Annotated in this window: 45 protein-coding genes and 1 riboswitch (2 of these 46 cut by a window edge); of the genes, 38 read left to right on the forward strand and 7 right to left on the reverse strand. The window is 50.2% G+C overall.

The genetic code is table 11. From position 1 onward, the window contains the following. The 5 genes from GGC63_RS21375 to rpiA all read left to right on the forward strand — a co-directional run. A protein-coding gene (locus tag GGC63_RS21375) for a carbohydrate ABC transporter permease (RefSeq protein ID WP_192704041.1) crosses the window boundary here: on the forward strand, nucleotides 1-33 show its final stretch. Its footprint begins 813 nt before the window's first position; the window shows 33 of its 846 coding nt (coding positions 814-846); the start codon falls outside the window, past its left edge; its stop codon occupies nucleotides 31-33. Between the two features lie 125 nt (nucleotides 34-158). Beyond that, nucleotides 159-1,940, forward strand: a complete 1,782-nt coding sequence (locus tag GGC63_RS21380; RefSeq protein WP_192704042.1) for a sensor histidine kinase — start codon at nucleotides 159-161, stop codon at nucleotides 1,938-1,940. Then, on the forward strand, nucleotides 1,915-3,522 hold the full coding sequence (locus GGC63_RS21385; protein ID WP_192704043.1) for a response regulator transcription factor: 1,608 nt from the start codon (nucleotides 1,915-1,917) through the stop codon (nucleotides 3,520-3,522). Before GGC63_RS21380 ends, GGC63_RS21385 begins: the two co-directional genes overlap by 26 nt. 110 nt (nucleotides 3,523-3,632) lie before the next feature. Continuing rightward, complete coding sequence (locus GGC63_RS21390) at nucleotides 3,633-4,940, forward strand: ABC transporter substrate-binding protein (RefSeq protein WP_144027812.1); 1,308 nt, start codon at nucleotides 3,633-3,635, stop codon at nucleotides 4,938-4,940. Nucleotides 4,941-5,146: 206 nt separating this feature from the next. Continuing rightward, nucleotides 5,147-5,815, forward strand: a complete 669-nt coding sequence (gene rpiA, locus GGC63_RS21395) for a ribose-5-phosphate isomerase RpiA (RefSeq protein ID WP_192704044.1) — start codon at nucleotides 5,147-5,149, stop codon at nucleotides 5,813-5,815. Between the two features lie 163 nt (nucleotides 5,816-5,978). Here rpiA and GGC63_RS21400 read toward each other — a convergent pair whose 3' ends face one another. Next, nucleotides 5,979-6,278, reverse strand: coding sequence for a hypothetical protein (locus GGC63_RS21400; RefSeq protein ID WP_079909795.1), 300 nt, complete (start codon nucleotides 6,276-6,278; stop codon nucleotides 5,979-5,981). A gap of 48 nt (nucleotides 6,279-6,326) precedes the next feature. Beyond that, a complete protein-coding gene (locus tag GGC63_RS21405) occupies nucleotides 6,327-6,986 on the reverse strand; it encodes a phosphatase PAP2 family protein (RefSeq protein ID WP_225948394.1) in 660 nt (219 codons plus the stop codon). A 210-nt stretch (nucleotides 6,987-7,196) separates the two neighbouring features. On the opposite strand from GGC63_RS21405, the gene GGC63_RS21410 reads away from it, so the two are divergent. The 3 genes from GGC63_RS21410 to GGC63_RS21420 are packed head-to-tail and all read left to right on the forward strand — an operon-like array spanning nucleotide 7,197 to nucleotide 10,108. Beyond that, nucleotides 7,197-8,252: an SIS domain-containing protein gene (locus GGC63_RS21410; RefSeq protein ID WP_192704045.1), complete on the forward strand. Its 1,056-nt coding sequence runs from the start codon at nucleotides 7,197-7,199 to the stop codon at nucleotides 8,250-8,252. 17 nt (nucleotides 8,253-8,269) lie between these two features. Then, nucleotides 8,270-9,139 (forward strand): class II fructose-1,6-bisphosphate aldolase, encoded by an 870-nt coding sequence (gene fba / locus GGC63_RS21415; RefSeq protein ID WP_079909798.1) that lies wholly within the window; start codon nucleotides 8,270-8,272, stop codon nucleotides 9,137-9,139. Nucleotides 9,140-9,151: 12 nt separating this feature from the next. Continuing rightward, nucleotides 9,152-10,108 (forward strand): 1-phosphofructokinase family hexose kinase, encoded by a 957-nt coding sequence (locus GGC63_RS21420; RefSeq protein WP_192704046.1) that lies wholly within the window; start codon nucleotides 9,152-9,154, stop codon nucleotides 10,106-10,108. Between the two features lie 100 nt (nucleotides 10,109-10,208). Here the strand turns inward: GGC63_RS21420 and GGC63_RS21425 are convergent, their stop codons facing one another. Continuing rightward, nucleotides 10,209-11,219, reverse strand: a complete 1,011-nt coding sequence (locus tag GGC63_RS21425; protein WP_192704047.1) for a LacI family DNA-binding transcriptional regulator — start codon at nucleotides 11,217-11,219, stop codon at nucleotides 10,209-10,211. A 295-nt stretch (nucleotides 11,220-11,514) separates the two neighbouring features. Between GGC63_RS21425 and GGC63_RS21430 the strand changes: the two genes are divergently transcribed. Further along, nucleotides 11,515-12,528 carry a zinc-binding alcohol dehydrogenase family protein gene (locus tag GGC63_RS21430; protein WP_192704048.1) on the forward strand — a complete coding sequence of 338 codons (1,014 nt, stop codon included), beginning with the start codon at nucleotides 11,515-11,517 and terminating at the stop codon, nucleotides 12,526-12,528. 310 nt (nucleotides 12,529-12,838) lie between these two features. On the opposite strand, the gene GGC63_RS21435 is transcribed toward GGC63_RS21430, so the two are convergent. The 3 genes from GGC63_RS21435 to GGC63_RS21445 form a co-directional block, all read right to left on the reverse strand. Then, nucleotides 12,839-14,299 carry a family 43 glycosylhydrolase gene (locus GGC63_RS21435; protein WP_192704049.1) on the reverse strand — a complete coding sequence of 487 codons (1,461 nt, stop codon included), beginning with the start codon at nucleotides 14,297-14,299 and terminating at the stop codon, nucleotides 12,839-12,841. Between the two features lie 45 nt (nucleotides 14,300-14,344). After that, entirely contained in the window at nucleotides 14,345-15,655 is a 1,311-nt protein-coding gene (locus GGC63_RS21440; protein ID WP_192704050.1) for an ABC transporter substrate-binding protein, read from the reverse strand. Between the two features lie 89 nt (nucleotides 15,656-15,744). Further along, nucleotides 15,745-16,602: a helix-turn-helix transcriptional regulator gene (locus GGC63_RS21445; protein WP_079909804.1), complete on the reverse strand. Its 858-nt coding sequence runs from the start codon at nucleotides 16,600-16,602 to the stop codon at nucleotides 15,745-15,747. A gap of 348 nt (nucleotides 16,603-16,950) precedes the next feature. Between GGC63_RS21445 and GGC63_RS21450 the strand changes: the two genes are divergently transcribed. The 19 genes from GGC63_RS21450 (at nucleotide 16,951) to GGC63_RS21540 (ending at nucleotide 40,890) form a co-directional block, all read left to right on the forward strand. Continuing rightward, a complete protein-coding gene (locus GGC63_RS21450) occupies nucleotides 16,951-19,176 on the forward strand; it encodes a rhamnogalacturonan lyase (RefSeq protein ID WP_192704051.1) in 2,226 nt (741 codons plus the stop codon). Nucleotides 19,177-19,369: 193 nt separating this feature from the next. Further along, complete coding sequence (locus GGC63_RS21455; RefSeq protein WP_225948395.1) at nucleotides 19,370-20,260, forward strand: alpha/beta hydrolase family protein; 891 nt, start codon at nucleotides 19,370-19,372, stop codon at nucleotides 20,258-20,260. Between the two features lie 156 nt (nucleotides 20,261-20,416). Further along, nucleotides 20,417-20,809, forward strand: a complete 393-nt coding sequence (locus tag GGC63_RS21460; RefSeq protein WP_192704052.1) for a GntR family transcriptional regulator — start codon at nucleotides 20,417-20,419, stop codon at nucleotides 20,807-20,809. Continuing rightward, a complete protein-coding gene (locus tag GGC63_RS21465) occupies nucleotides 20,806-21,522 on the forward strand; it encodes an ABC transporter ATP-binding protein (RefSeq protein WP_192704053.1) in 717 nt (238 codons plus the stop codon). The genes GGC63_RS21460 and GGC63_RS21465 overlap by 4 nt, the downstream gene beginning before the upstream one ends. Next, nucleotides 21,519-23,111: a hypothetical protein gene (locus GGC63_RS21470; protein ID WP_192704054.1), complete on the forward strand. Its 1,593-nt coding sequence runs from the start codon at nucleotides 21,519-21,521 to the stop codon at nucleotides 23,109-23,111. Before GGC63_RS21465 ends, GGC63_RS21470 begins: the two co-directional genes overlap by 4 nt. A gap of 192 nt (nucleotides 23,112-23,303) precedes the next feature. Continuing rightward, nucleotides 23,304-23,897 carry a class I SAM-dependent methyltransferase gene (locus GGC63_RS21475; RefSeq protein ID WP_192704055.1) on the forward strand — a complete coding sequence of 198 codons (594 nt, stop codon included), beginning with the start codon at nucleotides 23,304-23,306 and terminating at the stop codon, nucleotides 23,895-23,897. Then, nucleotides 23,887-24,501, forward strand: a complete 615-nt coding sequence (locus tag GGC63_RS21480; protein WP_192704056.1) for a DedA family protein — start codon at nucleotides 23,887-23,889, stop codon at nucleotides 24,499-24,501. The genes GGC63_RS21475 and GGC63_RS21480 overlap by 11 nt, the downstream gene beginning before the upstream one ends. Nucleotides 24,502-24,741: 240 nt before the next feature. Next, nucleotides 24,742-25,665, forward strand: a complete 924-nt coding sequence (locus GGC63_RS21485; RefSeq protein ID WP_192704057.1) for an amidohydrolase family protein — start codon at nucleotides 24,742-24,744, stop codon at nucleotides 25,663-25,665. 18 nt (nucleotides 25,666-25,683) lie between these two features. Then, complete coding sequence (locus GGC63_RS21490) at nucleotides 25,684-27,069, forward strand: extracellular solute-binding protein (protein ID WP_225948396.1); 1,386 nt, start codon at nucleotides 25,684-25,686, stop codon at nucleotides 27,067-27,069. Between the two features lie 23 nt (nucleotides 27,070-27,092). Then, nucleotides 27,093-28,022, forward strand: a complete 930-nt coding sequence (locus GGC63_RS21495; RefSeq protein ID WP_192704058.1) for a carbohydrate ABC transporter permease — start codon at nucleotides 27,093-27,095, stop codon at nucleotides 28,020-28,022. A 19-nt stretch (nucleotides 28,023-28,041) separates the two neighbouring features. Next, nucleotides 28,042-28,899, forward strand: coding sequence for a carbohydrate ABC transporter permease (locus tag GGC63_RS21500; RefSeq protein ID WP_318781102.1), 858 nt, complete (start codon nucleotides 28,042-28,044; stop codon nucleotides 28,897-28,899). A 166-nt stretch (nucleotides 28,900-29,065) separates the two neighbouring features. Continuing rightward, a riboswitch (cyclic di-GMP riboswitch) is annotated at nucleotides 29,066-29,150 on the forward strand. 99 nt (nucleotides 29,151-29,249) lie between these two features. After that, nucleotides 29,250-29,699 carry a chemotaxis protein CheX gene (locus GGC63_RS21505; RefSeq protein ID WP_079909814.1) on the forward strand — a complete coding sequence of 150 codons (450 nt, stop codon included), beginning with the start codon at nucleotides 29,250-29,252 and terminating at the stop codon, nucleotides 29,697-29,699. Nucleotides 29,700-29,824: 125 nt separating this feature from the next. After that, on the forward strand, nucleotides 29,825-30,934 hold the full coding sequence (locus GGC63_RS21510) for a sensor histidine kinase (RefSeq protein WP_179135948.1): 1,110 nt from the start codon (nucleotides 29,825-29,827) through the stop codon (nucleotides 30,932-30,934). A 353-nt stretch (nucleotides 30,935-31,287) separates the two neighbouring features. After that, entirely contained in the window at nucleotides 31,288-34,383 is a 3,096-nt protein-coding gene (locus GGC63_RS21515) for an efflux RND transporter permease subunit (protein WP_192704059.1), read from the forward strand. 14 nt (nucleotides 34,384-34,397) lie between these two features. Continuing rightward, the gene (locus GGC63_RS21520) at nucleotides 34,398-35,714 is read left to right on the forward strand and encodes an efflux RND transporter periplasmic adaptor subunit (protein ID WP_192704060.1); all 1,317 of its coding nucleotides are present in this window, start codon (nucleotides 34,398-34,400) and stop codon (nucleotides 35,712-35,714) included. A 30-nt stretch (nucleotides 35,715-35,744) separates the two neighbouring features. Next, complete coding sequence (locus GGC63_RS21525) at nucleotides 35,745-37,556, forward strand: hypothetical protein (RefSeq protein WP_192704061.1); 1,812 nt, start codon at nucleotides 35,745-35,747, stop codon at nucleotides 37,554-37,556. Between the two features lie 341 nt (nucleotides 37,557-37,897). Further along, nucleotides 37,898-39,403 carry a spore germination protein gene (locus tag GGC63_RS21530; protein WP_225948407.1) on the forward strand — a complete coding sequence of 502 codons (1,506 nt, stop codon included), beginning with the start codon at nucleotides 37,898-37,900 and terminating at the stop codon, nucleotides 39,401-39,403. A gap of 42 nt (nucleotides 39,404-39,445) precedes the next feature. Continuing rightward, nucleotides 39,446-40,663: a Ger(x)C family spore germination protein gene (locus GGC63_RS21535; protein WP_192704062.1), complete on the forward strand. Its 1,218-nt coding sequence runs from the start codon at nucleotides 39,446-39,448 to the stop codon at nucleotides 40,661-40,663. Next, complete coding sequence (locus tag GGC63_RS21540) at nucleotides 40,663-40,890, forward strand: hypothetical protein (RefSeq protein WP_079909820.1); 228 nt, start codon at nucleotides 40,663-40,665, stop codon at nucleotides 40,888-40,890. The genes GGC63_RS21535 and GGC63_RS21540 overlap by 1 nt, the downstream gene beginning before the upstream one ends. A gap of 321 nt (nucleotides 40,891-41,211) precedes the next feature. Here GGC63_RS21540 and GGC63_RS21545 read toward each other — a convergent pair whose 3' ends face one another. Further along, complete coding sequence (locus tag GGC63_RS21545) at nucleotides 41,212-43,149, reverse strand: ABC transporter ATP-binding protein (protein ID WP_192704063.1); 1,938 nt, start codon at nucleotides 43,147-43,149, stop codon at nucleotides 41,212-41,214. 253 nt (nucleotides 43,150-43,402) lie between these two features. On the opposite strand from GGC63_RS21545, the gene GGC63_RS21550 reads away from it, so the two are divergent. From GGC63_RS21550 to GGC63_RS21595, 10 genes are all read left to right on the forward strand, one after another. After that, nucleotides 43,403-44,524 carry an ABC transporter ATP-binding protein gene (locus GGC63_RS21550; RefSeq protein ID WP_192704064.1) on the forward strand — a complete coding sequence of 374 codons (1,122 nt, stop codon included), beginning with the start codon at nucleotides 43,403-43,405 and terminating at the stop codon, nucleotides 44,522-44,524. A 21-nt stretch (nucleotides 44,525-44,545) separates the two neighbouring features. Beyond that, the gene (locus GGC63_RS21555; RefSeq protein ID WP_192704065.1) at nucleotides 44,546-47,548 is read left to right on the forward strand and encodes an extracellular solute-binding protein; all 3,003 of its coding nucleotides are present in this window, start codon (nucleotides 44,546-44,548) and stop codon (nucleotides 47,546-47,548) included. Between the two features lie 58 nt (nucleotides 47,549-47,606). After that, nucleotides 47,607-48,515 (forward strand): carbohydrate ABC transporter permease, encoded by a 909-nt coding sequence (locus GGC63_RS21560; protein WP_377741362.1) that lies wholly within the window; start codon nucleotides 47,607-47,609, stop codon nucleotides 48,513-48,515. After that, complete coding sequence (locus tag GGC63_RS21565) at nucleotides 48,515-49,417, forward strand: carbohydrate ABC transporter permease (protein ID WP_079909825.1); 903 nt, start codon at nucleotides 48,515-48,517, stop codon at nucleotides 49,415-49,417. The genes GGC63_RS21560 and GGC63_RS21565 overlap by 1 nt, the downstream gene beginning before the upstream one ends. 20 nt (nucleotides 49,418-49,437) lie before the next feature. Then, a complete protein-coding gene (locus GGC63_RS21570) occupies nucleotides 49,438-51,585 on the forward strand; it encodes an SMP-30/gluconolactonase/LRE family protein (protein ID WP_192704066.1) in 2,148 nt (715 codons plus the stop codon). Next, complete coding sequence (locus GGC63_RS21575; protein WP_192704067.1) at nucleotides 51,582-53,918, forward strand: DUF5696 domain-containing protein; 2,337 nt, start codon at nucleotides 51,582-51,584, stop codon at nucleotides 53,916-53,918. The genes GGC63_RS21570 and GGC63_RS21575 overlap by 4 nt, the downstream gene beginning before the upstream one ends. After that, nucleotides 53,915-54,781, forward strand: coding sequence for a carbohydrate ABC transporter permease (locus GGC63_RS21580; RefSeq protein ID WP_079909828.1), 867 nt, complete (start codon nucleotides 53,915-53,917; stop codon nucleotides 54,779-54,781). Before GGC63_RS21575 ends, GGC63_RS21580 begins: the two co-directional genes overlap by 4 nt. A 17-nt stretch (nucleotides 54,782-54,798) precedes the next feature. Continuing rightward, nucleotides 54,799-55,767, forward strand: coding sequence for a carbohydrate ABC transporter permease (locus tag GGC63_RS21585; protein ID WP_079909829.1), 969 nt, complete (start codon nucleotides 54,799-54,801; stop codon nucleotides 55,765-55,767). Nucleotides 55,768-56,010: 243 nt separating this feature from the next. Next, entirely contained in the window at nucleotides 56,011-56,724 is a 714-nt protein-coding gene (locus GGC63_RS21590; RefSeq protein ID WP_192704068.1) for a response regulator transcription factor, read from the forward strand. A gap of 1 nt (nucleotide 56,725) precedes the next feature. Then, on the forward strand, nucleotides 56,726-57,671 hold the 5' portion of the coding sequence (locus GGC63_RS21595; RefSeq protein WP_079909831.1) for a sensor histidine kinase. 425 nt of this gene lie beyond the right edge of the window; only the first 946 of its 1,371 coding nucleotides appear in the window; the start codon lies at nucleotides 56,726-56,728; its stop codon lies off the right edge, out of view.

Below are 57,671 nucleotides of genomic sequence, written 5' to 3' on the forward strand. Positions count from 1 at the left end.
GAGGGCATTGCGTCCGGTGCAGTGAAAGGGTAAAATAGGTCTACCCAGCTTCATACATTGAATTAAGCTGCACATGGTGGCAGCTTTTTTGCTTCCTTTATGATAGCGTTTTCTATCAGGCTGGCCGAAAGAGCTAAATAGAATAAAACAGATGCCGCATGAGGGAGTTGACCGTTCTGAATCTGTTTAAGAAAGTGCGAATAGACCGTCTGTTTTTTAGCAGCTTTGCTGTTTTTATTACCGCGCTGCTGCTTATTTTCACCTGGATCAGCTACAGCTTCACCTCACGGGAGCTCGCAGAGAATACGTCGTTCTATCAGCAGGATTTGCTGGGAGAGCTGAATAAGCAGCTCGATATCCAGCTGAGGTCCATTGAACAAATGTCCCTGGCCGCGTCCCGTAATATCGATACGATAGGCTTCGATCCTCTGGAGAAGGATTCCTTCGAGAGGCTCCGGCGCAAGAAGGACCTGCTCAATATGCTTGCCAATATTACGTATAGTACGACCATGGTGCAGTCAATATATTTGTATACGGATACGCCGGAGCTGACCGACTCTCAAGCGCCTGTCCGGTTTCTTGATCTTCGCGGCATCAAGGAAGAAAGCTGGTACCCGGAAATCCAAAAGAATGACTTCACCTGGATCGCCGATCATATGATACAGACGAATACGGGACCTCAGCATTTTATCGGCTTTGCCCGCAAGGTGTACAACAACTCCGGCAAATATTACGGACTGCTTGTGCTTAATATCAAGGCCTCGGCCATTGAGCAGCTCGTGCGCGGCGAGACCGAGGGGCGAAGCCGGATCCTGCTGGACGCGGGAGGCAAGACGATATCGTCCATCGGTAATCCGGTATTAAGCGAATCGGAGCTCGCTTCGATCCGGGCGGAGAGGAACAAATCCGGCAGTGTCCGCCTTCCGGCGGCGGAAGGAAGGGAGGATGTGCTGCTCGTCTGGAACAAGACCCGTTCCGATTGGATGCTTGTTGAGACGACGCCTTGGAGCAGCATCGTGACGGGAAGCGTCCGGCTGGCGTATGTTTTGATTACGGTAGGGTTATCGGCTATTTTTATCGCCTCGTTCTTTACTTTATTTTTATCCCGGCAGTTCACGAAGCCGATCCGTCACCTGCTTGCCGTTATGGGAGGTGTGCCTGCGAGCACGTCCATATCGAATTTGCCGACGGATTATACCAATGAATTCGGCAATATGTTTAACGGCTACCGAAGGCAAATGGAGCGGATCGAGGAGCTGCTGGAATCGTTGAAGGAGCAGCATAAACGGCAGCGGGAGGCGGAGATTCATGCGCTGCAGGCCATGATCAATCCGCACTTCTTATACAATACACTGGATCAGCTGAACTGGCTCGCCATCGAATCCGGCCAGGAGAAAATAAGCGAGATTTTATCCCTGATGGGCAAGATGTTCCGCATCGGACTGTCCAACGGGGAAACGATGATTCCCGTGACGGATGAGCTGCTGCATGCCGATTGTTATTTGCAAATTCAGAAGGTACGCTGGGGAGAACGGTTATCTTATACCATCCATGTAGATGAGGAGGTTAAGTCACTTCTTATTCCCCGTATGACGCTGCAGCCATTTATTGAGAACGCCATTATTCACGGCTTTCACGGAAGGCGATCCGGCCATATTGCCATATATGGCTTGCTCAGGGATCAGCATGTAGAATTTCGGATAGAGGATAACGGCGCCGGCCTGAGGGACGATTGGAATACCCGGAAGAAAAGAAAAACAGGCGGCTACGGAATAAGGAACGTTAAGGACCGAATAGACGCCTTTTGGGGAGCCCCGTACGGGGTCAAGCTTGAAAACAGAGAGCAGGAAGGGACGAGGGTAACCATAATACTGCCTATAACGATGAATCGGCAGGAAGAGGTGGAGAGATACGATGTGGAAGGTTCTCATTGTGGATGATGATTTTCAAGTGCTCGAAGGGATGCGTAAAGCGATCCCATGGGAGCAGCTGGATGCGGAATGGGTCGGGGAGGCGATGGACGGTGAAGAAGGCTTGGCCGCCATCAGAGCAGCCAAACCCGATATTGTCATCACGGATATTTATATGCCCGTCATGAACGGCCTGGAGATGATCGAGCAGCTGCGGAACGAGCAATTCGCCGGAGAAATTCTTATATTGAGCGGCTATTCCGATTTCCAATATGCCCGTCAAGCCTTGCGCTTGCAGGTTACCGACTATCTATCCAAGCCGATCACGGTCGCAGAGCTTCGTACGGTGATGGAGAGGGTCATTAAGGAGCTGGAAGCCAAGGAATGGAAGAAGCTGGAGCAGGAGGAAATCAGGCGGAGATTGAGGCTGTACGAGCCGTTTGTGCAGAAGGAATGGCTCAAGTCTGTCGTAACAGGCACGTTCGACCGCGAGCTGGCCGATGAGAGCCTGAGGCTGTCGGATAAAGCCTATTGGACTCACCGTAACCATGTTGTCATAGGAATCGAGCTGATGAGCACCCTAAGGATATCCAATGTCTCACTGACCGACTGGAGCTTGTTCCGCTTTGCGGTAGCGAACATTATTAGGGAGCTGCTCGCCGAGGAATGGCCGGAAGCCGAATTCGTCGAGCTGCACAGCCATCATGCCGCTATTGTATGTCATGTGATGCCGGAGACCGCGGCGGAAGAAGCGCTTCTTAAGCTGCGCAGCATCGGAGAAAGAATCAGGCAGTGCATCAGGGAATACCTCAAGCTGGAAGTAAGGATAGGCTTTGGGGGATTGAAACACAGCTGGAAGGAAATGGCGAATTCTACCGAAGAGGCATTTCTGGACCTTCTCAGGCAGACGATCTCTGCGAAGCAGCCCATGGATAGCTATTCCGGCGGCAGGGAGATTGGTATCCGGCCGGTGAAGTTTTATCAGGAGCTGGCGGAGGCCATCGTCTACTCCAAGGAAGAAACGACGGACCGGATTATTGAAGGCTATGTCCGCCAGCTGAAGGACATGCAGGGACTGACGCCCGCTTATGTGCAGTATTTGTGCAAGGAGCTGTGGACGATATTCGCGTATTCCCTATACAACACGGGCATCGTGCTGGACGAATTGTTTGAGGCAAGCCCGGTAACCGAGGAAATAGCGGGAATCGGAACGGCCGATGAGCTGGAGCAATGGCTGAAGGGCAAAATCCGGATTATCGTATCGAGCCGGGGCTGGACGGAGAACTCCCGCCATAAGGATGCCGTCGACTTTATGATTCATTATGCTCACAGCCGCTATGCCGAAGACATCAATCTGGAGGACTTGTCCAAGCAGCTGTATTTATCCCGCAACTATTTGAATCAAATTTTTAAAAAGGCCACCGGGGAAACGTTCACCAACTATGTGATCCGGGTAAGAATGGAGAAGGCCAGGGCGCTTCTGATAGAAGGAAAGCTGATGATATACGAGATTTCCGAGAAGGTCGGCTACAAAAACGTCCCTTATTTCAGTTCCATCTTCAAAAAATATTATGGCATGAATCCGAGCGAGGTCGGAAAAAAGCCATTGTGATGAAAAGTGATAGAAATGTGTTCATTACTCTCATTTTTCTGGCTTCCTGTCGTTTATATAATGATACTTGTGAGATATAACCTGCTGAAGACGGGAAGGGGACATGGTATATGAAAAAGCAGATGCAATCCTGGGGTTTGATGTCATTAGCGGCACTAATTGCGGTAGGTGTCTCGGGGTGCGGTGCGGCAACGGACAGCAAACCGGGCGGCAGTACAGGAGCGGCTCCTGCGGGAACGGACAGCAAGCCGATCAAGCTGCGCATAGTTTGGTGGGGCTCGCAGGCTAGACATGACGCAACATTAAAGGCGCTCGACGCCTACACGAAAAAGCATCCCAATATCACGTTCGAGCCGGAGTTTTCCGGATTTGACGGCTATGCGGATAAATTGGCGACTCAGGCTGCTGCGAAGAACGCCCCTGACATTATTCAAATGGACCCGGCCTGGCTTGCCGAATATGCAGGAAGAAATCAGCTTGCGGATCTTTCGAAAGGAATTGAAACCGGGGATGTAGACAAATCGCTGCTAGACTCCGGCAAATATAAAGACAAATTGTATGCGATTCCATTAGGAAACAACGCAACGGGAATGGTGTTCAACAAAAATACGGTTGATAAGCTGGGCATCAAGCCGCCTGCCAACGGGTGGACATGGGAGCAATATTTTCAATTCGGAAAGGATGCCAAAGCGAAGCTTGATAAAGACAAGTATGTGCTGATGGATTATACCTCGGACTATACGATGTATTCGGCTTACCAGATCAGCCAAGGCAAAGGATATCCGATTACAGCGGACGGCAAATTTAACATAGACAAGGAAACCTATTTGTCCTATGTCAATAAATATACGGAGCTGAGAAAAGAAGGCGTGGTTCCGCCGGCTGAAATCGCAAGCACGGACAAGGAGTCCGATGCGAAGCTGGATTTGATGAACAACGACACGGTCCTGATGAAGCGCAGCTTTGCCGCGTTATTCCCGGGCTATGACGGCGTGAAGCCGGACACTTATACGCTGGTGACACAGCCTAAAGGGACTCAGTCCAGCGGCTGGCTGAAGCCTTCCATGTTCTGGTCCATTAGCGCGGATTCCAAGTATGTGGAAGAGTCCAAGAAATTCATCGATTGGTTTATTAACGATAAAGAAGCGGCGGATATATTGACTACGACGAGGGGAGTGCCCGTATCCAAAAAGATTTTGGACTATTTGACCCCTAAGCTGACGGCCGCAGACAAGCTGCAGATCGAGCTCATCAAGAGCGTATCGCCGGACGCGCAGCCGTTCAATCCAGGCGCCAAGGGCTGGAGCAACTATACGGCCAAGGATTTCAAGGATATCGGCGAGAAGGTTATGTTCGGTAAGACAACGCCGGAGGCCGCCTATGACGAGCTGGTGAAGAAGGCAAAAGATTATCAATAATAATAGAGCGGGGTCCTTATCTGCATTAGCAGGAAAAGGGCTCCGCTTTTTTTGGCAGTCCGTTAGAACGTAGATTCATTTTCCGGTTAGAAGAAAATCATACTAAGAAAGCTCCGTTTAAAACGAAGGATGAAACGGTTTTATTTTTCAAGCCCCGGTTCTCCGTAGTATAGTGAAAATAGAACCTAATTATTTGGAGGATTCCTATGAACGCCAAACAGCTTGCGGGCGAAAAAGCCGTTGAATATGTCACAGATGGAATGCTTGTAGGGCTTGGTACCGGTTCGACCGTGTACTGGTCTATTCTAAAGCTAGGCGAGCTGGTGAAGCACGGGCTGGATATTAAAGGGGTACCCACCTCTAAAAGCACTGAAAAGCTGGCCATTGAGTTAGGGATTCCTATAGCAGATCTGTCTTCTGTCGATCAAATAGATTTGACCGTTGACGGCGCTGATGAAGCGAATCCGAATTTTGAGCTGATAAAAGGCGGCGGAGGCGCCTTATTACGTGAGAAAATGGTCGCCTCCGTCTCCAAGCGGCTCGTTATTGTGATGGACGAAACCAAATTCGTGACGAATTTAGGCCGATTCCCGCTACCGGTTGAAATTGTGCCGTTCGGCTGGGAAATGACTTGTAAGCAGATTAATTCTTTGGGCTGCAAGCCTGCTTTGCGAATGGCAAATAATACCCCGTTGATTACGGATAACGGGAACTATATAGCGGATTGCCACTTTGAGAGCATACAGGACGCCAACAAGCTGAATCATACATTGAATATGATTCCCGGAGTTGTTGAGAATGGTCTTTTTGTTCAAATGGCGGATACCCTTGTGATAGGCCGTACTGATGGCCATGTCGATATCCTGCTTAAATAAATCATCTCTGAAAAAACGGGTCTCCGGTATTTGTTCGTTGACGATAGCAGAGACTAAGGGAAAATAAAGAAGACAACTCTCTTTTCAGTTGCATGAGCAGCTGCATCGGGAGTTGTCTTTTTTATCATACAGAATGATGAAAATCGCAGGTGATCAAAACGACTTAAATACCGAATCGGCGGATATGCTCCGAGAGCTGCTCCTGAATTAAGATGTCTTTTTGCTTGCTGCCGATAAGATCATAATGAGGATACTCGTCACGATGATGAATATAATCCGGGTTCAATCCGTTTTTGATGCACCAGCTTCTCAATTCCGCCAAATCGGAGCAGCCTACCTTGGTCACGGTCTTGATTTCCGGAAAGCGGGGTTCATACCAATAATGGGTCAAAAATGCAATTTGGCCTTCAGCCACGCGTCTCTTCCAATCGTTCAGTTCATCTCTTGTTATACCGAAAGCCATATGTGTACCTCCTTGCAGGCTAATTTTTGAAAGGCTCTTTAACGTGGTTTAATCTATGGAGCGTCTTGATGAGCGCTCTTGAATCCGTTGAAACAGCCATATACTTAAGGCAAGCAGCGACCCGCTGGCCAAATAACCGCCGATAACATCGCTTGGATAATGTACGCCCAAATAAATCCGGCTAACCCCGATCATAACGATCATGACGGCGCTCCCGAGTACCAGCAGGAATCTGCCCCACGGGGTAGGGATATGTCTCCATAGGAGGAAGGACAACGCGCCGTACAGCGTAAAGGCAGCCATGGAATGGCCGCTCGGAAAGCTGTAGCCGGTTGCTTCCGCTATGCGGTGGATTATCGGTCGAGCCCGGTGAAAGAGCAGCTTCAGCAGCTCGTTCAGCACCCAGGAGCTCAGCAGCAGCGTAAGGAAAAAGACCAGCTCCCTGCGGTGTCCTAGTACGACGTATAAATAAATGGAGATAAGGACGGTAAGAACGGTTGCCGGGGCTCCTGCTCCAATGAAGCTGAAGGATAGCATGACCGGTGTCAAAGCAGGAGATTCCAGCCCCTGAACGTAGGATATGACCGTCTGGTCAAATTGCGCGATTCTGTGATCGCTGATGAGTGCGGCGACCAAGCCGAACCCTCCGGCGCATAGTAAACAGATTAGCAAGGCTCGCGCCAGCAGCCACGGAAGAAGATGTCTCAAAAGATAGATGCCTCCTGGTAAGGGTCTGGTGTTCTTTTTATTATGCATGAGCGGACTGAATTTAGCCAATGTCTTCTGCTTGCCGCGATAGAACCCGACCCGCACTGAAACCGGGTGTTCTTATGCTGATGAAGATAATTTTAATAAAATGATTGAAAAAATCAAAAATATGATTTAAAATTTCATTATTAAGATGAGAGGGGTAATAAAATGACGACTTTCGGTCAATATACGTATCCGGAAATAAGCGCTCAAGCGGAAGCATTACAAGCAGCATGGGATCAACTTGGCAAGCAGCAGGACTGGATCGATAAGTATTTGCTGAACCCACAGTTTGACGAAATTATTTTTATAGGTTCCGGTTCTTCCTACTACCAAGCTTTATCAATGGCTTCTACCTGCCGTTCCTGGCTTGGCAAAAGTTCGACGGCTTATCCGTCTTCCGAATTGTTCTTATTCCGTGAGCAAACAGCTCCCGCACACCGCAATTATTTGGTTATCGGCGTTTCCCGCTCTGGCGAATCGACAGAAGTTATTCTTGCCCTGGATTCGGTCAAAGACCTTTCTTACATTACGGTGGCCGGCATTACATGCTATGAGAACAGCAAAATGGCGCAGCTTGCCGAATGTCTCATATCCCTGCTAGGGAAAGAAACAAGCACGGTTATGACGAAATCCTTCATGAGCATGACATTTATGATGCAGGCCGCTATTGCCAAAGCATCCGGCCAGGAGAATTTGGTCCGCGAAATGGAGCAGGTGATCGCACTCGATGCGGCTCTGGTCCCCAAAGCAGATTCCTTCGTTCAAACGCTGCTGAAGGAGAACTCTTTCAATAAATTCATCTATCTCGGCATGGGAACCAGCTACGGTATCGCTTTGGAAGCCTGCCTGAAAATTAAGGAAATGTCCTACGTATGGACGGAAGCATACGGAACGCTGGAGTTCCGCCATGGTCCAAAATCCGTTGTCGAGCCGGGAACTCTGGTATGCGTGATGGTTTCGGAAAAAGCTCGCTCTTACGAGCTCAAGGTAGCTCAAGAAATGCAGGCATACGGTGCATTCGTCCTTCTGCTTACGGCGAAGCAGGGTGAGGATACGGCGTTTGCCGATGCGGTAGTTGAAATCGGCGGAGAAACCCTGTCGGATGATGCGCGCAGCGTCCTGTATTTGCCGACACTTCAGTATTTGGGCTATTACACAGCCTTGAAACGCAATGTGAATCCGGATGAGCCGCGCAACCTGACTCAGGTCGTTATTATTTAATTGGAGGTCAAACCCCTATGCCATTAGTATCGTCGACACCCCTGTTGGAAGCAGCGAGAGCGAACGGTTATGCCGTTGGTGCTTTTAACGTTCATACCCTGGAAATGCTGCAGGCCGTAGTTGAAGCGGCAGAAGAGACGCAATCTCCGTTAATATTGCAATCCACCGTCGGTACGGTGAAGCACTTGGGAGCCGATTATATTGCGGCAGCGGCCAGAACCGCCGCAGATCGGGCCAGCGTGCCGATCGCGCTGCATTTGGATCACTGCACCGAGTTTGATGTGCTGGTGCAATGTATTCGTGCGGGCTACACCTCGGTCATGATTGATGCCTCTATGCATCCTTTTGAAGAGAATGTGAGACAAACCCTGCGTGTGGTTGAAATTGCGAAGGCTGCGGGCATTAATGTCGAGGCGGAATTAGGCAAAGTCGGTGGCGTCGAGGATGATATCGTCGTAGCCGAGCATGAAGCTTTAATGGCCGACCCGGAGGAATGTGTCCGATTTGTCGAGCTGACCGGTGTCCAAACCTTGGCACCCGCTATCGGTACGGCGCACGGGATCTACAAAGGAGAGCCGAAAATCGATTTTGACCGCATTCAGCGCATTGCCCAGAAGGTTCCGGTTCCGCTGGTGCTGCACGGCGGCTCCGGCATTCCCGAGGAGCAGGTGAAACGCAGCGTATCCCTCGGAATGGCCAAAATGAACATTGCTACGGAAATCCGGATCGTGTTCTCGGATGCGATCAAGAGCGTATTCGCCCAAAATCCCGACGAAAACGATCCGCGCAAATATATGATCCCTGCCAAGAAAGCGGTCAAAGCGGCTGCCATTGAAAAAATGAGAATGGTAGGATGCATCGGAAAAGCACAGGATTGGCGCGCTTAGGAGAGGAAGCAGATGATAACAACAGTCACGCTGAACGCCGCGATTGATAAAACCTATTATATGTCCTCCTTTCCTTTGGGACGGGTTTCGAGAGCGCAGCGGATGTTTGCAGAGCCGGGAGGCAAAGGTATCAATGTAGCACGGGTGATTCATCAGCTGGGTTACCCGGTGACGGCCGCCGGGTTTGTAGGCGGGCATAATGGCGAATGGATTCGCACGGCACTCGCCAAGCAGGGGATTGGCAACGATTTCGTACAGATAGAGGGAGAATCGCGGCTTTGTCTGAATATGATAGATGAAGAAAAGGGAACCTCGACGGAAGTGCTGGAAGGCGGTCCTGTGATTCCTCAGGAAGCGATGGAGCGATTAGCGGCTGCGGTAGTGCGGTTAGCCTCCCGTTCCAGAATCGTCTGCTTCAGCGGCAGTCTTCCTCAAGGTGTACCGGCCGATTATTACGCTGAGCTGATCGCCCTGGTCAAAAAGGCGGGAGCGCTGGCCTTTCTGGATACGAGCGGCGCTGCGCTTCAAAACGGTGCTGCGGCGTCTCCCTATTTCATAAAGCCTAACGAGGATGAAGTGCTTCAGCTTCTCGGGTCACAGCTGGAGCTTAATCTGAGTCACGATGCAGCTAGTCTGGAGTATTCGCTGAAGGCCCCTATGGCTGCTTTACACGATAAGGGTATTGCAGCGGTTACTGTGTCCTTAGGGTCGAAGGGCTCCGTTTCTTCCATTGAAGGCGGAGTATTCCGGGCCAAGGCACCGAAAATCGAGGTGGTGAATACCGTCGGCTGCGGTGACGCCTACGTGGCCGGGATGGCGATCGGTACGGCGCGCGGGCTCCCGGTGGAGGAACGCATCGCTTATGCGACCGCGGTCGGTACAGCCAATGCGCTTCAGGAAAAAGCGGGATATGTAAGCTCGGCGGATGTCGAGCGTCTGTTTGGCGAGGTCATGGTCGAGCGGATATGATGGAAAACAACGGTGCGAGCTTTCGCACCGTTGTTTTTTAACTATGCCAATATACTCCGATGCAGTACGCCCCAGATAGCAACGCCGGATGTTTCTCATTCTACACTTGCTGGGTTGATTTGCGGATAATGAGCTGCGAGGGCAGGAGCACCTTGCGTTTGGCGGCAGGAGCCTTGCCTTCAATGCGTTCAATGAGCATCTGCATACCGATGAATCCCATGTCGTAAGCAGGCTGAGCGGCAACCGTCAAAAACGGGTTATAGTCGGGAATAGGCTCCGGATCATCGAAACAGGCTACCGCGATATCCTCAGGTACTCGGAGATTCATTTCCCTTAGCGCCCGCAGGGTATTGACGCCAATGAAATTGTTGGCGGCAAGGATAGACGTAGGACGCCCGGACGGAGCTAAGCTCATCAAGGAACGAACGATATCCGGAAAATTGTCCTGCCGGAAATGAGTTTCAATGATGTCCTCGGGGGCCCACTGAAGCCCATTCAGAATAAGCGCATCTGTAAACGCTTGGCGCCTCTCACGGGCGTTCGATGCCGTATCGGGCCCGTTAATAAGGGCGATTTTGCGATGCCCCTGCTCTACGAGATGCGCGACCAGCTTGCGGGTCGTCTCCGCATTATCACCCATGACGAGGTCGGCGGCTATGCCATCCACATGCCTGTCTGCGAATACGAACGGGACCTTGCGTTTGGCCAGCTTGCGCAGATGGGCGAGGGAAGGCTCACCTGTCGGAGCGATCAGCACACCATCGACCTGCGCGGATAGAAGCATATCTATATAACGGGACTCTTTATCCGCCTGCTCGTCAGTATTCCCAAGCAGCAGCTGATAACCGAACTGATGCGCCTTATCCTCCGCGCCGCGCGCAATGGTAGTGAAGAAGGGGTTGGAAATATCCGGTATGACAAGAGAGACAATCTTTGTTTCCTTGGAGGTTAGGCTGCGGGCCTGCTTATTAGGGATATAGTCGAGCTCTTGAATGATAGCCTCGACTTTTCGGCGGGTTGCTTCGCTGATCGAAGGCGCATGGTTTATCACCCTCGATACGGTCATGGGAGATACGTTTGCTTTTTTGGCAATGTCATAAATGGTGACCATGGTGCAGTAATTCCTTTCACGAATCTGGCTGTAGTAAAATGTCGACAACGAGCTAAAACGATTGACGCAGATAGCTTGAACTGTTATGTTAATGTTACCGATAACATAAAAGTATCACAATGAGAGTCCTCATTCAATGTTTCGGCAGCGAATAATAAGCCGTACCCAGGATGAAAAGGACCAGCCGGATTCGGCATAAAAAGGCGAGCTTCATGGAAGCGTATTCATCCGAGATGTAACAGTCAAAGGTTATAGCAAGAAAGCGATGGATTACAAAGGAGGCGTACTTTTCTTTATGAAAGCAATTGTTTGTGAAGAGCCGAATCTTTTTGCAATGAAGGAAATCGACCTGCCCTCGGCAGCCAAAGGGGAAGCCTTGCTTCGCATTCGCCGTGTGGGCATTTGCGGAACGGACTTGCATGCGTACAGGGGCAATCAGCCTTATTTCGTTTATCCCCGGATTCTGGGTCATGAGCTGGCGGCGGAGATCGTCGATATTGGAGACAACACACAGGGGCTAAAGCAAGGGGATCAGGTCACGATTATCCCCTATATCGAATGCGGCACTTGTATCGCCTGCCGAAACGGCAAAACCAATTGCTGTACGTCGATGAGTGTCCTGGGTGTTCATCAAGACGGAGGGATGCGGGAGTACATGACCGTATCTGCCGACCATCTGCTGGCTGTTGACGGGCTAAGCCTCGATCAGACTGCGATTGTGGAATGCTTCAGCATCGGGGCCCATGCCGTACGCAGGGCAGCCGTTGAGAAGGGAGAGTTCGCCCTAGTCATTGGCGCGGGCCCGATCGGTCTGGGCGTCATGAAATTTGCCAAGCTGGCCGGGGCTAAGGTGATTGCTCTGGATATGAATGAGGAGCGGCTAAGCTTCTGCAAAGACTGGGTGCCGGCGGACTATACCGTGAACGTGAAGAACGATCCGTTGAAGGCCATCGAGTCGATTACCGGAGGCGATCTCCCGACTGTGGTGTTCGATGCGACGGGGAATGCCCGTTCCATGGAGGGAGCGATGCAGTACGTGTCCCATGGCGGCAGGCTCGTCTATGTTGGTCTGGTCAAAAGCGATATCTCGTTCAGCGATCCGGAATTCCATAAAAAGGAGATGACGCTCCTGAGCAGCCGCAACGCCAACCGCGTTGATTTCGAGCACGTGATCGAGAGCATGCGCAGCGGTCAGATCGATACGGATGCTTTTATTACCCATCGGGCCTCCTTCGACGGGATGATTGATGCATATGAGAGCTGGCTCAAGCCTGAAACAGGCGTCATCAAGGCGATAGTTGAGCTGTAATAGCCATAGGCATCCTCGCAGGAGGATGCCTCAGGTTGTTGAGAAACCCTGTTCTACATGAACATTGCTACATATGGAGGTGGGGTATGCCTCGGAGGAGTTTACGTCCGCCTTTGAAACCCGTGAAAATACCGCTAAATATAATCCCATTTCACGGGTTTCAACAGCGGCTGGAGGGGCATACCCCACTGGAGTATATAGGCAATGCTTCAAGCAATATAGGTTTCTCGACAAACTCAGGCATCCTCGCAGGAGGATGCCTATTTTTGTTTTTCGGGCTCGAAGCGAAGCCCGCGCTTATTACTTATTACTATACACGGACCCCATAATGAGGCGTTACGGCAAAGCCTTGACTGCGCCGTAGCTCATGACTGGCCAACGGCATGAGGTGCAGGGCGCCGTCGTAATCGCGATTGATGGTCAGTGCGAGACCGGTTGCGCGGTGCAGGATGCTGCACCAACCGCTGTGTTCGGCGTCATCAACGAGAGTCCATTGCTGTGTGGAGCGGCCGGATGCTTCTCGCAGCCGAACGGTCAGGCACATGTCGGCATCGGAATCGGAATCGGAATCGGAATCCGTCTCTGCCTCAGCGACATCGTCGGCATCCAAATACTTGCCGTTATGCTTATTCCTAATCTGGACAGCTCCATCCTCCAGATTCTCTATAATCCAATGCTGTGCGGCAGAGCCATAAGCCAATTTCCCGGCCGTAACCGTGTCTGCCTGCGATTCGCCGACGGCTGGACTTTCCGAATCATCACCCGAAACTGCCGCCAAATATCGGTGCGACCGGTTCAGGATACGCGAGAAGCCGCCTCTTTCGCTGGATGGTACGTTGCTGGTTTCCTCCGAAAGAACGCTCACCGCATCCGTCCATTCAAGCTTCATTGACTTGTCGTCCGGAAACCGGAGCGGCAGGAAGACGTAGGACGAGCTATGATAGTCCGAAGGGTCCCACCGGTCGCCGACATAGAGATAACGCGTTTCCCCTTCTCGGCTAACCGGAAGGATGAAGGTGGGCTGCGTATCGTATGTGGTCGGTCCGCCCAGGTCGTAAAGCTGTGACCAGTTGCCGGTCAAGTTGTCCGAATAAGCATACTTGCCTTGATTCGGCTCCCAGCCGGTGCAGCCGGACGAAACCATAAAGTAGACGCCGTTTCGCTTCATGACAGCAGGAGCTTCCCGGTACTGGCCCGGCCACAAGGTTCTGACATGCTCGTCAATCGACAAATAATCGTCGCTCAGACGGTACATGTGCAAGTCGGCATTTTCTCTCGCGGCCGAAATGAAATAGGCGGTCCCGTCATCATCGACGAACAAGGTACAGTCCCGCGACATGAATCCGCATGGATTGAAGCTGCCGTGATACGTATATTCTCCGTCAACCGTGTCGCAGCTGGCGACAGCACAGCGGGCGGCTGAATAGTCGGAGCCGTTCTCCCAATGCATCCACATGACGTAGCGGTTGGCAGGGGCATGATAAATGACCTTCGGTCTTTCGATATTGGCGCCCCGTCCCGTTGCGGCGTCCGTAACGAGCTCCGGTGCGGTCCGAACATCGATCGGCCGGTGAGGGGAATCCAGGGTAAGCACATCACCGCGGAACTCCCAGTCCTTCAAATTATTCGAGCGATAGCAGGATACGCGCTTGCGTCCCTGCCTGTTTTCCCCGAACCAGTAATAATAGTCTCCGGATTGGAGTAATCCTCCCCCATGGGCATGAATCGGCTGACCGGATGTGTCCCGCCATTGCGTACCGTTGTACAGCATCGTTCTTCCTCCTGTTCTGGATAGGCTTGATACACTTGACGAAGATTATTTGCCTGAACCAATATCGATTTGCCGGATATGGTTTTGGATAGCTTCATCGGCGGCGCGCAGCGTAGTATTCACATCCTGCTCGTCATTCAAGTATTTGGTCACTTGCTCGCTTATCAATTTACTGGCATCGGGATATTTGCTTGTTGACGTATAAGCCGGAATATAGGTGCCTTTAAATATCGCATCCAGATGCTTGCCCTGCAGCACGGGCATATCGGCTCCCAGCTCACGGCGGATGCTGGCATCCTTGAGGACTGATAGCTTCCCGGAGGCTCTCGTCATTTTTTTCTGAATGGCGTCCGACGTTAATATTTCGATCACCTTGAACGCTTCGTCCTTGTGCTTACTCGTTTTGGTCACGAAGGCGACATGCTCATCCACCATACCGGCCATATTCGGTTTATCCGGGTAGCTTGGATATTGAGCGATGTCCCAGTTCAAGCCTTTGGCTGCATCCGATTGGAGCAGATTGAAATTGTTGCCCGTTGCAAACATCGCCAAATTGCGGTCCTTCATAAATTGATTCCGCTGATGAACATTAGGAACCGGTTCGTTCGAAGGGATCGTATGGATTTTCTTGGACAGCTCCAGAATTTGCTTCCAGGACTCATTATTGAAGTTCGACTTGCCGTCCTTAATGGAAGGGAGAGCAATTTGCAATGCCAGCTTCCCGTATCCTTCGGCCTCCAAGCCTCGATAGCGGACGCCCTGCTCCTCCCGGCTCACGCGCTTGGCCAGCTCGATGGTTTCATCCCATGTCATGCCGTCCTTCGGATAATCGACGCCGAACTTATCAAAAATGTCTTTATTGTAGTAAATGACGTTGAAATTCGAATCATAGGGCAGGGCGACCAGCCCGCTTTTATCATAGCCCCGAATGGTATCCACGTATGTGGCCTCGAAGCGGTTCAGATCCAGGTTATGCTTCTTGATGAGAGGCGTCATATCTTCAACCAGCCCCAGCTCCTGATAATCCGGGATCAGATTGACCCATGTCGCGATAAGGTCCGGCACAGTGCCTGCGGCTACCATTTCCTTAATGTTGTCGCCCTTGAGCATTTCGATTTCGATATGGGGATATTTTTGCCGGAGCGGCTCGACAATAAGCGATTGGAAATCGGCGTCGTTGATTTCAGACCATTTTTGCGCCATCAACAGCTTCACAGGCTCTTGCTTGGCAGGGGCCTGGGTACCCTGATCGGGTGTTGGTGCAGCAGTTTGCCCGCTACCTCCGTTGCTGCAGCCGATAAGAGCACCGATAGCCAGCAATGCTGCCATAGCTGCCGCGTAAGAACGAATTACCATTTTGCAATCCCCCTTATAGTTTCTTTTTGAAAGCGGTTTAGTGTTATCCTATCACGGGTTTTCGGGGGCCAGCAATTCACAAAAGAATGCTAAAATAACACTTTTGCACTTACACCGCAGCGATATTGAAAAGGGGTCGTACCTACCTGGGCGCGAAAAAATTTACAGAAATAGGCGGCCGACGAAAAGTTCAGCTTCAAGGCGATGTCCTCCACAGACAACGTGGATTCCTGCAGCAGCTTCTTGGCCTTCTCGATCCTCACTTTATTGAGGTAGTGCTTCGGGGACATCCCGTACACCTGCTTAAAGCAGTCCGTAATATAATTGCGGTGCACGTGCAAGCGCTCCGACAGTTCCGAAATTTTCAATCCTTCCGCTCCTCCGTATGTCTCCAGCAAATAGGCCGCTTCCGCAGCAATCGTATGCTTCGATTTGGGGGCAGAGGGTTCATCCCGGATATCGGGGATCACTATTTTTTCAATTAAAAAAGCCAAAAATTGCATCATCATGGACTGCACCATCATTTTCTGGGTGAAGGCCGGCTCTTCCAGCGACTTGAACAATTGGATCAGCCGGTTCATGGAATGCCGGATCTCGCTTTGAATTTCGGGTGGCTGCTGCGTGCTGACAATCGGCTGTCTCCTGCGGTGGAACAACGAATGAACCTCCCGGGGCTCCACGTCGAAGTGAAAATTGAAAAACCGGCTTTCCTCATGCGCTTGCGGATAGTGCAGCTCGCCGGAATTAACGAGAATAAAATCTCCTGCTCTCAGCTCGTACTCAATACCGTTAATCCATTCGCTCATGAAACCGGATTCAATATATAAAATTTCAAACATCGGATGTTTATGGTTCGGATATACGGAGCCTTTCTCCGCATTTTTATATAAAATGCTCCAAACATGAAACGATGTAAAAAAACCGGGGAAGTAAAAATGATCCTTCATCTTTTGCACCGCCCTTTTCCAGTAAATGCCTTTGGCTTCAGAGTATCATAACAAATCCGTTGGGTAAATGTCCCTGTGTATGCAAAAAAGTACAATCGAAAAAACGGGCGTAAAACAAAAAAATGCAAGGTAATCAAAAATATACAATTGTTAGCCGGAGGGAGAATCCCTTATGGTTAGGGGGTAGTACAGGCTTGCTGGCAGGACTAGAAGAGAGGATAGGCAGGAGGTGAAATGACATTTTGTAACCGTATACATTTTGTAGCGGTGTGATGGAAACAGGCAGCAGGGGAGATACGGATGAAGCACAACCAAATGATGGAAGTACATTAGGAGGCGGAATAACGGATGAATAAGAAGCTCAATCGGAGATTCAATAAAACAAGCCATGTACTTGCAGGTGCCATATTATTAGGCGCATTGGCCGCGCCGCTGCAGGCAAGTGCGGCTGCCGGTTCGGCAGGCATACCAGGCGCTTCTTCTATACAAAGGCAAATGGAATACTTAGACCGAGGTCTTGTAGCGATAAAAACAGACGGCGGTGTGTTCGTCAGCTGGAGGCTGCTCGGCAATGAGCCTGACGGTATTGCTTTCAATCTGTATCGCGACGGGGTGAAGGTCAACCCGTCCCCGATAACGAATAGTACGAATTATCAGGACAATTCCGGCTCAAGTGAATCGAAGTACACGGTCAGAGCTGTGCTGAACGGCAAGGAGCAGCCGGCTTCGGCCCAAGCAGGCGTTTGGGATACGAATTACTTGTCGGTTCCTCTTCAGAAACCGGCTGACGGCATCAATCCGGACGGCTCGACCTTTACATACAGTGCTAATGATGCAAGCGTCGGGGATCTGGATGGGGACGGCCAGTATGAAATCGTGCTTAAATGGGACCCGTCCAACTCCAAGGATAATTCGCAGGACGGGGTTACCGGAGAGGTGTTTATTGACGCTTACAAGCTGGATGGCACCTTGTTATGGCGCATTAGTCTCGGGAAAAACATCCGCGCGGGTGCGCATTATACGCAATTTATGGTATACGACCTCGACGGGGACGGCAAAGCGGAGATCGCGTTCAAAACGGCTGACGGAACGACGGATGGAACCGGTAAAGTCATTGGAGATGCGAATGCGGACTATCGCGATCTGACAGGCAGCCGCCCTGGACGTGTGCTATCGGGGCCGGAGTATTTGTCGATATTCGAAGGGAAAACCGGCAAGGAGCTAGTAACGGTGCCTTATGATCCGCCGAGAAGCAAGGTGACGGACTGGGGGGATAATTACGGCAACCGGGTTGACCGTTTCCTTGCATGTATCGCCTATCTGGACGGCAAAAGACCGAGTCTTGTGATGGCACGAGGTTACTATACCAGAACCGTACTTGTTGCGTACAACTGGCGTGACGGGCAGCTGACCAAGCTCTGGACCTTCGACAGCAATGAACCCGGCAATGAGACCTACGCAGGGCAGGGGAATCACAATTTAAGCGTGGCCGATGTAGACGGTGACGGCAAGGATAAGATCATCTACGGGGCCGTGACGATCGACGATAACGGAAAAGGGCTCTACAATACCCGATTAGGTCATGGCGATGCCCTGCATGTCGGTGATTTGGACCCTGGCAGACCGGGACTTGAAGTGTTCAAGGTCAATGAAGACAAAAATTCCCCGTACGGCGCAGCCATGTGGGATGCGGCTACAGGAGAAGTTCTATGGGGTGTCCATACAGGGAAGGATACGGGCCGCGGCATGTCGGCGGACATCGATCCGAACTATGAGGGTGAGGAAGTATGGGCATCGACAGGAGTCGGGTTGTACTCGAACAAAGGGCAGAAAATCAGCAGCTCCACGCCTTCGATCAATTTCGGCATTTGGTGGGACGGTGACCTTCTTCGTGAGCTGTTGGATAACAACCACATCGACAAATGGGATTACAACAATTACAAAACCGTGAATCTGCTGACCGCAACGGAGGCAGCCTCCAATAACGGCACCAAAGCGAATCCGGCTCTGCAGGCTGACTTGTTCGGCGACTGGAGGGAGGAAGCGGTGTGGAGAACGGAGGACAGCACGGCCTTGCATATTTACACAACGACGGATTTGACGGACCATCGGATTTATACGCTGATGCATGATCCGGTCTATCGACTGGGTATTGCATGGCAAAATGTCGCGTACAACCAGCCGCCGCATACCGGGTTCTACCTCGGAGTTGGAATGGAGACACCTCCCGCGCCGAATATGTATGTCGTACTTCCGGCCGAGGTGAAGGTTGAGCCGCAAACCTTGAATCTGAAAAGCCAAGGGGGCCAGAATTCCGTCACCGTATCTATTCAGCTTCCTGCAGGTTATGATGCCTCCGCCATCGATGCTTCGACGGTACAGATGAGCGTCTATGGAAGCAAGCCTATAGCAGCCCAAGCCGCTGCAGGCAATAAAGCTGCGCTCAAATTTGACCGGCAGCAGCTTATCGGGGCGCTTCAGGGACAAAATGGCAATGTGGAGGTTACGATCACAGGGGCATTGAGAAACGGTCATACGTTCCGGGGGACCGATACCATTAAGGTTATTCATTAGTTCATGCTTGTACGAGGGAGAGCAGCTCTGACACAGGGGTTGCTCTCCCTTGCTTTATAAGGAACTTAAGATGCGATTGAGGGTTCCGCATGGAGATGTTTATCCATTTAGGGCAATATGCTACGATAATGTTATCGTTTATGCAAGTGAATAGTACAGCCTTATTCAGCATCCCATAAAAGGAGTGATCGAATTGAAGCCGACTTATACGGATCATGCTGCCTTCCGGTTAGAAGCGGGGCATTTGCCTGCCGGCGAGCCGCTCTATATTCGCGGGGACGTAAGACTAAAGCGGGAGGAGGGCTCCGCCAGCGAGGCACTAAAGCCTGTGTTGCTAATCAGCCACGGCTTTAAAGGCTTCAAGGATTGGGGGTTCTTCCCTTATATTGCGGAAAGGTTCGCCGAATCCGGTTTCTTCGTGGTGACCTATAATTTCTCGTGCAACGGTGTCAATGAAACGGACTTTGACGAGCTGGACAAATTCGGCGTAAACACATTCTCGCGTGAGCAGCAGGATCTCGATATCGTGCTGAAGGCGTTGCTTGGGCGAAAGCTGCCGCTTGCCGAGAAGGCCGACACAGAGCGTATCTATTTGCTCGGCCACAGCCGCGGAGGCGGCGGGGGAATCGTCTTTGCTGCCGAGCATTCCGAGATTCGGGCTCTTGTCACGTGGAACGGAAGTGCCTACGCCGATTTATTCGACGAAGCCTTCAAGGCTCGGGTGCTGGAGGATGGAGTCGGCTATGTGACCAATGCGCGCACGAAGCAGGAGATGCCGATCCGGGCAGAATTTTATGCCGACCTGGAGGCTAAAGGGGAACGGTTTGATATCATTCGCCGTCTGGCGGAGCTCACCATTCCGGTGCTGCAGGTCCAGGGAGATCAGGACTCGCCGCGTCTGCTTGCGGGTTTTGAGGCGCTTCGTGCAGGAGCTCCCCAGCATAAGCCAACCGTGATCCAAGGCGGGAACCATACGTTCGGCGCGGGGCATCCGTTCGTCTCCACGACCCCTCATCTCGAGGAGGCCATTCAGGCGACGCTTCAATTTTTGCAGGAAGCAGATTCTAAACGAGTACATAGCTAGAAAATAACCAGGTCCTTCATGGTTATGCATGCTTCATGCCTGACTGTGGAGGATTTTTTGTGCCAATCGCCTGTTGAAGTGTATGGTGCGTCATGATACAATACACACATATTGTATGGTGTGTAGCCATACACTTCTAACATTGGAGTGGAACGAATGGACGATTTTAGATGGAAGCCGGATCAATTGCGAATCGACCCGTCGCGTCCTCTGTATGAACAGTTCGTTGAGCAGCTGCGTGCCGATATAGCACGCGGCGAATTGGCTCCCGGTGCCCGTTTGCCGTCTGTCAGGGAGTTGGCTGCAGGCATTCGCGTCAACCCGACAACGGTAATGAAGACATACCAGGAGCTGGAAAGAGAGCAATTGATCGTAACATACCGCGGTCAAGGCACTTTCGTTACAAAAGACGAAGCCATCATTCAACAGAGCAAGGAAACGCTTGCTGCTCAAGCCGTACGCAAGCTGCGCGAGGTCGCCGAATCGCTCAACATGACGGTGGAAGAGCTGCTGTTATTAGGAGGATACAAAGGGGGAACAAGAGAATGATCGCTCAAGGCAATGATAATGCGCCGGTCATCGAGTGCCGGCAGGTTAGCGTAACTATAGGGAAAACGAGAGTGCTGCAGGACGCTACGTTTACCCTGGAGAAAGGACGCATAGCCGGTCTGCTCGGTCCTAATGGGGCGGGTAAATCCACTTTACTGAAGGTTTGCTCAGGAATATTGGAGCCAACAGCAGGAACGGTTGCTATATTCGGGGAAAAGGCAGGCATAGCGACATTGGGGAGCATGGCTGTGCTGCCGGATCGGGGCAAACTCCCCGGATGGCTTACGTCCGGTGAGTGGCTCCAGTATGCCGAATCGATTTATCCGGATTGGGACTCCCTTTACGCCGAACAGCTGACAGAAACATTGAAGCTGGATTTGGCGCTGCGCATTGCTTCCTTGTCCAGGGGAGAGGAAGCTAGATTGCAGCTATTGAGCTGTCTAGCCCGCAAGTCTCCGCTCATCATGCTGGATGAACCGTTCACCGGCGTCGATATGATATCGCGTGAGCGGATAGCATCTACAGTCGTTGGTGATCTGGCGGATGGGGAACGAACCTTCCTTATTGCAACACATGATATTCGCGAGATGGAGCAATTATTTGATACGCTGATTTTGATTGATCAAGGGACAATCCGGGCGACAGATGAGGTAGATGCATTAAGAGAGCAGGGATTATCGGTTGAAGCTCGCTATAGGGAAGTGTTCTCATGAAAATCATCAAGCTGCTTGCCGATATGGAAACAAGCCGATTCGGTTCTTTTATGCTTGGAACCCGCAGAAGTAACTACAAATGGATCGGTCTCGGTATGCTGGTCCTGCTAGCTGTCAGCATAGTATTGATGAGAGGCTTTACTACGGTCAATGGCTTGCTGAGCACTGCAGTACTGAATGTTTTCACAGTGATGATCTTTTTTGTCCTGATAGATGGAATTCACCTCTCCACCAAGCAGGAAAGAGCATGGTGGCTTCTGCTTCCTCACCCCCGTCTGACCCTCGTATTGGGCAAAGCGCTGGCATTATGGCGAATAGGGATGCAGCTGTTTTTGTATTTTGTGCTGATACGAACGGCACAATATGCCCTTTTATTAGGACTGCATCAAATAGAGGCTGCCGCATGGTCAGACGTGCTATTGACCCTGGGAGCGGGGGTGCTTCTTTTGATTGCAGGCTTGCCGGTGATAGTCAGTCTAGGGATACTCGTATCGGTATTTCCGTTGTGGTGGGTACGCAGTCTTGTGATCCTGGTGATGATGTATTTATTTACACCGAGCCTTATATTTACCTTTATGGCGGGGGACGCCGGCTTCGCTTCAACTACTCTTACGCCGTTATCTGTTAGCCGATTTGCCGGCATCGCTTTGTTGATCGGATGGCCCTTTTCCATCCTATGTTTAGGGTTTACCGCGACAGTCGGGATGAGGTATTTGGTGAAAGCAAGCTCTTGGACCGGCAGTGCTACCGTTAGACAACATCATGAACGACAGGCAGCCTTGCCAGTAACAAGGTCTAGACCGAGCGTTAGCCGGAACAGCAATCCATTTTGGTCGCTAGTTGCGATGGAGAGACGCAGATATCTCTGGTTCGGGCTGCAAAATCATCGTCAAGGAAAAACTATTGCTGGCGTGTTAATGATGGTTATTGCCTTCATTGCGTACCAAAACGCCGGGGAAGTGTTTGAATTGGTCTCGTTCTTTTCTTTAGTGTTCATTGGCTTTTATATGTTTACGATCATATATTACTTTAATCGGCAAACTGAATTTATGAAAGGGACTGCCTCGTGGTGGGTTGCGATGCCGCATTCACGGCGATTGCTGCTTGGAAGCCGCGCCATGGCTTATCTATCCGTTGTGCTGCCTTACTTGGCGGTTCTGCTGCTAAGTACGGTTATCGGCACGGCTGTGCGACAGTGGATAGACCCGATGCCGAAAGAGGAGCTGAAGGTAGCGCTGAGTTACTTCTCCCACTATGCTTTAGTGTTTATTCCGCTCATCATTTTGTATATTATTGCTTTACAAGGGTTTCCCGCTTTTCTGAAACGCTCCTGGCAGATGATTTTTACGGCGCCGCTATATGGCGGATACATTCTCAGCTTTCAATTGGCCAATGCTGTTATTATGCCGCATCGACTGGATGGGGTAACGTTTCGATCAGGTCCGGCGCCTGATTTTGGTTACCATCTGCTGTTGATTTATGGTGCTGCAGTGCCTTATGCCCTATTCTGCTTTTGGCTTGGCTGCAAATATATGAACCGGTACGCGTTAGCACGGGATACCATCTGGCTCGGCAAGCTGAATAAATAACTAAGACAAGCCGACAGCCTTCCACCAAATGACAATACCTGCCAATAACCTGCATGAGATGAAGGGGATATTGGACATCCTAGCCTTAGGTCCAGGGAATTCCCAGCCTGCGGACTATTGAGACGCAAATCCATTATCTGTAATCTATAGATAAAAGATGACGAGACCATGAAGCAGGGAGTTGCTCAATAGATGATCAATATTGGAACGATGGTGCAGGAAAAATTCCTTTTTCTTAATAAATTTATTCAATCCCCTAAAGATGTGGGGAGTATTACCCCCAGCTCGAAATATTTGGCCAGAGCCATGACGCGAAGCATTCCTTGGGATGGAATAGAAGCTGCCGCAGAATTGGGAGCAGGGACCGGTGCGATTACCGAATCTATGAAACAAGTTGCAGGGAAGCATACAAGAATCCTTTTATTTGAAAAGGATACCGCGCTCAGAAACCAGCTGGCCGAAAAATACACGGACATGGCCTGTTATCCGGATGCCTGTCAGATCCGCAAAGCGATGAGCAAGGAAGGAATCGAATCGTTAGACCTGATATTGAGCGGACTGCCTTTCTTTAATTTCCCGCAGCCGATCCGCGATGCCATCCTGCAGGAAGTATTGCTGTCGCTGAAGCCGGGCGGATGGTTCGTGGCCTTCCAGTATTCGCTGCAGATGAAGCAGCAATTAAGCCGCTATTTTGAAGTAGAAAGCATTCGATTCGTCCCTCTGAACCTGCCGCCTGCTTTTGTGTATGTTTGCCGCAAGAGAGGTGCCGGGGAAGATGAGCTATGATACGTTAATCAGCATGATCGGCGACTACGGCTATGCGGCATTATTTTTTGCCTTGTGGCTCGGTATCGTGGGAATGCCGATTCCCGACGAAGTGATCGTAATGACCGGTGGAGCGGCTGCCGCAAGCGGGCTGCTGCATGAGATTCCGGCTTTCTTGTTAACGTATCTCGGCGTTATCTCGGGGCTGTCCTTAGGCTATTTTCTGGGCCGCCTTATGGGGACAAGGGTCATTGAAAAATGGAAGCGTCAGAAGAAGATGGAGAGGTACTTGTCCATGTCGGAGAAGCTGGTGGAGAAATACGGCCCCTATGCTCTAGTAGTAAGCTACTTTTTCCCGGTTGTCAGACATGTTACCCCCTATATCGTCGGGATCAATAAGATGGGCTTCAGAAAGTATGCGCTGCTGTCCTACTCCACAGGCTTTGTGTGGACATTGATTTTTTTCGCCGCAGGCAAAATGGCTGGAAATCACGTTGAGCAGGTTGGGCTGCTGATTCACAGCTACGGACTCAAGCTGTTATGGATTCCGATTGCAGCGGCGGGGATCTGGATGGTCTATAAAATAACCCGGGGGAAGCGTTCGAACTTGGATGCCGGGAACTAGTCGGCAAAATAGGAAGGGGCAGAATGCGGATCTAATGCAGCTGCTCTCTTTTGGGTTCCGTGGTAAAAAAAGGGTTGACATCTGACGGCAATGGATTTAGTATACAAATAACCATTAAAACCAACTAAGTATATAGGAATAATAAAAGTATCATTCGCCGGACGGCCGGAGATGAGGCGCTCTTTAAGAGAAGAGCTGCAGCATCTCCTTTTTTTATGTTCTAGGCAAAGGAGGATGGATATGTTCACTAACGGATTCAAGGTGTTTGACATTCATGCGCATCTGCCCTATCCGCTTCCGTTTCTGAAGCGCAGCGAGATTATTAACGAGCATAACGCCAAGCGGTCGGAGCGAATGCGGCTGACGTGGGACTTTCCCCGCAGGGACCAGGAGGAGGAGAGGGAGGCAGGCAAGCCTGTCATTGAGCGTTGGAAGGAGGAGCTCGAAAAGTATGACATCGGGGGCATCAACTTCTTGACCGCATGGAATAACGATAATTTGGCGGAGCAGATTCGGGTCAGTCCCGACCGGTTTACCGGCTTCGCCCACCATTCCATTGAACTGCCGGATGCGGCCGAGGAGCTGAAGAGAGCGGTCGATGAGCTGGGACTAAGAGGCTACAAGCTTTTCGGCCCGCTGGTGCAAATCGCCTTCGACTCAGCCTCCTTGACACCGGTTTGGACCTTCGCAGCGGAGAGAAGGCTGCCCGTGCTGATTCATTTCGGTATCCTGGGCCATACGGGCGGCATTGTGCATCACCCTAATATCAGCCCGCTCTCGATCTTTAATGTAGCCCGGGAATATCCGGAGATTCCGTTCATCATTCCGCATTTCGGCGCCGGCTATTTCCAGGAGCTGCTGCATTTGTGCTGGAGCTGTCCGAACATTTACATCGATACTTCAGGCTCCAATCAATGGATGCGCTGGACCCCATATGAGCTAACCCTGGAGACGCTCTTTCGTAAGACCTATGAGCTAATCGGACCGGAGCGGATCATCTACGGTTCGGATTCCAGCAGCTTTCCAAGAGGCTATGTATACCGCTATTTACAGGATCAGGTCCGGGTTTGCCGGGAATTGAACTGGAGTGAGCGGGATATCGAGAACGTGTTCGGCAACAATGCGAGGCGATTGCTGAACGTTCCAACGAAGCTAACCGAATAGGAGAGAGGAAGGAAGAGCATGAAGAGAAGAAGGAACAGCCAGTCCATAGACAGGATGAGAGCCGCTTTGCTGCTATCCGGCTTACTTATCGCTTTATCCGGCTGCTCGGGAGGGGCGGGCCAGCATGCTTCCGGGAAAGGAGACACAACCAAGGACCAGGAAGCAGCCAAATCGTCTGCCGATGCCGCTCAGGCCAAGGACGAGAAGGTGACCATTGAATATTGGCAGTATCAGTACCCGGCCAAGGTCGATTTGATCCATGCGCTCATCGAGGATTTTCAGAAGAAGCATCCTAACATTATTGTAAAGCAAACCAATTTTCCCTATGACCAATATAACGAGAAGGTGGCGGCGCTTGTTCCTGCGGGAAAAGGACCCGATGTCATCAACCTGTACTACGGCTGGCTGCCTAAATATGTCTCCTCGGGGTACTTGCAGCCGCTGCCGGACAGCGCCTTTTCGGAGGCGGCCATTAAGCAGGAGTTTTTTCCCTTCGTGGATACCGCCAAGCTGAACGGCAAATATTACGCCATACCGACAGCTGTCCGTACCCTCGCGCTTTTTTATAACAAGGAGCTGTTCACCAAGGCTGGGCTGGATCCCGCCAAACCGCCGGCAACATGGGATGAGCTGGTGGATTACGCCAAGAAGCTGACCCAGAAGGATAAGAACGGCCAATACGTCGTCGAGGGGCTGGCTTGGCAGCCGAACGCGCAGCTGCACCATTGGTACCGGGATGCGCTGGTGTATCAGGCGGGGGGCAAAGACATCAGTGACGATAGGCGCAAAATTTTGTGGAACCAATCCCCGGCAGGGCTTGAGGCCTTCAAATATTTGATAGATTTGTCGCTTGTACATAAGGTGGGCACGAACAATTTTTATAATGATGACATTACGGCCTTCAAGGGCGGTCATGCGGCGATGAATATCGACGGTTCGTTCCAGCTCGGCGGCTTGAAAAAGGATGTGCCGGATTTGCCGTACGCGATCGCCCCGCTGCCTGCATATAAGGAGAAAGCGACGCAGGTATCGTTCTGGGCCAATGCCATTACGAAAAACGTGCAGGGCAAAAAGCTTGAAGCCGCCGCGGAGTGGCTGAAATATTTGACAAGCAAGGAAGTGCAGGAGCAATGGGTGGAGAAGGTCGGGGAGCTCCCGGCCAAGAAGGAGGTCGCTTTGCAGGAGAAATATGCCAAGGATGAGAAGCTGGGGCCGTTCATTCAACAGCTTGGCGTGGCACATGCCCATTTCTTCGTTGATGAGAAGCTGGAGCGGGACTACTTCACAGAGGCGGTCGATCAGGTGGTGCTGAACAAGGTGCCTTATGAGAAAGCTTTCGAGGAGCTTGTATCGAAGACGCAGAAGCTGTATGACGATTATTGGGCGAAGCAGGATAAGAAATGAGGCGGGAGTCAGGGGGAGTGTCTATGGAACAAGTAAATAAGCTTGCACTCCGTAAAAAGCCAATTTCCTTTAAAAGCGGGCTCAGCTATAAAAAGCAGCGCTATCTGTTTATTTACAGCTGCCTTCTGCTGCCCCTTCTTTTTTTTGTCATCGTACGTATTCTGCCTATTGCCTATGCATTCAACATTGGCTTCCGGGAGTGGGATTTATTGTCGGAGGAGAAGCCCTTCGTCGGATTCGACAACTATGCAGCGCTCTTTCAGGATACGAAGTTCATCAGGTCGCTCGGCAATACGTTCGTATATGTTCTGATCGGCGTGCCGGGGCAGTTGATCGCCGGTCTGGCGGTTGCGCTCCTTCTTCATAAGCTCCATGTATCCAGAGGCTTGTACCGGACCCTTTACTTTATCCCCTATATCACCAGTGTAGTTGCGGTAAGCTGGGTGTTTCGCTGGATTTTTATGAAAAATGGAGTTATCAATGCGCTGCTCCTGAAGCTGGGTCTCGAGCCGCAGCTATTCCTGGGCTCTCCGTCTCAAGCGATCTTTATTGTTATTGCCGCAATGATATGGCAGAGCATCGGGTTTCAGATGATCGTCTTTTTGAGCGGGCTGGAGAATATCCCGGCCTTGTATTACGATGCAGCTTCCATCGACGGAGCGAACCGCTGGCAAAGGTTTCGTTATATTACATTACCGCTGCTCAACCCGGTTCTAGTGTTCTCCGTCATTATTGCCAGCATCAGCTATCTGCAATCGTTCACCCAGGTGTTGAATATGACCTTGGGAGGTCCGCTGAACTCGACGGTTTCCCTGGTATTGTATATCTACGATATGGCCTTTAAGCATTTCAATATGGGAGAGGCGGCTGCGGCGACCGTGGTGCTGTTTGTCATCATTTTATTGCTGTCTCTGCTGCAGATGAAGATATTAAGCAGCAAAACAGAGTATTAGGCCCTAGGGGGTGAAGGCAGTGAAGGTTACAGGAAACGCCGGTGGAACGAACAAGAGGCGCCGGTTCGGGGCTACTATAGTTCTGCTTCATATCGTACTCAGCATCGGAACAGTGGGAATGGTATTTCCTTTTGTGTGGATGATCGCCACCTCCTTGAAGCTGCCGAAGGACGTATTCTCCTTGCAGCTGATTCCGGAGACGATGACCCTTGATAATTATGCGGCCTTGTTCGTCCAATCCCCGTTCGCCGACTGGATGCTGAACAGCCTGGTCGTGGCCTGCATAACGACGGCAAGCGTGGCGCTGTTTGATACGGTAGCAGGCTATATTCTGGCCCGATTTTCATTTCACGGCAAGCAGGTTATCTTTATCGCCATCTTAAGCACGATGATGGTGCCTACGGAGATGCTGATCATCCCCTGGTATATCGCCTCTGTTCAACTGGATTGGGTAGATACGTATACGGGGATTTTGTTTCCCGGGATCATGTCGGCTTTCGGCATTTTCCTGATGAAGCAATTTATGGAGCAGGTTCCTCAAGAGCTGCTGGACGCAGCCAGAGTCGACGGTTTGAATGAATGGAGCATCATGGTGCGTATTGCGGTGCCTCTTGTTCGTCCCGCGCTGGCTGCGTTAGGAATACTTACTTTTTTATCCAGCTGGAACGCTTTTATTTGGCCGCTTATTGTGACCCAGTCGCCCGAACGATTAACCATTCCGGTGGGCATTTCCTTCTTCTCGAGCGAACAGAAGGACAGCAGCAGCTGGGCGATGATTATGACAGGAGCAAGTGTCTCGGTGCTTCCGCTAATCGCCGTATTCCTGTTGTTTCAAAAGCATATTATCCGCGGCATTGCATTAACGGGACTGAAATAGGTTCTTCACCATTTGGCGGGTACTCATATGAATTTGGCCTCTTTACAAATAGCCGGATATAGTAGTAAAGTCATGGAGATACGGTTGGTGCTATAGGAAAACAAGTACTATTTTGCCAGCTTGTATGCTACAATGGATGTAGTTTGGCTATATAATCACCATGACAAATCGATAATGGCAAACTTGCCGAAAGGCAGGGACGCAAAGCCACAGGCCTAAAGGAGCATTCCTATGGCGGCTGGGTTACCGAAAACGGCGCATAGGTTCTAAGTTTTGCAAAAACAAGACTGCCCAATTTCGGGCAGTTTTTTTTAATTCTTATAACTTTCTTTGTAAAGGGGCTGTATCATGTGCAAGCAAACTTCGTGAACCCGTTCTTAACTTCTTCACTTCATGTCATTGAAACGCTGATCCAAATTAAACCCATTGTCGGGCAGCTTAGTATGAGAACGATCCAATACACGGAGGATTACGTTTGGCTCAAAATCGGGATTCTGGGCCAGCTGCAAAAGGATATTATTTTTGGTATTCCCGAGACGGTTGCTTTACGGATGGTATCCGGGATGATGGGCGGCTATCCCCTCACGCATTTTGATGAGATGTGCCAGAGCGCGGTCGGCGAGCTGGGGAATATGATTAGCGGAAATGCCAGCACCTTGCTGTTTCAGCAGGGGATCGAAGTCGATATTACACCGCCGAGCCTCATTAACGGAGCTGCAAACCATTGGGGGGGCGAAGTGTTCAGTATTCCTCTTAGTCTGGAAACCATCGGAGAATTTCATATTTATATTTCCGCATAATAATGTATACTATTCCTATGAGACAAAATGTATATAAAGTCCTATAGTTTTGAGCATTGGACTTCCGATCTCTTTATGATATGTTATGTAATATCACACTCCTATATATAGGCGGGTTTTCTTTTATGGATGCAGAGCCTTTGTTAAAGCATGTAAGGGATAAGAAGTCACAGGTTATTGAGCAGTGGCAGAAGCTGATGGAGGAGCAGATTTTACGCGGGTATAATGTATCCAATATGATGCGCAGGGGCGACATCTATTTTGATTATATTACCGATCTTCATATTCCCCCGGAGCAGCATCCGATTCGGCAATTGGTTGACGATTGGTGCGGAAGGTTCGAGGAATTGGGGCTTCAAATTATTGATATTATTCAATGCTCTCACTCATGGCGCCGCGCCTTGCTGGATGTACTCGGAGATTCGCTGCCGGCAACCTTGTATCACCAAATTTGTCTTCGAATCGACGATTTCGAGGGAATCCTATGCAAGCATTATTGGCAGATTACATTGGCTTCAATGATAGAAAAAGATACGGCTATTCACCAGCTTCACGACGACCGGATGAATCTGATCGGGAAAATGGCCGCCAGCATGGCGCACGAAATTCGCAACCCTTTAACTTCTATTAAAGGGTTTATTAAACTGCTTCGTTCTAATATCCATTCTCTGCCAAAAGAGAAGATAGACTCCTATTTGGAGTTCATAGAGGATGAATGCAACAATATGCATATGCAGGTGACCGGATTTCTCAGCTTCTCCAAGAAGCCTATGGTGGAAGAAGAGAAGGAGCCGATCTCCGTCAAGCAGATGCTGGAATACAACCTGTCGTTGCTGCGCCCTCGACTAATTAATGAAAATGTCAATCTGTGCGTTAAAATTCCGGAACATATGACCCTTCGCGTTCAGAGGCTGGGAATCCAACAGGTGCTGAACAATTTGATTAATAATGGTATCGATGCGCTCTCTCAAGCGAAGTACGATAAAAAAATGAAGATATCCGCCTTCGAGGACCAGCGTAAAGCCTATATTCACATTACGAATAACGGTCCTCCTATTCCGGCGGAGCTGGCCAAATCGCTATTTGTCCCATTTGTTACCAACAAAACGAATGGAACGGGCCTAGGGCTTACGATTTGCAAGCAAATTATGCATAAAAATGACGGGGAGATCTCGTTCTCCAGTACGGATAAGGAAACTGTATTTATGCTGACCTTTCCCAAGTCGGCTTCCTGAATAACTGAATCCATAAAAGAGGAACTGCAAGCGATTAAGCTTGCGGTTTTTTTGTATGCACATATACCTGCAATAACTTACCAACGGTTAAATAAGGAGCCGAGAGGGGTTTGTTCATGCTCCGTTCATATTCGTGGTGTACTTTAATCGAAGAAATCGAATGTGCCCTGTCGTCATTCGTCCGGGCATAACGTGGATGCCGACGCTTATAAAGCAAAGTTCAGTACCGCTTACGAAGTAAGTTTTGCCCTGCAAAACTAAGCAAATGCTTACGAAGTCAGCTTTGCTTCGCAAAGCTAAGAAAATGCTTACGATGCAAGCTTTACTGCGTAAAGCTCTTAGGAGGGAACCCAATGAACAAACTGACCAGCTTCTCCATGAAAAATGTAGCTGCGGTGTTCATCATGATAGCCATATTGATGGGCGGAGGCTTGTACTCAGCATCTACATTGAAAGTGGAGAACATGCCGGACGTATCCTTTCCGGTAGTCTTAATTTCCACCACCTACCAAGGTCCGCCTAAGGATGTGATGGAAGAGGTCACGAAGCCTATAGAGGATAAGGTGGCCAATATCGAGGATCTTGATTCGCTGACGTCTACCTCAAGCGATAACGTATCCACCATCATCGTCCAATTCAAGCAAAATGTAGACACAGATAAAAAGAAGCAGGACTTGGAAAGTCTGGTGCAGGAAGTGCAGCTGCCTGCTACGGCGGATAGACCCAAGGTATCCACCTTCGGCTTTGCTTCGATACCTGCCTATTACTTGGCGATCAATGCCGACAACGGCATGAGCCAGACGGAGCTGGATCAGCTCTATGAGGACAAAATCAAGCCAGGCTTTGAAGCGATGCCGGGCATTGACCATCTGGATTCCATCGGTGCCAGAGAAACGACCATGGATATTCAGCTGGATGCGGATGCATTGAACAGCTTTGGCTTGACCCCGGCGCAAGTGACGGCCTCGCTGCGCAGCGCTTTGTCCAACGGGCCAATCGGCTCCGTCGAGTTTGACGGCAACACGAAGATGGCGCGGGTCACCGGCAATCTCGACAGCCTGTTTGGCTTGGAGCAGATGGAGCTGACTACAGGCAGCGGCAGCACGATTACGCTGAAGGAGATCGCCAAGATTAAGGCGGTAACCGATTCTACCTTTAACTCCCGCCTGGATGGGAAGCCGGCTATCGGCGTTCATTTGTACAAGACGAAGAGCGCGAATGCCGTTGATTTCTCCAACGATACGGACAAGCTGATCGCAGAGTGGCAGCAATCGGTGCCTGGCGTGACCTTCAAAGCCGTATACAACAGTGCAGACGAAGTCAAAGAATCCGTAACCGGCATGCTGAAGGAAGGCATATCCGGGGCGCTGCTCGCCTCCTTGATGATTCTGTTGTTCCTGCGAAATGTTCGTATGACGTTGATCGTACTAGTATCCATCCCGTTGTCCATATTAATTACCTTGCTCGCGATGTCTCAGCTTAATATTACTCTTAACATCATGACGCTTGGCGGTATGTTCATAGCGGTCGGGCGTGTCGTCGACGACAGTATCGTGGTCATCGAGAACATATACGCCGCGCTGCAAAAAGCGCATGAGCGCAACGAATCGGTAATCAAGCTTGCGACCAAGCAAGTATCAATGGCTATCACATCATCCACGCTGGCAACCGTCGGGGTATTTGCTCCGATCGGGATGGTGAGCGGCATCGCCGGTGAATTTTTCAGACCGTTTGCCATTACGCTTGCCTGCGCCCTGCTTGCATCCCTTCTGGTGGCGCTGACAGTGATCCCGATGATGGCCAAGCTGCTGGTGATCCGCGGCGGAAGCATCAAGCATCATGATGAGAACAAGCGCGGACCGGTACAAGCTTTTTATGAAAAAGTGTTGAAATGGAGCCTGACCCACCGGATCAAAACGCTGGTTATCTCCGGCCTTTTGCTGGTCGTCACACTGGCGGCCGTCATGCCTAATTTGGCCGTCAGCTTTATGCCGAACAGTCAGGCAGAACGGCAAATGTATTTTCAAATCAAGCTGCCTTACGAGACTTCCTTTGAGAGCAACGACCAGCAGACGAAGCAGATTGAAGCGATGCTGCGTGAAGCCAAGGACAGCTCGGGCGAACCGCTTTTCACCTATGTTGAGGCCTTGGTTGGCTACGGCGGCAAAACCGATCAGGTAGCTTATGAATCCGAGGTGTATACCGAGGTGAATGAGAAGGCCGATCCGGACAAAGTGAAGGATGATTACAAAACGCTAATTCTGAACGAGCTGCCAAAAGGCTCGGAGGTAACTCCCAAGACATTGGCGGGCGGTGGCGGCGGCGTTTCCTCGACCGACTTCTCCTACTCCCTGAAGGGAGATGATCAGAAGCAGCTGGAGAACGCATCAGCTATCGTGAAAGAAAAAATGAAGGAATTCCCTGAGCTGACGGAAGTGGAAGACAGCTTGAGCGATTCGAAGACGGAAGTCGAAATCAATGTCGATCAGCAAAAAGCCCGTACGTTCGGCTTGAGCGCTTCGACGATACGCGATACGGCGCGCAGCTGGATTCAAAAGGATCAGCTCGGCGATCTTCATTTTGACAACTTGCTGTACAAAACAACGGTCGAGCTAGCCAAAGAGGATAAAAATTCGCTAGATAAAATCGGGAAAATCCCTTTGAAGGCTTCGAACGGGAATACGGTCTATTTGAATGAAGTAGCTAAAATTACGGAAAAGCAGGCTCCTGCTTCCTTACAGCGCGATAGTCGTGTTCAGGTTGTGACGATAACCGCCAAAATCAATGATGTGAACAAATCCGGCGTCAGCAACAAGGTATCTGCCGCGTTGAATGCAACGGAACTGCCTGACGGCGTATCCCGTGAGGTCAAAGGGGTAACCGCCGATATTCAGGAAAGCTTCTCGCAGTTGTTCGTAGCAATGGGTGCCGCTGTGTGTATCGTGTATCTGGTCATGGTGCTTGCCTTCGGTAACGCCGGTGCGCCGTTTGCGATTCTGTTCTCGCTTCCTTTTGCCGCCATCGGGGGGGTAATAGCGTTATTGTTGACGGGAGAGTCGTTGAATATTACATCCTTGATCGGCTTTATGATGCTGATCGGTATCGTAGTTACCAATGCCATAGTGCTCATCGACCGCGCACAGCAGTTAAGAGATGAAGGCTACACGGTTCGCCACGCGTTAGTAGAAGCCGGCATGGTGCGGTTAAGACCGATCATTATGACGGCGGGTGCTACCGTCGTTGCGTTGATTCCATTGGCTCTTGGTCTGACCAAAGGCACCTTGATTTCCAAAGGCTTGGCTGTCGTGGTCATCGGCGGGTTGACGACTTCAACGATACTGACTCTGGTTGTCGTACCGGTCGTGTATGAGCTGATTGAAGCCATCAAGAGTAAAGTCGGACAATGGCTGCACCGTAAGCAAAAACCTAATGAAACTATGGACATGTAAGGGGAGAGGATAGGATGAATCAGCGGAAAAGAAAAAGTCAGTACCGGCGCTTGTCGATGACGGCAGGATCGTTTCTTCTTGTCGCTGCGTTGGCTGCCGGCTGCGCATCACCCAAAACAACGGACACGGTGGCGTCAACGCAATCGGATACCAAATCCGTCAAGGTAGCAGCCGTCACTAAGCAAAGCATGGGGGATCCGAAGGAGCAAATAGCGGATGTCGTTGCGGCTTCACAGGTGGACGTTAGCCCCAAGGTGGACGGCCAGGTGCTGCAGGTATTGAAAAAACGGGGCGATGTGGTTCAGCAAGGGGAGGTGATCTTTAAGCTGGACACCAAGGATGCGATCCTTCAAAAGCAAAAAAGCGAGGTAGCTCTGAAAAGTGCGGAGGATGCTTTGCAAAAAACATCGGAGGACTTGAACAACAGCCGTACCGAGCTTCAAAACTCGATCACGAAGGCACAGCAGCAGCTGGATAATGTGACGAAGGATTACAATAAAATGCATAACGATTACGATGCGGGACTTGTAACGAAGCATCAGCTTGAGCAGAGTGAAATGCAGGTGAACAATGCCCAGCTCGATTTGCAAAATTTGCAGAACAAGTTGGATGCGATGGATAAAACGAATGGACTGGCAAGCGCCCAGTCGCAGGTAGATTCGGCAAGAATCAGTATCCAGGACATTGATAACACGCTGGACAATTATGAAGTGAAAGCTCCGACCAGCGGCGTATTGACGGATTTGAGCATTGAAGTAGGCCAAACCTTAGCACGCGGCAGCAAGGTAGGGCAAGTTCAGCAAATCGACCCGATTAAAATTAAGGCCGACTTAAGCGAGACGGCAGCCCAGCTGGCAAGAGGCAAGCAGGAGCTGAGCTTCTATAGCGCGGATAACCCGGGCCGGATCTTGAAGGGCCGCGTCACTTATTTGGCTGATGTGATGAATTCGCAGACGAAGTCATTTCCTTTGGAGCTGGAAGTGTCAAATACGGACGGATATTTGAAGCCAGGTACCCGCGTCCAGGTTCAGCTGACCACGCAGGAGGAGCAGCAGGTGATTGCTGTGCCTAGCCTGAGCATTGTACGTGAAGGCAGCGACGCCTTTGTATTTTTGCTCAAAGGAGGACAGGCAGTTAAAACTCCTGTGAAGCTGGGGCGCATTAACGAGACGTACCAGGAAGTGCTGGAAGGCGTGAAGGCTGGCGATGAGCTGGTCGTTTCAGGACAGCATCAGCTTAAGGATGGACAGAAGGTTACAGCCGTTAAAGAACAGACTACTGATATGAAAAAGGATACGGCTAACGAACCGGCAAAAACAACGACACCGTAAGGAATGCTAAAAAAGGAGGTTTTTCTCAATATGAAAACCAATTGGAAAACGGCTATGGCAGCAGCTGTGCTGTCCTTAACGCTAGTGGCCTCAGCCATTCCGGTAATGGCCGACGATGCGGTGCCGAGCGCTTCGATAAGCACTCTCTCCTATGCTTTGAATGATTCGATAACCGCATCGGTGAAGCGTGTTGCCGTTAATCGAACGACGGGCGGCTTGCAAATCGGCGCTGTTGTCAGATTGACGAATAACGGGAACAGTATGCTGCGTGTCCCCGATTATGAAATTCGCGTGAAGACGAAGGAAGGAATCGAATACAAGCTGCAGCCTAGCGCATCCAACATGAAATCCATTATGGCTAAGGAGAACGGGGAGCTGTCCTACATGGTAACCGTGGATCGTCCTGATGATATCGAAGTCACGGACCTCTCCTTTGTTGAGGTAGACGAATATACCTATCCTAAGACGGAAAAGGTGCTGCTGTCGGTCCCTGTAGCATTGAATGTCTGGTATGGAACCAAGGGGCAGCTGACAGATCCTTATGCCAATATGGCTTGGGGACAGCCGTTTCAAATTCCGGGGTCAAGCTCTCCGATTCGCTATACACCGGTAGAACTGACCAAGCAGAACGATGCGAACGGCTTCTCCTATTTAGTTACCCTGATGGCCGAAAATCCGGGTACAGGCAATGAGACCGTCTCGAATTTCCGTATGGACGGCAAGACACCGGACAAGTTGTACACCGGGAAGAAGGTTGAGCAGGAACCCGTTACTCTCGCACCCGGCGAAAAGAAATATGTCCATTTCGCCATAACGTCGGATAAGGACATCAATCTGATCGGCTTGATGCTGATGACCACGGAGGGATTCGTTCCTGCGGGCGGTCAAGCTGGACAAGGAGCAGGGGCCGCCGGAGCGGGCTCGGGCACAGGAGCGAGTGCCGGTACTGCTGCAGGTCCGGTAACGACCTCTGCGACAGGGTCCGGATTTGATGTTGGCCGTCTGGTCATTGCAGCACCGACTCCAGAGCAGATGAATAACACGGCTAACTATACTATGGGCACGCCTATCGCTTTGGATCCGATGAATCATCTGGTTGATTCCAAAACGGAGGTTTCCTTAGTCGAGCTGCATTTGCATGATAACGACGGACAAGGCTTCAAATCGGTCGTCGCCAAATTCAAGGTTTCGAATAAAGGCGATATGACGGTTGCCTTCCCGCAATTCCAGGCGCAGCTTGTCGGCGGGGACGGAGCAAGCTATGCCGGTACGAGACAGACAACAACGGCAGCCGAAATCATGCCGAACCTGGGTTACGTGGTCAGCTATTCCTTTATGATCCCTGCTTCAGAGAAAGGGGACAATCTGACCATGAAGCTGCTGGATAACCAAACCGCGGCGCCGTACAGCAGCACGATAGCCAATTTCAGCGCCCCAGTACAGAAGGAAGCGGACGACTCGGTCATGTCTCTATATCCGTTTAATGTGAAGCTGGACGATTGGACAATATCGGCATATACCAACCCCGGAGCCAACGGAATGGGTCTTTCCTATTCATATAATCTGAAGCTGTGGCTGACCATCGATCATCTGGAGGATGTAGTCGTCGATAAAAACTTCTCCAAAATGAAGTTCGAGATTGTCGACAGCGCAGGCCGTATCCTTGGCTCGCAGACGGCTTCCTTAACGGGAGAAAACAAATTGGTCAGCGGCGAACAGATGATTCAATTCAGCAACATCAAGACAGACCAGTTCAGCTATCCGCTAACCCTCCATATTTATGAAGCAATCGATACGCCGAATGGAGAAGCAACCCGTTTGGTTAAGAGCGTGACGCAATAATTCCGACAGCGGGCTGTAACATTGGCTGCAGGGCAAGGAGCCTAGGTAAGAAATTATGACAATGGTTTAAGGTTGCATATGTTTCTCAACAGACGCCATTGGACCGATAAGGTCCAATGGTTTTTTGCCATTCTAGAGTTTACAAATCTCCCTCCGTAATCAACGGCAACAAACATCATAGCAGGAAGTCAGAAGGTACATAAACAAAAGTGCGTGCCCAAAAGGATAAAAAGGGGCGACTTAGGCGAAAATGGATAAAAAATAGTGAAAGAGGATGCTCAGTGGACCTGTTTCAATTTTTATCCAGAAAAATGTTCAATTCGAGCCGGCGCGGACAGCAGATGAATGAAACGCCGATCAATGAGGAGCAGCCGCGTCTATTATCTCCGGAATTGGCCGTTAATCAGGATGTCATCACTTCTTTGTACGAGGATTGCACGGACATTATTCTTCATCCCTTTAAAATTGGGGAAGCCACGGATGCTTTACTGGTTTACATAGATAACTTGTCGGATACCGATCTTTTGGATCAGCAGGTGCTGTCCCCGTTGATGCAGGCAAGTCCAACAGGAATAACAAGAGCGGAGCTGAAGAACCGCATTCAGGTGTCCGCTTCTCAGGAAATAACTACGTACGACGATGCTATCAAAAGCATTTCGAGAGGGGATCCGGTTCTGTTCATTGACAAGATGAACATCGCCATGTCCTTAGGCTTAGGCAAGTGGGAGAAGCGTTCCATTGAAGAGCCTATAGCGGAATCTGTTGTAAGAGGGCCGCGTCTCGGATTCACGGAAACTTTGGGTGTGAACACGTCCATGCTAAGGAGAAGCATTCGCAGCCCCTCTCTGAAAATGAAATCTCTCACGGTAGGACGGTACAGTCAGACGGAAGTGATAGTCACCTATATCAAAGGAATTGCCGATCCTGCTCTGATCGAAGAAGTGTGTCAGCGGCTGCATCGGATAGATATTGATGGCATCTTGGATAGCGCTTATATCGAGGAGCTGATTACGGATAATCCGTATACGCCTTTTCCTACCATGCTGTCTACGGAACGCCCGGATGTAGTCAGTGCCAACTTATTGGAGGGACGCGTAGGTATCATTGTGGACGGATCGCCGTTTGTTCTGCTGGCTCCGGTCACTATGTTCTCCTTGCTTCAATCGCCCGAAGATTATTACCAAACCTATTGGGCAGGTTCTATGATCCGATGGCTCCGCTATTTATTTTTTTTAGTTGCGCTTACGATTCCATCGGCTTATGTCGCCATATTGACGTATCATCAGGAGATGATACCGACGACTCTCCTGCTCAGTGTCGCCAAATCGCGGGAAGAAATTCCTTTCCCCGCACTGGTTGAAGCGCTGCTGATGGAAGTGACCTTTGAGGCGCTGCGCGAAGCGGGTCTGCGCCTGCCCAAACAGGTCGGTGCCGCCGTAAGTATCGTAGGAGCGCTGGTTATTGGCCAGGCTGCCATCTCGGCAGGACTGGTGTCCTCTCCCATGGTCATGGTCGTAGCCTTTACTGGAGTGGCCTCCTTTACCTTCCCGCGTTATACGCTGGGGGTAACCGTCAGGCTGCTTCGCTTCCCGCTTATGTTTCTTGCAGGTTTTCTGGGTCTGCTTGGTTTGATGCTCGGCATTATTACGATTGTTATTCATTTGTGCACGCTGCGTTCCTTCGGGGTCACCTACTTGTCGACCGTAGCACCTTTGAAAAGAAGGGCTCTCAAAGACGTATTATTTAGAAATCCGCTTTGGACAAGGGACATGCGGCCGCACCTTAGCGAATATTACAATGAACGCCGGCAGTCGCCTCATTTGAAACCGCGGCCTCCAAAGTCCTAATGCAATCGAACTTAGAGCATCCAAGTGAAAGGGCAGGATACAATGGGCATATTCACTCGCTGTATTACGGCAATAAGCGGCTTCGTTATGGTCCTGCTGCTTACCGGCTGCTGGGACCGGATCGAAGTGAATGACTTGACGCTGGTTATGGCCGCAGGGCTGGATAAAAAAGGTGATAAGATATCGCTTTCCATCCAGGTATTCGTTCCTCAGCCTTCCGGCGGAGGGGGTGGCGGTGGTGGCGGTGGTGGCGGGGGCGAATCCGGCCAGGGAACGAGCGGCGCCACCGCCCAGACTATCGTTAGAGCGGCCGAGGGAGTGACGGTGGCGGACGCCATGTCCAAGCTGCAGGAGGGATTTCCGCGCCGTATTTTTTGGGGGCATTGCGAAATATTTATTTTTGGCGAGGAGCTTGCCAAGGATGGTTTTAGAGACAATATCGATTTTATTATGAGAGAGTCCGGTCCGCGGGAGAGAGCGGATGTCTTCGTCAGCAAAGGCGATGCCAAAAGTATTTTGCGGTTAATCCCTCCCATTGAACGGAGCTCTGCCGAGGTGCTTCGGGAAATGGCCAAGCTTCAAACCGGAATGAAGGTAACCGTGAAGGATTTTGCCGAGATGCTGAACGGAGATGCGGGCGCAGCCGCACTGCCTTGGGTTGAGGCTCTTCCGCCTGAGACTGGTAAAGAGTCCCAAAATACGGTAGGCTTTATCAACGGAACGGCTATTATCAGAGGGGATAAAATGGTCGGCCGCTTGAACGATAAGTTGACGCGGGGACTTTTATGGCTGAGAAATGAGGTTGAATCCTCCATCGTAACGATAGAACCTAAGGAGTCCGCGGGGCACGTCTCCATGAAGCTTCTGCGCAGCAGCACCAATCTGGTTCCTCACATTGAGGGAGATCAGTGGAGCGTAACGGTTATAATCAAGACGGAGGACGATGTGATCCAGAATACGACGAATCTGGATTTAAGTGATCCGGTTGTGACCAAGAAATTGGAGAAGGAGCTGGCTGAGGATATTGAGGAGCGAATCAAATCGGCTCTGGTACGGCCGCAAAAACAGCTGAATGCGGATATTTTTAACTTTGCCGAAGCCTTTCGACGCAAGTATCCGAAGGAATGGCATCAGGTCAAGGACCGGTGGGGTGAAGTATTCCCGTCAGTTAAAGTAAACATCGAGGCTTCCGCCAAAATCCTCCGGACCGGAATGGCGACGATAGATTCCAAGAAACAAAATAAAGAGGTGAAGCAATAATGGGCTGGGGCTCTGCGGTTTTCGCTACCGTCGTCGCCTTACTGATGGTTTTATACGAGTGGCCAAGAATGAAGCAGCATACTAGAAGGGAAAAAACAGCGTTTATCGTCGTTACAGTGACAGGCTGGATATTAGCGGTTCTTCTCGTCTTATTCCCGGACATGAAGGGCCCGACGCAGTGGGTGGACGCTTTGTACAAGCCGCTCGGCAAGCTGCTGGAGCCATAATGTTTCGGGTCGCTGTATATGGAAAAAGGAACCTGTTGAGGTTCCTGAGTTGGTTGAAAAAACTATGGAGCTGAACTATTGCCAATATACTCCGATGGGGTATGCCCCTCCAGCCAGGCTTCCGAAGCAGGCTTTGCTACGCAAAGCCCATAGCTATTGAAACCCGTGAAAGGTGATTATATTTGGCGGTATTTTCACGGGTTTCAAAGGCGGACGTAAACTCCTCCGAGGCATACCCCACCTCCCTATGTAGCATAGTTCACGCAAAACTAGGTTTTTCAACACTATCAGGTTCCTTTTTCCGCTTGGTTGTGTTGTGTGCTATGTCCCAAAGCTAAGATTTTTCATTTCCTCAGGACGCATCGCCTTCAATTGCTTCTCATACAGGTCGCGGTACAGCCCGCCTTGCTGAAGCAGCTGCTGATGCGTGCCGCTCTCCACGATTTCTCCCTGATCAAAGACGAGAATTTGATCCGCTCTTACTACAGTGGCTAACCGGTGGGCGATGATGAAGGTGGTTCGATCCTTCATTAAATGCTCCAGCGCTTCGGTCACAAGCGCCTCGGATTCCGCGTCCAGCGCAGAGGTTGCCTCATCCAATATCAGGATGCGAGGATTTTTGAGCAGCGCCCGTGCAATGGCAATACGCTGCTTTTGACCGCCCGATAGACGAACCCCCCGTTCTCCGACAACCGTATCATAGCCAAGCTCCATATCGCTGATAAAGCCGTGGGCATTTGCCGCGCGGGCCGCTTGAATAACCTGCTTTTTGTCTGCCTTCGGGTTGCCGTAGGCAATGTTATCGAAGATAGTTCCGGAGAACAGCATATTATCCTGCAGCACGATAGCGATATGTTTGCGCACATCATATACGTCGTAGTCTTTAAGGTCGACGCCGTCCAAATATACGGTGCCTTCATCCGGATCATAGAACCGGGGAATGAGATTGATCAAGGTCGATTTTCCGGCTCCGCTTGGCCCTACGAGCGCGATGACCTCGCCCGGACGGGCGGTAAAGCTGATATGCTGTAAGGCAATACGCTGCTCGGTCACCATGGGAGGCGGGTCAGGCCTTGTTTTCGGCGGAATAATATAAAATTTTTTGGGCGGCTCCGCCATATCCACGAGATCCGGGTCCGATGATTTACCGGGCTCTTTTTTTATGTCCGGACGCTCGGTAACGTAGGTGAAGGAAACATTTTTGAATACGATGCCGCCCTTGCAATGCTTGAGAGGGACCGGGTTTTCTTTTACTTTGATTTCCGGCTCAATATCGAACACCTCGAAGATGCGCTCGATGTTGCTCATGGAATTTTGTATCGTGACATTGGCTTCGGCGAACCGCTGGATAGGACCGTACAGCTGGCTCAAATAGGCTTGAAACGCGATAAGCGATCCTATGGATAATTGCCCCTTCAACACGAGCAGGCCGCCGGTGAACCAGATAATGATGCCTCCCGTTTGGGTAAACGTCTGGCTGAGCCGTCCTAACGAATTTCCGAGGAGCTGCGCTTTGTTGGCGTGCGAAATATGATTTTTGGCCTGCTTTTCGAACCGCTCCATCTCCGTTTGTTCCTGATTGAACGATTGAACGACCTTCATGCCGGAGATTTTTTCGACCAGAACCCCGTTAATACGCTCCATCTGTCTGTGGACAGAGCGCCAGGAGAGACGTATCCGGACATTAAGATTGGTGAAGGTCAAGTAATAGAGCGGCAGCAGCCACAAGGACAATAAGGCAAGCTTCCAATGCAGGCTAAACAGCATAAAGCCGGCAAACAGGACGAGGAACATATCGATGATCAGATTGATAACGCCGCCGTTAACCAGGTTTTGCGCTCCGTTGACGTCATTCATAATTCTCGAGACGATACTGCCGACCTGCCTGTTATCATAAAAGCGCTGCGACAGCTTCTGCATGTGCTCGTACAGCTGGTGACGAATATCATAAACCATCCGGTTACCAAGCCGGAAGGTGATCGTATTTCGCAAAAAATTGATCCAAATGCCGAACGCATACACGATGGCCAGAAAGGTCACGGCATTGGTCAAATTCCAGAAGCCTTCCTTCCGGGGAAGCACGTCGTCAATCAATATTTTGGTCATCCAAGGGCCGATCATCGGTACGGCAAATTGAAAAATACCGAGGACCAATATGAGCAAGAGGGTGAGACGGTAAGGCTTTAAGAAGGTTAAATACCGTTGAACAAGCTTCTTTTTTTCAGCGGACTGATTTGGATTTTGATCGGACGCATTCATGCCAATCCTCCCTGCTTCTGTCGTAAATTTCCAACAAATTAGACATTAACATAGTCGGAATGAAATAAAAATGAATGATTCCTTCAATAAACATGGACTATTTTGCTCTGTGGAACGGCTCTCTCTTCTATTAAAAAAGAATCCGCCAGGAGACAAAAAGTTCCTCCTCTAACTAATTATTCACACCATCTTCACACGGAATTCATTACAATAGTTTCTAAGATTAAGTAAATTTGCACGTGGAGGCGGTAATATGGCGAGAATTCTGATCAATCATCTCTATAAGCGATACGGTAAGGACAAACAACCGGTCGTGAAGGATTTCCATCTGGAAATCAAGGATAAAGAGTTTCTGGTCTTCGTAGGTCCATCCGGGTGCGGGAAGTCGACCACGCTCAGGATGATTGCCGGCTTGGAGGATATCTCCGAAGGAGAAATCTATATCGGCGATACATTGGTTAACGATCTGCCGCCGAAGGACAGGGATATTGCTATGGTGTTCCAGAACTATGCGCTGTATCCGAACATGAGCGTTTACGAGAATATCGCATTCGGTCTTCGTCTGCGCAAGCTGCCTAAGCATGAAATCGATTTGGCCGTTAAGCGTGCGGCCCGGGTACTCGAAATCGAGCAGTACTTGAACCGTAAGCCGAGACAGCTGTCCGGCGGACAGCGGCAGAGGGTTGCTCTCGGACGCGCCATCGTACGGAATCCGCAAGTGTTCTTGATGGATGAGCCTCTGTCCAACCTTGACGCCAAGCTTCGCGTACAGATGAGAACAGAGATTATCAAGCTTCACAAATCGCTGGGCGTAACGATGATTTATGTAACGCACGATCAGATCGAAGCGATGACTATGGGTGACCGAATCGTGGTTATGAAATCGGGGATCATCCAGCAGGTGGATACACCGGAGGTCATTTATACGAATCCTGCCAATACATTCGTCGCCAGCTTTATCGGATCGCCTCCAATGAACTTTATTGACGGCCGCATTCAAGAGAATGCTCAAGGCAAGCTGGAGTTTCATACTCAGCGCTTCTCATTGGCTATTCCAGAAGGGAAAGCGCATTCATTAATCAAGAACAAACAGGTCAACAAAGTGGTTACCCTTGGCATCAGGCCGGAGAATATCAGCTTGGAGGAAATGGTGTTTCAGGCTTATCCTAACGCGATCATTCCGGGCACTCATAAGCTTAGCGAATTGATGGGTGCGGACAGATTCCTTCATCTCGATATCGGGCAGGAACGGATGCTTATCGTAAGGGTTAACCCGCGCTATCACTATGACGAGGAAGATAAGATCCAGGTAGCGGTGGATATGTCGAAGGCGCTGTTCTTCTACAGTGAGACCGGCGATCGGATCATGGATTAATATACGGCGTAAGGGAAAGGAGTGACTGAATTGCAAGCTGTAAAATGGAAACGCATACGAAATCGCTTTGTTGCTGTGCTGCTGATCGGGTCGTTGGGCTTGACTTGTACGGCGTTCCCGATTTTGCCGCAGCAAACGGCACGGGCGGCCGATACGGCTGCCAAACCGGATGCGGCTAAGCCGGCCCAGCAGGGGAACCAGCAGCGTCAAGCCATCAAGGCAAACGAGTTCGAGCCTTATTATGCCAACATCTTAAAGGGCTGGAAAGATAAAGGGATCAAGGATGGGGCGGCTCCTATCGAGATCAATGCAAGCAAAACTTCCAAAAAGTCGGATGAATCGGTAGCGACGGTCGGAAGCTATGAAGGCAAAAGCAACGTGCTTCTATGGAACAGTCCAAAGGAAAGCTGGATCGAATATCAGGTGGATGTGCCTAACGATGGCCTGTATGAGCTTCACGTATCCTATCGTCCCTTCACGGGCAACGGCCTGCGCAGGCCAATCAGCTGGGATGTAAAGCTCGACGGAGCACATCCGTTCCGTGAAGCTTCTTCCATTACCTTGTACCGGGAGTGGAAGGATGCCCGTCCAATCAAGAAGGATATTGACGGCAACGACATCCGGCCCAAATCGGAGGATATTTCCGGATGGTTCGTGAAACCGTTGAGGGATGCGGGTGGCGCATACTCCGAACCGCTGCAATGGTACTTCAGTAAAGGGTCGCATACGATCCGCCTGCAGGGCTTCGAGCCGATCGCTCTGGAATCAATCAAGCTGGTTCCGCAAACCAAGCTGAAATCGTACAAGGATGTCAGCACAGCCTATCCGCAAGCCAAGCCGGTTCAAGCGGAGGCAGTAACACTGCAGGCCGAGGACGTGAAATCGAAGAACGATTCGGCGATTCAGTTGGTGTCCGATACGGATCAAAGATCGGTTCCGCTGGCTAAAGGCAAAATTACGTTTAACAGCATCGGCGGGAAAAAGTGGTATGACCAGAACCAGGAAATCACATGGACTCTTGATGTTCCTGAATCGGGGAAATATAAGCTCGGCATGCGCGCTTTGCAAAACACCATCTCGCAAAAGGCTTCCTTTAGACGTATTGCCATTGACGGCAAGGTTCCGTTCGAGGAAATGCTCGCTTATCGCTTCTCCTACGATACAGGCTGGAAAGGGGTTACCTTATCCGACGATGAAGGAAAGCCGTACGAGTTTTACCTGGAAAAAGGAACGCATACATTGACGATGTCCGTGACGCATGCACCGTTCAAGCCGGTCATCATCGGTATTGAGGAAATTACGGATATTTTACAGGGAATCGACCAGGATCTGAAGTCGCTGACAGGAGGTCAGGACGACAAGAACCGGACCTGGAAAATCGCTCAGGATATGCCCGATCTGCCGAAGCGCTTGACGGTTGTCGTCGACTTGCTGAAGAAGCTGTCCGAACAGATGCAGCAAGTAAACGGGCGTAAAGACAATGTCAGCGAGAGCATGAACACCTCCATCAAGGATATTGAGGAGCTTCTGACCAAAGTCGATGATATCCCGTATCACAGAGATACGATCAGCACGACGAATGAAAAAATAAGCAAGTTCATCGAAACGCTGGTCCAACAGCCGCTTCAGCTCGATGAAGTGTATTTTGCGCCGGTAGAGAAGAGCTTTCCATCGATGGAAGCATCCTTCTTCACAAAGATGAAGGGGATGGTAGTCAACTTCTTCTACTCGTTCCAAACGAAAAACAGATTGAGCGATATCGACGATAACGTACTGAACGTATGGGTGCAACGCGGTCGCGACTACGTGACCCAGCTGCAGGAGCTATCGGACGAGACGTTCACACCGGAAACCGGCATTCAGGTCAAAGTCAACCTGCTTCCGAATGCTCAGCTGCTCGTCTTGGCGAATGCGGCAGGCATCCAGCCGGATATCGCACTGGGCTTAACGCAGGACCTGCCGGTTGATTACGCGATTCGGAACAGTATTTATGATATCTCGCAATTCCCGGACTTCAAGGATCTTTACAAAAACTACAGCCCGGGTTCATGGCTGCCTTTCTACTATAATAAAGGCTACTATGCGGTGCCTGAAACACAATCCTTCCATGTGCTGTACTACCGCAAAGATATTTTGAGCCGTCTCGGCTTGTCGATACCGAACACTTGGAACGATGTGTACGATATGCTGCCGACACTGCAGCAAAACTATATGAACTTCTATATGCCGCCTACGGAATACATGACGTTCGTATACCAGAACAATGCGGAGTTTTTTGATAAAGAGGGCTCCAAAACCGCGTTGGACAGACCGGAAGGCTTCAAAGCCTTCAAGCAGTGGACCGACTTGTTCAATATTTACGCGATGGACCGTTCTGTAACCAGCTTCCTGCAGCATTTCCGCAAAGGCGACATGCCGATCGGATTTGCAGATTATAACATGTACATTCAATTGTCCGCAGCGGCTCCTGAATTGAATGGAGCTTGGGGGATCGCCCAAATTCCGGGTACCCAGCAGCCGGATGGATCCATTTCCCGCTGGTCGGGCGGCGGTCAGACGGCCGGTGTCATTTTCAACAAATCGAAAAAGAAAGACCAAGCGTGGAAATTTATGAAGTGGTGGGCATCCGCCGATACCCAAGAACGTTACGGCTCCGATTTGGAAGCCTTTAACGGAGTAGCCTTCCGCTGGAATACAGCCAATGTCGAGGCCTTCTCCAAGCTTCCTTGGAAGAGGGAGGATGCCAACGTCATCCTGGAGCAGTGGAGATGGTACAAGGATATGCCGAACCTGCCGGGCGGATATTTCGTAGGTCGTGAAATCAATAATGCATGGAACCGGGCCGTTGTAGACGGAACGAATTACCGAAGCTCTCTGGAAACCACCGTCATGGACATTAACCGGGAGCTAAGGCGTAAGCAGCAGGAATTCGGTTTTATCGACGAGAATGGCAATGTCATCCGAACGATGGATCTACCGGTCGTCGATAAGCCTTGGGATGGGGTGAATCCGTATGTTAAGTAACCAAGCAAGCCTATCAACGAAAACGGCCGCTCCGGTCAAACTGACATGGACGGATAAGATGAAGGCTCTTCTGTCCGAGATGTGGGAGTACCGCTTGTCATACTTGTTTATTGCACCGTTTATGCTCTGCTTTCTCGCCTTTATCGTCATACCGGTAGTGGCGGCGATTGCTCTAAGCTTTACTTACTTTAATGCTATCGAGCCTCCGCGTTTTATCGGCTGGACGAACTTTCAGAACTTAATATCCCAGGACTTGACGTTCCTGAAGTACGCTCTTCCGAACACGTTCAAGTTCGCTATTATCGTTGGACCCGGCGGCTATATTCTTGCCTTCCTGCTGGCCTGGCTCATTACGCAGCTGCCTGCGGGCTTGCGCAAATGGTTCGCCCTTGCAATGTACACTCCTTCATTGACGATGGGGATTGCGATGTCCATCGTATGGCTGCCGCTTCTATCCGGCGACCGTTTGGGTTACTTGAACAGTTTATTGCTGCAAATCGGGTTTATCGATGAGCCTATCTTGTGGGTTACCGATAAAGCTTACCTGATGAATTCCATGATCGTGGTTACCTTATGGTCCAGTATGGGTGTAGGCTTCTTGGCCATGATGGCCGGTATTCTGAACGTCAACCCGGAATTATATGAAGCTGGTCGCATAGACGGCATGAGCAGCAGACTCCAGGAAATCTGGTACATTACCATTCCTTCCATGAAACCGCAAATGCTGTTCGGAGCGGTCATGGCTATCGTAACCACCTTTAAGGCCGGAGCGATAGGTGTGGAGCTGTCGGGACAAACACCGACTCCGCAGTATGCGGGACATTTGATCATTAATCATATCGATGATTATGGATTTATTCGATTTGAAATGGGTTATGCCGCTGCGATTTCCGTATTCCTGCTGATTCTGATGTATTTGTCGAATAAACTTAGCATGGGATTGTTCGGCTCTAAGGAGGATGAATAATGCAAAACGCAGCCGTTTGGTGGAAGAAGGTGGTTCCATGGAGAAAGAAATCCAAGCTGCACTCCATGGACACGTTTCAAAAAGTACTTGTATTTCTGCTCGTAGTGTTCTCGATTTTCATGCTGCTTCCGCTCATCTACATCTTTAACCATGCGCTGAAGCCGTATCAGGAGCTGTTCATATATCCGCCGAATATCTTTGTTCGGGAGCCGTCTTTCCAGAACTTCGTCGAGCTGTTCCTGGTAGCCTCCAGTTCGACAGTGCCGGTTACACGTTATTTGTTTAACAGCCTTGTGATTTCGGGCGGAGCCGTCGTGTGCGTGACCATTGTCAGCGCATTGTGCGCATATCCGATCTCCAAGCACAAGTTTCCGGGTCATAAAGCGGTATTCGCTACGATCATTCTGACGCTGATGTTCGCACCGGAAGCTGTGCAGATTCCGCGGTATCTGGTAGCCAGCAATCTCGGCATTATGAACTCGTACTGGGGGCATATCCTGCCTATTCTGGCGATGCCTGTCGGGGTTTTCCTGCTCAAGCAGTTTATTGATCAGCTGCCGAACGAGCTGCTCGAGGCGGCCAGAATCGACGGTGCAACCGAGATTCATATTTTCTTGAAAATCGTCATTCCGATTTGTATGCCTGCGGTGGCGACGGTCGCGATTCTGACGTTCCAAAGCTCCTGGGGCAATACAGAGACTTCGACGCTTTTCATGCAGGACGACGAAATGAAGAACTTCCCGTTCTTCCTGTCCACGTTAACCAATAACCTGGCCAACAACGTCGCGAGACAAGGCGCGGCAGCAGCCGCAGCCATGGTTATGTTCATACCGAACCTGATCATCTTCCTGATATTCCAAGGTAAAGTTATCGCTACGATGGCTCATTCCGGGATCAAATAATAGAGAAAGGAGGAAGAACCATGTTAGTCAAAACACGATGGCGCCGGCCGCTGTTCCTTCTTCTGGCCTTCACCCTGTTCGCCTCGGTCATGATGCCTATGACCGCGTTCGCCTGGGTGCCTTACGATACGAACTATAAGGACGGATTCGGCCAGCTGGTCTGGACCCAATCGGCCTATACACCGGTTGAAGTGCTGGGCAGGGAAATTTATGTTCCGGATCCTAAGGATCCTGCCAAGCAGGTATTTTCCCCGCTTGTACAGCCCAAAGGGATCTTTATCGATACCAAGGACAACATCTATATCGCCGATACGGGAAATAACCGGATCGTGCATCTGGATGAGAACGGGAACTTTAAGCGGATTATCGATGTGAAGGAAAACCCGCTCAAGAAGCCCGAAGGCGTATTTATCGATAAAAACGGAGATATTTACGTTGCTGACACAGGCAACAAACGCGTTTTGCGGTTGGACAGCAACGGCAAGATGATCCGCGAATTCAAGCGTCCGGATTCGAAGTTTTTGCCTGAATCGTTCAAATACGATCCGATCAAGGTTGCCGTCGATAAGCGCGGTTTTCTGTATATCGCTACATTGGGCGGCTACCAGGGCTTGCTGCAGCTGGACCCGGAAGGCAATTTCCAAAGCTTCTTCGGAGCTAACAAAACAGAGTTTTCCGTTATGGACGCATTGAAACGGATGCTGTACACCCGTGAAATGTATTTGCGGGAAATCAGTAAGCTGCCAGGCTCTGTCAGCAGCGTAACGATCGACCAGAACGGCTTTATTTATACGGTTACGAAAGAAGTTACGAACGGTCAGATCAAGAAGCTGAATATCGCGGGCAAAGATTTGCTGGCAACGAAGAACGACACGTCGGCTACCGGGGACGCAGTCAAAACGTTCGGGGAAGTTCGTTTTCCGAGCAGAGATAAGCTGACGCCGAAGCTGAATGACTTGACGGTTGACCGTAACGGTAACATTACGGCCATCGATTCCACGTTAAAATACGTCAACCAATATGATGCGAACGGAAATCTGTTGTTTTTCTGGTCGGGAGACACCACCGCTTCTTCCTCCAAGCTTGGAGTCGTCAAGACGCCTTCGGCCATTGCCTCCAACTCGAAGAACCATCTGTATATTCTGGATGAGGAAAACAACGTCGTGCAGGTGTTCCGCTTGTCGGAATTCGGTGAACTGGTTCATAAAGCGAACCAATTGACGCAGGAAGGCCGTTATGAGGAAAGCGAGAAGCCTTGGCAGGAAGTACTGCGCCTTAACGCCTACTATACTCCGGCGATGCTGGGCCTTGCCAAAGCGGCCTATAAGAAAGGCGACTTTGAGCGCGCTGAGAAATTGTTCTACGATGCAGGGCAAATTCAAGGCTACTCGGATTCGTTCTGGCAAATCCGGCTCATGTGGTTCCAAAGAAACTTCGGTCTGTTAATGAACATCGTCATTATTTTCGGAGTAGGGTACTTGCTGTTTGAACGTCTTACGCGCAAGAGTGGGTTCCGTAAAAAATGGCGGAACCGCCAAAGAACGAGGATTCCTTTGCTCGTTCAGTTGAAGCATTCATTTTATATCCTGAAGCATCCGATCGACGGCTTCAGCGCGATTCGTTACGAAGGCAAAGGAGGATTCGCGAGCAGCACCATCATGCTGCTGCTGGCGCTGGTATCGTTCTGTATTTACAGAGCATTTACCAACTTCACGTTTAATCCGTCCGTAGTATTGGAAATTAATCTGATTACGGTGTTCATCCAATTTATGGTGTTATGGGTAGGCTGGATCGTATCCAACTACTTGATAAGCACGATCTATCGCGGTGAAGGCCGGTTCCGGGACGTTGCCTTCGGCAGCACGTATGCTTTGTTCCCGATTGCTCTGGTTGGATTGCCATTAACCTTGCTTTCCAATGTTATGACATTAAGCGAAAGCGCGATTTATTCCTTCTTGCAGATTGCTATGATGATATGGGTCGGTCTGCTGATGTTCTGGAAAGTGCAATCCATGCAAAACTACAGCGTGGGTGAAACGGTTATGAACATTTTCCTATCGCTCGTAACCATGACGATTCTCGGTGTCTTGATCTTCATCACATTCGGATTAAGCAGTGAAATGAAAGACTTCTTCTATTCGATCTATCAGGAGGTGACGATCCGATGAGACGTAAACGTACAAAAGTAGTCCTCTCCGCGACACTGGCCGCTACGCTGAGCTTATCTCTATTTGCAACGCAGGCGGTCCAGACGATTAATGCGGCGGATCCACCGGCTGCCGGATCGGGGAACACAGGGGACAATGCCGCCAAGCCTGATGCCAACGCGCAAGCTCCTGCGGCTAATACGGCTGCTCCGACACAGGCGCCAGCAACGGCTCCGGTCGATGTGAATAAAGTGAAGGCGGAGCTGCCGAACGACGCGAACTTCAAGCTCGCCGCACAAAGCGACAAGCTGAAGCTCCTCGTGGACAGCACGACCGGGCACTTCCAGGTAGAAGATAAGCGAAATGGGGAAGTTTGGCGCTCCTATCCGAATGTGGATCTATGGCCTCAAGAAACAATTACAGGAACGTGGAGAAATAATCTCCGTTCTCCCATCATGGTTGAATATATCGATGCCGCGAACTTCAAGTCGCAGCCCAAAATGACCAGCCTTATCGAAGATAAAGGCGTGCTCGAAGGCTTCCAGACGACGGCGACAGGCTTCAAGGTCACGTTCAACTTCAAAACCTCCGGCTTTAAAATTCCGGTGGAAGTGAACATAAAGGATGATTACGTAGAGACCAAAATCATCGACAGCGGCATTGAGGAAGGCAAGCTCAGTCTCTTGAACCTGAAGCTGTACCCGATGTTCGGCGCGGAGCCTTCCGTCGGCCAAGACGGCTACATGGTCGTTCCAGACGGTTCCGGTGCATTGATCCGTTTCAAAACGAAACAGATCAACGATAAATCGATTTATCGCGAGAATATGTATGGCAGCGATATTTCATTTTATGCGGAAAGAACGGCCCGTCAGCAAGCGAAGATGCCCGTATACGGCATGAAATCCGGCGACAAGGCATTCGTAGCGATCATGACCGGCGGAGAAGAATACTCCAAAGTATTCGGTTCCCCTTCCGGCGCATTCGGCCAATCCAACTGGATCACGGCAGAATGGCAGTATCGGATCAAGTTTTTCCAAAATACGAGCAAAAAAGGAAATGCGGGATTCTTTACCTACAGTAAAGAAAGATTTACTTCCGATCAGCGCAGCACCCGTTATTACTTGCTCGATAAAACCAATGCGGACTATGTCGGCATGGCCTCCAAATACCGCGAATATTTAATGAAGGAACAAGGCGTTAAGCCGCTTCAGGCTGCGTCGAACAAGATTCCGATGTTCGTGGATATCGTTGGAGCAGACGTGAAAAAAGGGATGCTGTGGGATAAGTATTTGCTCGGAACCTCAACCTCTCAAGCGATGGAAATGGTGAAAAGGCTGTACGGTCTTGGCATTGAAAATATGTCCATTCAATATTTGGGCTGGCAGAAGGGCGGTTACAGCTCCTTCGGCGGATTGTTCCCGGTAGATAAGCGGCTGGGCGGCAACGAAGGCATGAAGCAGTTCATCCAATTCGCACATTCCTTGAAGGTGCCGGTCTACTTGACCGCTAACTACACCTATAACAATAACGAAAGAGACGGATTCAATGCGAGATATGACGGGATGCGTAACCTTGCAGGCAAGCTGATGGATTTCGAAATGTTTGCAAGCCGGGATACGATTACCCAGATGAGTCCGAAGTTCTCGGCCCAGTCGCTCTCCAAAGACATGAGCCAGTTTAAGGAATTGGGTGCGGACGGCATTTATTTTGAAGACGGCATCGGCCGGTACTTGAACAGTGATTTCAATACCCGCGCGCCATCTACGAGAACGGAAACGATGCATACGCAGCAGGAGATGCTAAAGGAGACGAAAGAGACGCTGGGTGGAGTAAGCGTAGAAAGAGCCAATATGTATACGCTGAAGGACATTAGCCATATTCACCGCATAGCGGATGACTATTCGTATGACCTGTTCATCGACGAATCCATTCCGTTCCTGCAAATCGCGCTGCATGGCCTTGTCACCTATTCTTCCGGCTGGTCTAACCTGCGGGATCAGTACAAGACCGAGATGCTTCGCAGTATCGAGTACGGCGCAAGCCCATCGTTCATTTTCACTTATGCGCCGTCTGAGGATATGAAAGGGGCCTACTCTGTTTATTACTACAGCATGAATGTCCATGACTGGGAATCAACCGCTGTAGAGGAATACCAGCGCTACAATAAAGCTTTGGGCGACGTACAGACCAAATTTATTGTCGGCCACAAAACCATTGCTCCGAACGTGAAGGAAGTTACCTACGACGGAGGGAAGAAAGTGGTTATCAACTACAATTCAACACCGTATAACGACGGCAAGGTAACGATACCGGCTCAAGACTTTATCGTAGTTCAAGGAGGCGCTGGCCAATGAATCGCAAATTGAGATTGAGCTCCGCCACCCTACGTAAAGTGGAAGGTTCTTTATTCATCGCACCATGGGTTATCGGATTTCTGGGCTTTATCGCATTTCCACTGGTATATTCGTTCTATATGAGCTTTAACCGCGTTAAAATTACGGCCGGCGGCGTGGAATATTCGCCGGTCGGCTTCCAGTACTACCGCGAGATTTTGTTTGCGGATGGCGGCCTCTTGTACAATGACTTGCTGCCGTTTTTGCGTCAAGCGTTAATGATGATTCCGGTTATCGTGGTTTTCTCGCTGCTTGTAGCGATTTTGCTGAATCAGAAGTTTATCGGACGCTCGTTTTTCAGGGTCATTTTCTTCCTGCCTGTCATATTCTCCACCGGACAAATTATCCAGGAGTTTATTACGCAGGGGGAAGGAACGTTGTCCTTCGTTCAAGAGTTCGAGCTGGGCAGCTACATCAACACCTATTTGCCGAAAGCCTGGGCGGCTCCGCTTAACTCTATCATTAACTCGTTTGTTCTCATCCTATGGTATTCCGGTGTGCAAATCTTGATTTTCCTGGCGGGTCGTCAGACCATCTCGACCTCGGTATATGAGGCAGCCCGGATTGATGGAGCCGACCCTTGGGAAACGTTCTGGAAAATTACGCTGCCTGGCTTGACACCATTTATTTTGCTGAACTTGATTTACACGGTAGTCGATTTGTTCACGTTCCCGTCCAACCCGATCATTTCCAAGGTCAACACGACCAACTACGGTTTGTCTAGTGCTCTGGCATGGATTTACTTTATGATCGTATTGCTCTTCCTGGGTATTGTCCTGCTCATCTTCTCCAGAGTGACCAAATCCTCAAGCGGAGCCAAATAGAAAGGAGGCGAGACGGAATGCAAAAAGTAATAAAAGATATCAAGAACGTGCGCTTCGATTCTCATTCGGTCAGGTCATGGCTGACAGCGGCCAAAAACCTGCTGATAGGCAAGGAAGCCGATAAAGGTTTAATATTCAGGCTGTTCATGTACCTGATTTTGATTGACGTGGCCTTTATCTATGTGAAGCCGATCATTTATATGATCACGACCATGATTAAGGACTCCGCCAACCTGCTGGATCCGGCCGTTATTTGGGTTCCGAGGTCCTTCTTTACAGGTCATCTTCAGGAAGCGTTCCGGCTGTTGAAATATTCCAACGCTTTCTTTATCAGTATGACGGTGTCGCTTAGCGTTGCGGTGCTGCAGGTCATTTCATGCGCTATTGCGGGATATGCCTTTGCCAGATTGGATTTTCCGCTTAAAAAATTCTGGTTCGTATGTCTCATCTTTACGTTCGTCATGCCGCCTCAGGTGACCATTTTGCCATCCATCCTGCTGTTCAAAGACTTCGGATGGATCAATACGTACCTTCCGCTCATCGTGCCTGCCATATTCGGGCATGGCTTGAAAGGCGCGCTCTTTGTCATCATCTACCGCCAGTTCTTCAGCACGCTTCCTAAGGAGCTTGAGGAGGCAGCCAAAATGGACGGAGCGAATGTATTCAGAGTGTTTTTCCGGGTTATGCTGCCGATCTCGACTTCGGCGATCATCGTCGTATTCTTGTTCTCCTTCGTTTGGAACTGGAACGATTTCTATTTCCCTACGATGTATATGTTCGGGGCAAAAGAGGTTCCGCTGTCCATCAGCTTGTCGCGTCTGGCTGCATCCTTAACAGCCGAAGCGGAGCAGGCGGGTCCAAGTATTTTTGCGGAGCCGATCAAGATGGCCGCATCGTTCTTGATCATTATGCCGGTCTTGGTAGTCTACACGTTCACTCAGCGCTGGTTCGTAGAAGGCGTAGAGCGTACGGGTCTTGTAGAATAGTAAGGAGTAGGAAGCCTGCTGCGAGCAGGCTTTTTTCTTTCTCCTATCCTAAGACGATGGTCTGATGCGTCATTATTTCCCGGGAAACAAGGGGGATAGCCATGCTTCGGATAGCAGGTACACAGTGCGATGAAACGACTATGACCAGCTCTGCGTGAAAGCAAAAAGCCTGAGAAATTCAGGCTTTTTTGCTTGTCTAATTCTAATTTGGCAAGTAATATGTAGAAATAGGGGGTATTTTGAATGCATATATTACTTGTGGAGGACGAGCCTAAAATCCGCGAAGTAGTCACCGCATATTTGAAGAATGAAGGATGGGAAGTCGATTGCACGGCAAACGGCTTGGAGGCTGTTCAATTGTTCGAGAACGGTTCTTATGATCTGGTTATTTTGGATCTTATGCTGGAGGGCCTGTCGGGAGAAGAGGTATGCCAGCAAATCCGAGCCAAATCGGTCGTACCTATCATCATGCTGACTTCCAAGTCAAGGGAGAGCGACACGATTGCAGGATTAAATCTGGGCGCCGATGACTATATAGCGAAGCCTTTCCGGGTTAAAGAGGTCATTGCCCGCATTCATGCTCTTCGACGCCGCATTCATGCTTATAAAGCCGATGCCGTCAAGCAAAACGTATTGACCTTCGATAGAGGCCAGTTAGTCGTAGACCTGGAAGCGAACACCTTGCTGGTACGCGGCGTACATGCGAACTTGACGACGACGGAATTCAAGCTGTTAACGGTGTTTACGAGCAAGCCGGGCAAGATTTGGTCGCGCAGCGATCTTTCTTATCATGTGCTTGGCTATCGTTTTCAGGGAGACAGCCGATCTATCGATACCCACGTCAAAAATTTGCGCAAAAAAATCGAGGAAGACACAAAGGAGCCCCGGTATATTCTTACCATGGTAGGCTCAGGCTATAAATTTGCCGCAGAATCGGATACGAAGGAAACAACTTGAGATGATTAAAGTATTTCGCAAAATGGAAGTGATCTTGTTTTTAACGCTTCAAAGCTGCTTCATCTTGATTATATCGGTGGTTGCTTACGGCTATAATTTTAATTGGCAGGATGTCTTCACGCACTATCAGGAGGATCAATTAAAAGTAAACGCTTTCAAATTAATAGACGATATGCGCAACGATAACTTGTCGGTGGGGCCATACACGGAGGAGCAGAAGTCTTGGCTGGACCGGAGGGCCACATTATACGGCATTCTCGTCCGTTACGGAGAGGATAAGCATACGGTCTGGTTTGATATGTTCTCGCGTGTACAAAACCAAAAGGACCTTATCATCCAGGAGTATCCGGTGGTAGCTAAGGGAGAGACCCGCGGCATTTTGCAGGTAGGATATTTAAAGACATTGAATCAGATCGATCCGAATGTCATCGCCTATCAAAAAATGATGGAAACCCGTTCCGGAATCCTATACGGTGTCATTATCCTGATCTCCGTTCTGGTCAGCTTTGTCGTTGCCCGTCTGTTGTCCGCGCATTTGCAAAGACTGCAGGAAACGGCGAATAAAATCCGTCTGGGCAACTGGGAGGTACAGGCGGCCGTCAAAGGTCCGGAGGAGGTCCGGAGGCTTGCTTTAACGTTAAACGAGCTCTCCAGGGAGCTGAAGAAGCAGGAGGATTGGCGCCATCATCTTATGGAGGATTTGACCCACGAGCTTCGAACGCCGCTGACATCCATGCTCTCCCAGCTGGAAGCGATGATTGACGGGATCTATGAAGTGGATCTGGAATGGCTGGAGCAAATCTATGACGAGCTGATCCGGCTTACCCGCCTGATGAATGATATGGAACGCTTATCCGAGGCGGAGGCCGCCCGGTTTACGATAAATATTCGGCGAATTAATATCGTACAGCTGACCCAGAACGTCTACCGCAATTTTCAGCAGATGG

It is taken from the genome of Paenibacillus sp. OAS669 (genome assembly GCF_014873645.1).
GTDB lineage: Bacteria > Bacillota > Bacilli > Paenibacillales > NBRC-103111 > Paenibacillus_S > Paenibacillus_S vulneris.

Coding starts and splice junctions, on each gene's coding strand:
- GGC63_RS21380 (WP_192704042.1), top strand. CDS start 159: ATGAGGGAGTTGACCGTTCTGAATCTGTTTAAGAAAGTGCGAATAGAC.
- GGC63_RS21385 (WP_192704043.1), top strand. CDS start 1,915: ATGTGGAAGGTTCTCATTGTGGATGATGATTTTCAAGTGCTCGAAGGG.
- GGC63_RS21390 (WP_144027812.1), top strand. CDS start 3,633: ATGAAAAAGCAGATGCAATCCTGGGGTTTGATGTCATTAGCGGCACTA.
- rpiA (WP_192704044.1), top strand. CDS start 5,147: ATGAACGCCAAACAGCTTGCGGGCGAAAAAGCCGTTGAATATGTCACA.
- GGC63_RS21400 (WP_079909795.1), bottom strand. CDS start 6,278: ATGGCTTTCGGTATAACAAGAGATGAACTGAACGATTGGAAGAGACGC.
- GGC63_RS21410 (WP_192704045.1), top strand. CDS start 7,197: ATGACGACTTTCGGTCAATATACGTATCCGGAAATAAGCGCTCAAGCG.
- fba (WP_079909798.1), top strand. CDS start 8,270: ATGCCATTAGTATCGTCGACACCCCTGTTGGAAGCAGCGAGAGCGAAC.
- GGC63_RS21420 (WP_192704046.1), top strand. CDS start 9,152: ATGATAACAACAGTCACGCTGAACGCCGCGATTGATAAAACCTATTAT.
- GGC63_RS21425 (WP_192704047.1), bottom strand. CDS start 11,219: ATGGTCACCATTTATGACATTGCCAAAAAAGCAAACGTATCTCCCATG.
- GGC63_RS21430 (WP_192704048.1), top strand. CDS start 11,515: ATGAAAGCAATTGTTTGTGAAGAGCCGAATCTTTTTGCAATGAAGGAA.
- GGC63_RS21435 (WP_192704049.1), bottom strand. CDS start 14,299: ATGCTGTACAACGGTACGCAATGGCGGGACACATCCGGTCAGCCGATT.
- GGC63_RS21440 (WP_192704050.1), bottom strand. CDS start 15,655: ATGGTAATTCGTTCTTACGCGGCAGCTATGGCAGCATTGCTGGCTATC.
- GGC63_RS21445 (WP_079909804.1), bottom strand. CDS start 16,602: ATGAAGGATCATTTTTACTTCCCCGGTTTTTTTACATCGTTTCATGTT.
- GGC63_RS21450 (WP_192704051.1), top strand. CDS start 16,951: ATGAATAAGAAGCTCAATCGGAGATTCAATAAAACAAGCCATGTACTT.
- GGC63_RS21460 (WP_192704052.1), top strand. CDS start 20,417: ATGGACGATTTTAGATGGAAGCCGGATCAATTGCGAATCGACCCGTCG.
- GGC63_RS21465 (WP_192704053.1), top strand. CDS start 20,806: ATGATCGCTCAAGGCAATGATAATGCGCCGGTCATCGAGTGCCGGCAG.
- GGC63_RS21470 (WP_192704054.1), top strand. CDS start 21,519: ATGAAAATCATCAAGCTGCTTGCCGATATGGAAACAAGCCGATTCGGT.
- GGC63_RS21475 (WP_192704055.1), top strand. CDS start 23,304: ATGATCAATATTGGAACGATGGTGCAGGAAAAATTCCTTTTTCTTAAT.
- GGC63_RS21480 (WP_192704056.1), top strand. CDS start 23,887: ATGAGCTATGATACGTTAATCAGCATGATCGGCGACTACGGCTATGCG.
- GGC63_RS21485 (WP_192704057.1), top strand. CDS start 24,742: ATGTTCACTAACGGATTCAAGGTGTTTGACATTCATGCGCATCTGCCC.
- GGC63_RS21490 (WP_225948396.1), top strand. CDS start 25,684: ATGAAGAGAAGAAGGAACAGCCAGTCCATAGACAGGATGAGAGCCGCT.
- GGC63_RS21495 (WP_192704058.1), top strand. CDS start 27,093: ATGGAACAAGTAAATAAGCTTGCACTCCGTAAAAAGCCAATTTCCTTT.
- GGC63_RS21510 (WP_179135948.1), top strand. CDS start 29,825: ATGGATGCAGAGCCTTTGTTAAAGCATGTAAGGGATAAGAAGTCACAG.
- GGC63_RS21515 (WP_192704059.1), top strand. CDS start 31,288: ATGAACAAACTGACCAGCTTCTCCATGAAAAATGTAGCTGCGGTGTTC.
- GGC63_RS21520 (WP_192704060.1), top strand. CDS start 34,398: ATGAATCAGCGGAAAAGAAAAAGTCAGTACCGGCGCTTGTCGATGACG.
- GGC63_RS21525 (WP_192704061.1), top strand. CDS start 35,745: ATGAAAACCAATTGGAAAACGGCTATGGCAGCAGCTGTGCTGTCCTTA.
- GGC63_RS21530 (WP_225948407.1), top strand. CDS start 37,898: ATGAATGAAACGCCGATCAATGAGGAGCAGCCGCGTCTATTATCTCCG.
- GGC63_RS21535 (WP_192704062.1), top strand. CDS start 39,446: ATGGGCATATTCACTCGCTGTATTACGGCAATAAGCGGCTTCGTTATG.
- GGC63_RS21540 (WP_079909820.1), top strand. CDS start 40,663: ATGGGCTGGGGCTCTGCGGTTTTCGCTACCGTCGTCGCCTTACTGATG.
- GGC63_RS21545 (WP_192704063.1), bottom strand. CDS start 43,149: ATGAATGCGTCCGATCAAAATCCAAATCAGTCCGCTGAAAAAAAGAAG.
- GGC63_RS21550 (WP_192704064.1), top strand. CDS start 43,403: ATGGCGAGAATTCTGATCAATCATCTCTATAAGCGATACGGTAAGGAC.
- GGC63_RS21560 (WP_377741362.1), top strand. CDS start 47,607: ATGAAGGCTCTTCTGTCCGAGATGTGGGAGTACCGCTTGTCATACTTG.
- GGC63_RS21565 (WP_079909825.1), top strand. CDS start 48,515: ATGCAAAACGCAGCCGTTTGGTGGAAGAAGGTGGTTCCATGGAGAAAG.
- GGC63_RS21570 (WP_192704066.1), top strand. CDS start 49,438: ATGTTAGTCAAAACACGATGGCGCCGGCCGCTGTTCCTTCTTCTGGCC.
- GGC63_RS21575 (WP_192704067.1), top strand. CDS start 51,582: ATGAGACGTAAACGTACAAAAGTAGTCCTCTCCGCGACACTGGCCGCT.
- GGC63_RS21580 (WP_079909828.1), top strand. CDS start 53,915: ATGAATCGCAAATTGAGATTGAGCTCCGCCACCCTACGTAAAGTGGAA.
- GGC63_RS21585 (WP_079909829.1), top strand. CDS start 54,799: ATGCAAAAAGTAATAAAAGATATCAAGAACGTGCGCTTCGATTCTCAT.
- GGC63_RS21590 (WP_192704068.1), top strand. CDS start 56,011: ATGCATATATTACTTGTGGAGGACGAGCCTAAAATCCGCGAAGTAGTC.